This is a genomic window from Sulfitobacter sediminilitoris, assembly GCF_010667575.1.
Classification (GTDB): domain Bacteria; phylum Pseudomonadota; class Alphaproteobacteria; order Rhodobacterales; family Rhodobacteraceae; genus Sulfitobacter; species Sulfitobacter sediminilitoris.
The window spans coordinates 1-48,941 of the sequence record NZ_JAABNT010000021.1; the positions used below are offsets into that span (position 1 = coordinate 1).

Annotated in this window: 38 protein-coding genes; 13 read left to right on the forward strand and 25 right to left on the reverse strand. The window is 57.0% G+C overall.

Features of this window, described 5'->3' with window-relative positions; translation table 11 throughout:
- Nucleotides 1–81: 81 nt before the first annotated feature.
- From GV827_RS23445 to acs, 9 genes are all read right to left on the reverse strand, one after another.
- Nucleotides 82–966 (reverse strand): PAS domain-containing protein, encoded by an 885-nt coding sequence (locus tag GV827_RS23445; RefSeq protein WP_328823193.1) that lies wholly within the window; start codon nucleotides 964–966, stop codon nucleotides 82–84.
- Between the two features lie 15 nt (nucleotides 967–981).
- Entirely contained in the window at nucleotides 982–1,797 is an 816-nt protein-coding gene (locus GV827_RS20415) for a PAS domain-containing protein (RefSeq protein WP_164355661.1), read from the reverse strand.
- Between the two features lie 242 nt (nucleotides 1,798–2,039).
- A complete protein-coding gene (locus tag GV827_RS20420; RefSeq protein ID WP_164355662.1) occupies nucleotides 2,040–3,515 on the reverse strand; it encodes a 3'-5' exonuclease in 1,476 nt (491 codons plus the stop codon).
- Nucleotide 3,516: 1 nt separating this feature from the next.
- A complete protein-coding gene (locus GV827_RS20425) occupies nucleotides 3,517–4,035 on the reverse strand; it encodes a hypothetical protein (RefSeq protein WP_164355663.1) in 519 nt (172 codons plus the stop codon).
- 4 nt (nucleotides 4,036–4,039) lie between these two features.
- A complete protein-coding gene (locus GV827_RS20430) occupies nucleotides 4,040–5,860 on the reverse strand; it encodes a DUF294 nucleotidyltransferase-like domain-containing protein (protein WP_164355664.1) in 1,821 nt (606 codons plus the stop codon).
- Nucleotides 5,861–5,967: 107 nt separating this feature from the next.
- Entirely contained in the window at nucleotides 5,968–7,752 is a 1,785-nt protein-coding gene (locus GV827_RS20435; RefSeq protein ID WP_164355665.1) for a sodium:solute symporter family protein, read from the reverse strand.
- Between the two features lie 5 nt (nucleotides 7,753–7,757).
- On the reverse strand, nucleotides 7,758–8,021 hold the full coding sequence (locus GV827_RS20440; RefSeq protein ID WP_164355666.1) for a DUF4212 domain-containing protein: 264 nt from the start codon (nucleotides 8,019–8,021) through the stop codon (nucleotides 7,758–7,760).
- Between the two features lie 63 nt (nucleotides 8,022–8,084).
- A complete protein-coding gene (locus GV827_RS20445) occupies nucleotides 8,085–8,771 on the reverse strand; it encodes an adenylate kinase (protein WP_164355711.1) in 687 nt (228 codons plus the stop codon).
- Complete coding sequence (acs, locus tag GV827_RS20450; RefSeq protein WP_164355667.1) at nucleotides 8,771–10,744, reverse strand: acetate--CoA ligase; 1,974 nt, start codon at nucleotides 10,742–10,744, stop codon at nucleotides 8,771–8,773. The genes GV827_RS20445 and acs overlap by 1 nt, the downstream gene beginning before the upstream one ends.
- 463 nt (nucleotides 10,745–11,207) lie before the next feature.
- Here acs and GV827_RS20455 point away from each other — a divergent pair, with 463 nt between their 5' ends.
- Nucleotides 11,208–14,933 (forward strand): acetoacetate decarboxylase family protein, encoded by a 3,726-nt coding sequence (locus GV827_RS20455; protein ID WP_164355668.1) that lies wholly within the window; start codon nucleotides 11,208–11,210, stop codon nucleotides 14,931–14,933.
- Between the two features lie 15 nt (nucleotides 14,934–14,948).
- On the opposite strand, the gene GV827_RS20460 is transcribed toward GV827_RS20455, so the two are convergent.
- The 9 genes from GV827_RS20460 to GV827_RS20500 form a co-directional block, all read right to left on the reverse strand.
- A complete protein-coding gene (locus tag GV827_RS20460) occupies nucleotides 14,949–15,938 on the reverse strand; it encodes an NAD-dependent epimerase/dehydratase family protein (protein WP_164355669.1) in 990 nt (329 codons plus the stop codon).
- 6 nt (nucleotides 15,939–15,944) lie between these two features.
- Nucleotides 15,945–19,244, reverse strand: a complete 3,300-nt coding sequence (locus GV827_RS20465; RefSeq protein ID WP_164355670.1) for an AAA family ATPase — start codon at nucleotides 19,242–19,244, stop codon at nucleotides 15,945–15,947.
- Between the two features lie 44 nt (nucleotides 19,245–19,288).
- Nucleotides 19,289–20,323 carry a polyprenyl synthetase family protein gene (locus GV827_RS20470; RefSeq protein WP_204326009.1) on the reverse strand — a complete coding sequence of 345 codons (1,035 nt, stop codon included), beginning with the start codon at nucleotides 20,321–20,323 and terminating at the stop codon, nucleotides 19,289–19,291.
- The gene (locus GV827_RS20475; RefSeq protein ID WP_164355671.1) at nucleotides 20,320–21,099 is read right to left on the reverse strand and encodes a hypothetical protein; all 780 of its coding nucleotides are present in this window, start codon (nucleotides 21,097–21,099) and stop codon (nucleotides 20,320–20,322) included. The genes GV827_RS20470 and GV827_RS20475 overlap by 4 nt, the downstream gene beginning before the upstream one ends.
- A 30-nt stretch (nucleotides 21,100–21,129) precedes the next feature.
- Nucleotides 21,130–23,292 (reverse strand): NAD(P)-binding protein, encoded by a 2,163-nt coding sequence (locus GV827_RS20480; protein WP_164355672.1) that lies wholly within the window; start codon nucleotides 23,290–23,292, stop codon nucleotides 21,130–21,132.
- A gap of 140 nt (nucleotides 23,293–23,432) precedes the next feature.
- Complete coding sequence (locus GV827_RS20485; RefSeq protein WP_164355673.1) at nucleotides 23,433–24,104, reverse strand: hypothetical protein; 672 nt, start codon at nucleotides 24,102–24,104, stop codon at nucleotides 23,433–23,435.
- Nucleotides 24,105–25,505, reverse strand: a complete 1,401-nt coding sequence (locus GV827_RS20490) for a selenium-binding protein SBP56-related protein (RefSeq protein WP_164355674.1) — start codon at nucleotides 25,503–25,505, stop codon at nucleotides 24,105–24,107. It abuts the gene before it with no gap.
- Nucleotides 25,506–25,780: 275 nt separating this feature from the next.
- Nucleotides 25,781–27,232 carry a UdgX family uracil-DNA binding protein gene (locus GV827_RS20495; protein ID WP_164355675.1) on the reverse strand — a complete coding sequence of 484 codons (1,452 nt, stop codon included), beginning with the start codon at nucleotides 27,230–27,232 and terminating at the stop codon, nucleotides 25,781–25,783.
- A complete protein-coding gene (locus GV827_RS20500) occupies nucleotides 27,232–28,467 on the reverse strand; it encodes a putative DNA modification/repair radical SAM protein (protein WP_164355676.1) in 1,236 nt (411 codons plus the stop codon). Before GV827_RS20500 ends, GV827_RS20495 begins: the two co-directional genes overlap by 1 nt.
- Nucleotides 28,468–28,574: 107 nt before the next feature.
- Between GV827_RS20500 and GV827_RS20505 the strand changes: the two genes are divergently transcribed.
- The 8 genes from GV827_RS20505 to GV827_RS20540 all read left to right on the forward strand — a co-directional run bounded on the left by GV827_RS20505 (nucleotide 28,575) and on the right by GV827_RS20540 (nucleotide 35,486).
- Complete coding sequence (locus tag GV827_RS20505) at nucleotides 28,575–29,042, forward strand: CreA family protein (protein WP_164355677.1); 468 nt, start codon at nucleotides 28,575–28,577, stop codon at nucleotides 29,040–29,042.
- Between the two features lie 127 nt (nucleotides 29,043–29,169).
- The gene (locus tag GV827_RS20510) at nucleotides 29,170–30,315 is read left to right on the forward strand and encodes a lytic murein transglycosylase (RefSeq protein ID WP_164355678.1); all 1,146 of its coding nucleotides are present in this window, start codon (nucleotides 29,170–29,172) and stop codon (nucleotides 30,313–30,315) included.
- 184 nt (nucleotides 30,316–30,499) lie between these two features.
- A complete protein-coding gene (locus GV827_RS20515) occupies nucleotides 30,500–31,381 on the forward strand; it encodes an MBL fold metallo-hydrolase (protein ID WP_235930540.1) in 882 nt (293 codons plus the stop codon).
- Nucleotides 31,382–31,420: 39 nt separating this feature from the next.
- Nucleotides 31,421–31,873 (forward strand): TIGR01244 family sulfur transferase, encoded by a 453-nt coding sequence (locus GV827_RS20520; RefSeq protein WP_164355679.1) that lies wholly within the window; start codon nucleotides 31,421–31,423, stop codon nucleotides 31,871–31,873.
- Nucleotides 31,870–33,678 (forward strand): SulP family inorganic anion transporter, encoded by a 1,809-nt coding sequence (locus tag GV827_RS20525; protein ID WP_164355681.1) that lies wholly within the window; start codon nucleotides 31,870–31,872, stop codon nucleotides 33,676–33,678. Before GV827_RS20520 ends, GV827_RS20525 begins: the two co-directional genes overlap by 4 nt.
- A 3-nt stretch (nucleotides 33,679–33,681) precedes the next feature.
- Nucleotides 33,682–34,404, forward strand: coding sequence for a DUF5765 domain-containing protein (locus GV827_RS20530; RefSeq protein ID WP_164355683.1), 723 nt, complete (start codon nucleotides 33,682–33,684; stop codon nucleotides 34,402–34,404).
- 104 nt (nucleotides 34,405–34,508) lie between these two features.
- Complete coding sequence (locus GV827_RS20535; protein ID WP_164355685.1) at nucleotides 34,509–34,946, forward strand: host attachment protein; 438 nt, start codon at nucleotides 34,509–34,511, stop codon at nucleotides 34,944–34,946.
- A gap of 39 nt (nucleotides 34,947–34,985) precedes the next feature.
- Nucleotides 34,986–35,486 carry a universal stress protein gene (locus GV827_RS20540; protein ID WP_164355687.1) on the forward strand — a complete coding sequence of 167 codons (501 nt, stop codon included), beginning with the start codon at nucleotides 34,986–34,988 and terminating at the stop codon, nucleotides 35,484–35,486.
- Here the strand turns inward: GV827_RS20540 and GV827_RS20545 are convergent.
- Nucleotides 35,436–36,152, reverse strand: coding sequence for a VIT1/CCC1 transporter family protein (locus tag GV827_RS20545; RefSeq protein WP_164355689.1), 717 nt, complete (start codon nucleotides 36,150–36,152; stop codon nucleotides 35,436–35,438). The two genes, GV827_RS20540 and GV827_RS20545, sit on opposite strands and share 51 nt — an antisense overlap.
- Before the next feature lie 81 nt (nucleotides 36,153–36,233).
- On the opposite strand from GV827_RS20545, the gene GV827_RS20550 reads away from it, so the two are divergent.
- Nucleotides 36,234–37,271, forward strand: coding sequence for a sodium:calcium antiporter (locus GV827_RS20550; RefSeq protein WP_164355691.1), 1,038 nt, complete (start codon nucleotides 36,234–36,236; stop codon nucleotides 37,269–37,271).
- Here the strand turns inward: GV827_RS20550 and GV827_RS20555 are convergent.
- Nucleotides 37,259–39,835 carry a cation-translocating P-type ATPase gene (locus GV827_RS20555; protein ID WP_164355693.1) on the reverse strand — a complete coding sequence of 859 codons (2,577 nt, stop codon included), beginning with the start codon at nucleotides 39,833–39,835 and terminating at the stop codon, nucleotides 37,259–37,261. The two genes, GV827_RS20550 and GV827_RS20555, sit on opposite strands and share 13 nt — an antisense overlap.
- A 132-nt stretch (nucleotides 39,836–39,967) precedes the next feature.
- On the opposite strand from GV827_RS20555, the gene GV827_RS20560 reads away from it, so the two are divergent.
- Nucleotides 39,968–40,312 (forward strand): phasin family protein, encoded by a 345-nt coding sequence (locus GV827_RS20560; RefSeq protein ID WP_164355695.1) that lies wholly within the window; start codon nucleotides 39,968–39,970, stop codon nucleotides 40,310–40,312.
- 2 nt (nucleotides 40,313–40,314) lie between these two features.
- Here GV827_RS20560 and GV827_RS20565 read toward each other — a convergent pair whose 3' ends face one another.
- From GV827_RS20565 to GV827_RS20580, 4 genes are read right to left on the reverse strand one after another with little or no spacing between them, the layout of a single operon-like run.
- Nucleotides 40,315–41,967: a PHA/PHB synthase family protein gene (locus GV827_RS20565; protein WP_164355697.1), complete on the reverse strand. Its 1,653-nt coding sequence runs from the start codon at nucleotides 41,965–41,967 to the stop codon at nucleotides 40,315–40,317.
- On the reverse strand, nucleotides 41,964–43,175 hold the full coding sequence (locus tag GV827_RS20570; RefSeq protein ID WP_164355699.1) for an efflux RND transporter periplasmic adaptor subunit: 1,212 nt from the start codon (nucleotides 43,173–43,175) through the stop codon (nucleotides 41,964–41,966). Before GV827_RS20570 ends, GV827_RS20565 begins: the two co-directional genes overlap by 4 nt.
- Before the next feature lie 4 nt (nucleotides 43,176–43,179).
- On the reverse strand, nucleotides 43,180–45,543 hold the full coding sequence (locus tag GV827_RS20575; RefSeq protein ID WP_164355701.1) for an ABC transporter permease: 2,364 nt from the start codon (nucleotides 45,541–45,543) through the stop codon (nucleotides 43,180–43,182).
- A 6-nt stretch (nucleotides 45,544–45,549) separates the two neighbouring features.
- The gene (locus tag GV827_RS20580) at nucleotides 45,550–46,257 is read right to left on the reverse strand and encodes an ABC transporter ATP-binding protein (protein ID WP_164355703.1); all 708 of its coding nucleotides are present in this window, start codon (nucleotides 46,255–46,257) and stop codon (nucleotides 45,550–45,552) included.
- A gap of 341 nt (nucleotides 46,258–46,598) precedes the next feature.
- On the opposite strand from GV827_RS20580, the gene GV827_RS20585 reads away from it, so the two are divergent.
- Nucleotides 46,599–47,396, forward strand: a complete 798-nt coding sequence (locus GV827_RS20585) for a hypothetical protein (RefSeq protein WP_164355705.1) — start codon at nucleotides 46,599–46,601, stop codon at nucleotides 47,394–47,396.
- A 227-nt stretch (nucleotides 47,397–47,623) separates the two neighbouring features.
- On the opposite strand, the gene GV827_RS20590 is transcribed toward GV827_RS20585, so the two are convergent.
- On the reverse strand, nucleotides 47,624–47,953 hold the full coding sequence (locus tag GV827_RS20590) for a hypothetical protein (RefSeq protein ID WP_164355707.1): 330 nt from the start codon (nucleotides 47,951–47,953) through the stop codon (nucleotides 47,624–47,626).
- A gap of 457 nt (nucleotides 47,954–48,410) precedes the next feature.
- Here GV827_RS20590 and GV827_RS20595 point away from each other — a divergent pair.
- A partial coding sequence (locus GV827_RS20595; protein ID WP_164355709.1) for a hypothetical protein occupies nucleotides 48,411–48,941 on the forward strand: 531 nt, incomplete at its 3' end.

A 48,941-nucleotide genomic window follows, 5' to 3' on the forward strand; every position in this document is an offset into this window, starting at 1 on the left:
CAACGAAGCCCCATGCAGTTGAAAGACATTCTTTGCCAAATCTACACCGATCATTGTATCAATCATATTGCCGTCCTCTCTCTAGCGTGGCCGTGTACGACCACATCTTTGGCACATTGCGATGCCGACTGGGGAGGGCGGCAACCATACCATCTCTTCCAGCTCTTTCTCGCGGTGCATTTCCTTGGTGACATCAAACAGGCTGCCGTGCCAGACGACGCCACCTTCGGGCAATGCGATTGGCGTCGAACTGGCGCGCAACCATAACAAGCCGCGCTTAGGGTGCACGAGCCGATAGACAATCTTGAATACATCCAATGTCCTCGCTGACTCTTGAATGTCTTCCTGAACCCGAAGCCGGTCTTCAACATGCACGTTTAGAAAGGCCAGATTGGCGTCCTGCTCCAGAATGGCAGATGAGATGCCCAGTAGTTTCGGCAATCCTGACGTGAAATACGGAAAGGAGACGTCACCCTTGGCATCGATCTTAAACTCAAAGATTGCGCCGGCTACATTTTCCGTCAATCGTTTCAGCCGTGCGGATGTGCTGCGTGCCAAAACTGCGGCGGCTTCGACGCGATCCTTCGCCTCCACCCTCTCGCTGATGTCGATCTGGGCGCCAACGATAGCTACGCCGTCTTCGACGTCTTCATCCGTGATCTTCATTCCCGCAGATCCGAACCACGCATAGGATCCGTCTTTTCGTCGAAGACGAAAATCTGCATGGAAACTATCACTGTCGCTGTTCACCGTTTTCTCAAGATTGGCAAATACCGGTTCCACATCATCGGGATGCAAAAGGTTTGTGAACATCTCCATGTCATGCGGCAGTTCGTCTGGCTGATATCCCAAGGCCTTGAACCAGCTGTCGGAATACCAGCAGTCTTCATTTGCCGGCACGACGCGCCAGATGCCGATGCAGCTGGCATCGGTGGCTGCGTCAACCAGCTGTGTGCTCCTTTTCAGCGCGCGCTGGGTTTCCTATAGTTTGATGAATGCTTTGACTTCCGTGTCGACGTCCTGAACCGTTCCAATGACCTTTTTTGCGCCGAGTAAAACAGGATGGTCGATGATCCGTTCGCCGATGCGCATCCACGAAGCTGTGCCATCCGCCTGCCGGATCAACCGTACCTTGACCGTCAGCGTGCTTTCCTTCCTGCCTTCATCCGGGTGCGTAAAGGCCGCAAGGACATCGCGCAGTTTCTCATCCAGAGCGATTGGCATGTGGTGCTGCAGATGCTCTGTAAAACTGCGTTTCGGATAGGTCCCTTTCGCATAGCCAAAGAGAGTCTCTGCGGTTGCATCCATTGTGAATTCACCAGTATCCGGCACATGTTCCCACGTACCGATCCTGTTTACGCCCAAAGCCAATTCAAGCATGTTCTTTGCGGCTTTGGTCCGCGACCCACGAGAAAGAATTTCAGTAACGTCCCAGGCAGCCAGAACAACCCGTGCCGGCAATCCGCGCTCATCCTTGTCGATCGACGCATTCAGATCGATCATGCGGGTACTGCCATCGGCATGAAGCAGCCCGCTGAGTTGTCGCAGATTAACATCAGCGCCGGACTGGATTTCGGCCAACCAGTCTGCCGCCAATCCGCGGTAATTCTCGCGGAAGCACTGTTTGAAATCCGTGCCATGGAACGACGGCATGTCGTGTCCCAGCATGGCGCAAAAGGCTTGATTGCTTGACAGAACAACGCCGCCCAGATTAATGACTACATACCCGGCAATGGCATCGCGCATCGCCTGATCAATGATGACCTTGGCTTCATCTATCGACTCTGAATAGTCCAACGGACTTACCTTATTTTGTTCAGTCGCGTTGTGTCAGCAGCGTCTTAAGACTGTCTTTCGGAGCCAGGCGGTAACTGTTGAAATTTGAGTTTTTCTTCCGCAAATTATTGAAAACTTCTGCAGTAATTGAGAGTTTTCGCGAAAGGTGTTGGTGGTGTGGTTGACCAACACCGCCTCGGAAATCCGATCTGGGCGCTCTCATTTGAGGCATAGCCGCCGACCGGTTATCTCAGAAACCTGATTTATGACTGTCCCGTCTGCGAAGGACGACCGACATTGGTGCCGTCGACGGGTTTTTCGGACTGCCGCTTGTTCAGATCCTTCAAAAGGCGACCATGTCGTTGTGTTTCGGCGATGACCTGTCCAAAGCGGACCAATCCCTTGCCTTCGAGAAGCGGAATGAGCTTGACCAGCACCTGGGCGGTTGCCTGCGCATCCCCAATCGCGGTGTGGCGCAAGTCAGGCGGGATCAAAATCGACAGGCGCTCACAAAGAGCGTCAAGGGAGTGATCTTCGGTTGTGCCGAAAACGGCCGCTGACAATAGCACGGTATCAAGAACAGGATGGCTCCAGTCCACGCCCATATCTGACGCGCACCGGCGCAGTAGCCCGATATCGAATGGGGCGTTGTGGGCAACCAGAACTGCGTCGCGTGCGAAATGGTGGAAATTGCGCCCGGCTGTCGCGAAATCTGGTGCACCGGCCACATCACCATCGGTCACCTGATGAATGAGGGTCGAGGCGGGCGGGATCGGGCGCCCTGGATTGACGTAGGTGTCTACCACCTCACCGTGAACAATTCGCCCATTCAATACGCGGACAGCACCAAGCTGTACGACGTCATCTTTCTCAACCGAAAGGCCCGTTGCCTCGGTATCGAAGGCGACGAAACACAAATTACGCAACGCGGTGTCGTGGATTTCAGTTGCTTCGCTCTTATTCAAAAGATCAAAATCGAAAACGAGCGGTCGAGCTTCGATGAATTTCTGCGCCCCTTCTCCAACATTGATCACCAATATGTAACCATCTGTTTCCAGCGCCTTCATTTTCGCGTCAAATCGCAGTTTTCGGCTGTGATCCTGAAGGACGAAAGACACTTCCGCCCCTCTTTTTATCATCTCTTCTTGGGCGCTTAACAGGTCTGTGGAATCAAAATAGTCAGTCAGTGGTGCCTTGAGCCGAGCAGGGGCGATTGTGGACAGCACTTCGGCTGCCTGACCGTCGTAAAGCACGATCTCATCTGCGGTATTTACAAGGATCGTCGCCACGGGGATCTCGGTGAGCAGCGCGGTGAGCTGTGCTGTTTCCGCCTTGAGCCGCTCGGTCTCTCGCGCGACCTGCTTTGCGGTATCTATCACTGTGCTCGACAATGCGGTCGAGACGGCGTTTGCAGCAGGAGCCAGATCACCCAGATACCGCGCAGCTTGCGTCTCGACCTCGGCGTTTACGCCTGAATGCGCCCGCAGGCGCAGATCGGCGGCAAGTCTGTTAATTGGCTTGGCAACATTTTCATCAAAGAGCAGCCAGACAGCAACAGCAAGACCGGTATTGAGGAATGCGAAAATCACAAAAGCGGTCAGAAAAGGGGCCGTCGGCAATACGTTTTCCGCCCGTGACCACCCCAGATAAAGAGAGGCGCACGCCAGCGCCGCGCCTCCTGCTGCCAGAAGGCAGAAAAACAGGAAGATGCGAAAGCGCAGGGAGAGGCGGGCGAACATGTCAGGTCCCGCAAACCAGTTCGAGGATAGGATCGTCGTCCGGCATGGTCTCCCACTCTGCATTGACCACCGCACCGTCCGCCGCAAAGGTCGCGCCGTCGATCAGCAATGCGGAACGGCCCGCGGCGCAATCAAAGATCATCGGGGCCTGATTGACAGGCGACCAGCGGCCAAAGAAGTAAAGATCAGCCATGCGCTGGTCCGGCAGGTTCTCGTTGGTTCGGGCGGTGCCGGTGTCCGCCGCTACAAAGCGCTTCGTATAGGGCCAGACCTGCGTCCATGGTCGCAGCCAGCTTTGCTCTTCAACGGTCATCGCGATCTCGACACCATCAGGTAATCGCTCTGCCGTGCGGCTGAACCAAGTGTATTCGTTGGAGATCGTCATGCCGATCATACCCAGTCCTGCCGCCACCGGCATCACCCATTTCGGAAGGCGACGCCCGGTTATGATGTTCAGCAGTAAAGCAAGGCCCGCGCAAGCGATCCCGGCAAAAACGGTAGCGATGAGTTCTACAAACATGCGATCATCCTAAGGTCCCTTTTCCAGCAGCCACAGCAGATTGCATGGTTTTCACAACCACGAAGGCATCCCGCAGGTGACTGCGTTCGAAATCGGACAGCGTCGAGGGGGCAAGGAAATTGTCCGGTTTCTCTCCTGCCCTGACCTGTGCGGCCTGATGCTGAAGCCGTGTCATTGCTATGAGATCGTAGGCATCCAGAAGATCAGCGGCACCTGCTTTTGACAAAACGCCTGCCGCCTGCGCGGCTTCCAGTCTGGCGCGGGTGTTCACTGGGGGCAAGCGCCCCTGTAACGTATAGATCCGCCCCAGATCTACCACGGGGACGACCCCGTTATGCTTGAGGTCTAGTTGATGCCGATGCTCGCCCGACCGGATCGTCGCCAGCCCGCGCAAAAGCCCCAAAGGCGGCTGATGCTTGAGCGAATTGGAGATCATGTGCGCCGTAAAGATCGAATTCTTTGAAGCCCGTTCAAGCGTTCCTTCCCGAAGATCGTCAAAAAGGCTTTCGTCACCGCCAATAGGCCGCAGGTCAAACATGACCGAGGCCAGCATCTGCGCCTCCGGGTCAGGCTTTTCGATCCAGCTTGCGAAATAGTCTCGCCAGATGCGCAGCGGCTGACACCAGCGTGGATTGGTCGCCATCATGTCGCCGGGACAGTAGAAATATCCGCAGGTGTCCAGCCCGTCGCTCACGAATTTCGCAAGCGCCGCGAAATACGGCATGTCACTTTCGCTCACGGTGTCTGCCAGGATCAGACAATTGTCCTGATCAGAAACCCCTGTCTGTTCCTGGCGCCCTTGCGATCCACAGGCAAGCCAGAGGTAGGGAACCGGCGGCGGGCCAAGATTGACCTCGGCCAGTGCCAGCAATCGGCGTGTTGCCGTATCGGCGATGTCAGTGATCAGGCGCGTGATGACCTCGTGTCGGTTGCCTGCTTCTACCAAATGAACCAACAGATGTGGTATTTCCGCTGTTGCCCGCGCCATGGCGGCGGCATCTTCTGCCTTTGCTACTCGACCAACCAGATCTGCCGAAGACATTGCAAGAGCGCGGGTCAAATCAGTCTGCGTTACGATGCCAAGCAGTTTGGACCCATCGACAATCGGCACATGTCGAATACCGCGTTCCACCATCAGGTGAAGAACGTCTGTGACCAAGGCTTTGGGTCCCAGCGTCAGCCGTGTTGCGGTCATAACCGCAGATATCGGGCCGTTGGTGTCGGCCCCCTTTGCCACAACCCGACCGGTCATGTCACGAAGGGTTACGATTCCTTTAAATTCTCCGGCGTCGGTAACGCAGATTGAGGATATATGCGCCTTGTGCATTTCGGCGGCGGCGTCCCGGACCGACGTATGAGGCGCACATGTGATCGGGTTGCGTGTCATCAACCGCTCTATAGGAAGGGTTGCCAGATCTTTTCGATCGCTTCGGCTAGGTCGGCGGCGGTCGAAAAATTTCGCGACAGTCGGGTGCGTTTTTATCAGTGTGAAAAGTGTTGCGGCCGGCATCACAATCAATGTCGCGTCAGAGGTGACGGTGGCTGTGCGGCTGGCGTCCTCAGCGCGCAAAAGCGCACGTTCGCCAAAGGAGTTTCGAGGACCGAGAATGGAAAGCTGAACGTCTGTTTCGTCCGTGATCTCAACTTCACCCGCGGCAATGATGTAGAGATTGGTCGCCACGTCCCCAATTGCAAAGACCTTATCACCGGCAGCAAATTCTTGTGCGTCGCACGCCGCGCAAAGTGCTTCGAGTTCGGCCTCAGTCAGGCTGTCATAAGGGTGCACGGTCGCAAGAAACTGGGTCAAAGAAGCCGGAACGGACATGTGGCTGGCCTTCTTTCAGGGATGTCCTGCCCACATTGACGCGGGCAGGACCGTTTTTGAAGGTGGATCATCGCCGAAGGTACCCCGGCGATATCCTGTTGGCTTATTTAGTGGCCCTCGACAGCGGTGCCTGCACCACGCGGGATGCGGACGCTTTCGACAAGGTCCTTGATCTCCTGCGGGGTTTCCTTGGTCATGCCGGAGACGATGTAGGCCACCGCAAAGTTGACCGCCGCACCGATGGCACCGAACGAGGTCGACTTGATCGGTCCAAGCAGCGGATCGGCATCGGTGAAGGAGTTGGTGTCAGGGATGAAGAACCAGCCCTTGTGCAGGAAGATGTAGAGCAGCGTAACGACCAGACCGGCCAGCATGCCCGCGACCGCGCCCACGTTGTTGATACGGGTCGAGAAGATACCCATCATCAGCGCAGGGAAGATCGAGGCTGCCGCAAGTCCGAAGGCCAAGGCCACGGTTTGCGCCGCAAATCCCGGTGGGTTGAGGCCCAAGAGAACCGCCACCACGATCGCCGCTGCCATGGAGATACGTGCGGCCATCAGTTCCTTCTTTTCCGACATGTTCGGGGTCAGCTGACCCTTGAGCAAGTCGTGAGACACCGCCGAGGAGATCGCCAGAAGCAGACCCGCCGCTGTGGACAGAGCCGCCGCAAGACCACCCGCCGCCACAAGGCCGATCACCCAGCCGGGGAGCGACGCAATCTCGGGATTGGCAAGCACGAGGATGTCACGGTTGAAGTTGGTCAACTCGTTGCCTTCCCAGCCGTTAGCTTCCGCCTTGGCCTGCAGATCGGCGTTCTTGTCGTTGTAGTACTGGATCAGGCCGTCGCCGTTCTTGTCTTCCCATCCAAGAAGACCGGTCTTCTGCCACGTCGCCATCCAGGCGTACTCCGGATCGCTCTCGATCTGCTCGACGCTGACTGCAGGGGCATCCGTGCCGTTGGGCCACATCAGTTCGGAGATGTTGAGCCGCGCCATGGCACCCACCGCAGGGGCGGTCAGGTAGAGAAGGGCGATGAAGACCAGCGTCCAGCCAGCGGACCAGCGTGCGTCAGACACCTTGGGCACCGTAAAGAAGCGCATGATCACGTGGGGCAGACCGGCGGTTCCGATCATCAGCGACAAGGTGAAAAGCACCATGTTGATGGTCGAGCCATGGGCCGCCGTATATTCGGCAAAGCCAAGGTCAGTCACGATCTGGTTCAGTTTCGCCAAGAGCGGCTCCCCGCTTTCGGTTGAGCCAAACAGACCCAGCGCCGGGATCGGATTGCCGGTGAGTTGCAGAGAGATAAAGACCGCCGGGATCGTGTAGGCGGTGATCAAAACACAGTACTGTGCCACCTGCGTATAGGTCACGCCCTTCATGCCACCGAAAACGGCGTAGGCGAACACCACACAGGCCCCAATCAGCAAACCCCAGAAGGCGTCGATCTCGAGGAACCGGCCAAAGGCGATGCCCACGCCCTGCATCTGACCGATCACGTAGGTGATGGAGGCCACCAAGAGGCAGATCACCGCCACCATGCGCGCGGTCTTGGAATAGAACCGGTCGCCGATGAACTCGGACACCGTGAACTTGCCGAACTTGCGCAGGTAGGGTGCCAACAGCAGCGCCAGCAGCACGTAACCGCCCGTCCAGCCCATCAGGAAGGACGAGTTGTCATAGCCGGTGAAGGCGATGAGGCCCGCCATCGAGATGAACGAGGCTGCGGACATCCAGTCGGCGGCGGTGGCCATCCCGTTGGTGACAGGGTGCACGCCGCGACCGGCGGCGTAGAATTCTGATGTCGATCCCGCGCGGGCCCAGACCGCGATGCCGATGTAGAGCGCAAAGGACGCGCCAACGAACAGCAGATTGAGTGTAAACTGATCCATTGTGTTTATTCCTCGTCCACGCGGTGTTCCTTATCGAGCTTGTTCATGCGCCATGCGTAGAAGAAGATCAGGATCAGGAAGACGATGATTGAGCCCTGCTGGGCGAACCAGAAGCCAAGGTCGGTGCCACCCACGGCGATGCCGGCCAGAAGCGGGCGCAGGATGATCCCGAACCCGAATGAGACCAGCGCCCAGATGACGAGGCTGATCAGGATAAGGCGTATATTGGCTTGCCAATATGCGTTGTTAGAGCTGTTTTGTTGAGACATGAATTGGTCCCTCCTCCATTTGTGCGTCGGGGGCCGCGCTTGAGCCTCCGAACTCCAAGGGCGTTATGTCGTGGCTTGTGACACAACGCTGTTCAGTTGGGCGGCAATCTCGTCGATGGCCCCCATGGCGGGGACACGGGAGAGCGTCCCCTTGTTCTGGTAATAATCAATCAGCGGCGCTGTCTTAGCGTGGTAGGCCTCAAGCCGCTGCGCCACTGTTGTGGCGTTATCGTCCGCGCGGCGTTTCATATCGGTGCAGCTGCAGTTGTCGCAGACACCTGCCTTGGCGGTGGGCTTGAAGCTGTCGTGATAGCCTTCGCCGCAGCTGCCACAGGTGAACCGGCCCGAGATACGCGCGACCATCGCGGCATCCTCGACCTCAAGACTGACGGCGGCATTGATCCGTTGCCCGGTGTCGGCCAGCAGCGTATCCAGCGCCTCGGCCTGAACGGTCGTGCGCGGAAAGCCATCGAGGATCACGCCACTGGCGCAATCGGGCTCTGCCAGACGGTCGCGCAGGATGGCAATCACGATTTCATCGCTGACCAAGTCACCCGCTTCCATCACGGCCTTTGCCTGCTTGCCCGCGTCCGTGCCCGCTGCCACAGCGGCGCGCAGCAGGTCACCCGTCGAAAGCTGGATCAGACCGTGGCTTTCCTCAAGCATCCGAGCCTGCGTGCCTTTGCCCGCGCCGGGAGGGCCAAGCAGGATCAACACGGGGGCGGTGGCAGGCGTCGCTGAGCCGTCCATCATGCATTCCTCCGGTTCATGCGGTTTTCAATCAGGTCATCAACCACTGATGGATCGGCGAGGGTCGAGGTGTCACCCAGGGCACCGAAATCGTCCTCGGCGATCTTGCGCAGGATGCGGCGCATGATCTTGCCTGAGCGTGTCTTGGGCAGGCCGGGGGCCCATTGAATGAGGTCGGGTTTGGCGATGGGGCCGATCTCCGTGCGGACCCATGTCTCCAGCTCCTTGCGCAGTTCGTCGGAAGGTTCCTCGCCATTCATCAGGGTCACATAGGCATAGATGCCTTGCCCTTTGACGTCATGCGGGTAGCCGACCACGGCGCTCTCGGCGACCTTGGCATGGGCAACCAGTGCGCTTTCCACTTCCGCCGTGCCCATCCGGTGGCCAGAGACGTTGATCACGTCGTCCACGCGCCCGGTTATCCAGTAATCGCCATCCTCATCCCGGCGGCAACCGTCACCCGAGAAATAATAGCCCTTGTAGTCGCTGAAATAGGTCTTCTCGAACCGCTCGTGATCGCCCCAGACGGTGCGCATCTGGCCCGGCCAGCTGCCCGCGATGCACAGCACACCCTCGACACCGTTGCCTTCGACAACTTCACCGCTGGTGGGTTCCAGCACCACGGGCTGCACGCCAAAGAAGGGCTGCTGTGCCGCACCGGGTTTCAGGGTTGTGGCACCGGGTAGGGGGGTCAGCATGTGCCCACCCGTTTCGGTCTGCCAGAAGGTATCGACGATGGGGCATTTGCCCTTGCCGACCACCTCGTTGTACCAGTTCCAGGCTTCTGGATTGATCGGCTCTCCGACTGAACCCAAAAGACGCAGATCGCTGAGATCATGCTTTTCCACCCACTCGTTCCCTGCGCCCATCAGCGCGCGGATCGCTGTCGGAGCGGTGTAAAACTGGTTGACCTTGTGCTTGGCACAGACTTCCCAGAACCGGCCTGCGTCGGGAAAGGTCGGGACCCCTTCGAACATGATCGTGGTCGCTCCGTTGGCGAGGGGGCCGTAGACGATATAGCTGTGGCCGGTGACCCAGCCGACGTCCGCCGTACACCAGAACACGTCGCCATCTTGATAATCGAATACGATCTCATGGGTCATGGAGGCATACACCAGATAGCCACCGGATGTGTGCACCACCCCCTTGGGCTGGCCGGTGGAGCCGGAAGTGTAGAGGATGAACAGCGGGTCTTCGGCGTTCATCTCCGCAGGTGCGCACTCTGCCGAAGCGTCGGCCATCAGCGCATTGCAATCATAGTCACGGTCGGTCCAAGTTGTCTGACCGCCCGTCCGTTTCACCACCAGACACTTCACGCTGTCTTTGCAATGCAGCAGCGCAGCATCGGTGTTGGATTTCAAAGGCGTTTCTCGTCCGCCCCGGGGCGCGTGATCTGCGGTGATGACGACCTTGGCGTCACAACCGTTGATACGCGCCCCTAAGGCGTCCGGGGAGAAACCGGCGAAAACGATGGAATGAATGGCGCCGATCCGGGCACAGGCCAGCATGGCATAGGCGGCTTCGGGGATCATCGGCAGGTAGATCACGACCCGGTCGCCCTTTTCGACACCGAGCTCCTTCAGAACATTCGCCATCTTGCAAACCGAAGCGTGCAGATCGCGGTAGGTGATGTGCTGGGCGTCCTCTTTGGAGGGGTCGTCCGGTTCCCAGATAATTGCGGTCTGATCAGCGCGCGTCTCAAGGTGGCGGTCAATGCAGTTGGCGCTGACGTTCAGCGTGCCGTCCTCAAACCAGCGGATATCGATGTTGCCCGGTTCAAACGATGTGTTCTTTACCTTTGTGAAGGGTGTCATCCAATCAACGCGCTTGCCTTGGTCAGCCCAGAATGTTTCTGGGTCAGATACGGATGCTGCGTACATCTGCGCGTAATCATCCGCCGTCACATGCGCGCGCTTGACGGTTTCAGCGGACGGCGGAAAGGCCGCCAGTTTTGGCTGGTTTTGAGTGTTCATTGTATCCCTCCTCACGAAACACCCGGCAAATCTGACAAGATTGGGGCTGGTGTTTCTCTGGGGGGACCATACGCCTAATGGTAAACGCAAAACATTGGGCGCTGTGTTCGTTCGATTTTTTTGTAAAATGATTTCTAAAATTCCCCCTAATTTCGTAAATTTTTTGTCAAGTGACGGTATTGCCTTAACTTTTTACTGCGGGAGCATTTCGACGGGGTGATGCGACGGTATACCTTTGCATACTGTTAGCGCTACAACTCTTCCGGGATCAGCAGAGACTTGCCAAACCTGTCGCGCCTCGAAACGGCGGATAGGCGAATCGAAGGGATCAATATCAGGTGAACTTTAGGTGAGCGCGAACCCGCCCGTGGCCAGAGCGGGCCGAAAGACTTGTTTGAAACAGGCCTTTAACCTACGCTTTCGGCGAGAGGTTTTACTCTCGGTCATTCAAGGGGCGCGCACCATGTCTGCCATTCCCTACAATACGGCCCGTGGCGCGGCCAGTTCGCTTCAGATGTCGCCGCCCTTTGCGTTCAGCGATGTGACGATGTCGGTCTTTCCGCTGCGCGCCAGCCTGTCCCGGCTTGAGACGTTCTGTAACAACTACCTCAACCAGGCGCCGCATCTGGTGCAGTTCAAACCGTTCATTCCGTTCGTCTATCTGGTCATTCTTGATTATGGCCGCATGTCGCTGCAAGCGGCCAACATGGGCTGGGTTTCGCAGCGCGAGGTGGCCTTTGGCATCCCGCTGCGCTGGCTGAACATGACGCCAGATGGCGCTGAATTTCACGATTGGGCTTTCACCTCGCCTTTCATCTTTGTTGACAATGAAATGTCGATGAGCACCGGGCGGGAGGTTTATGGCTGGCCCAAGCTGCTGGCGAAACTTGATCCGTCGGTCAGTGAATGGGTAAGAGACCCCCACGGCGCCCGGCGCGTCTTTCAGGTCAGCACCAAGCGCGCGGCGCATGCATACGCCGGAGAAGTGCAGGATTACCGGCCGTTTCTGTCCGTCTACCAAAACCGGGCGGCGGGGCTTTTCGATATTCCGCCCAGCATGGACACGATCACCAAGCCGATACAGCAGCTATCGAGCACGGTTGCCGGGTTCACACGGCTGGGTGCCGATCTGGCCAAGACATTTGCAGGGATCGCCAGTGATGGGATCACGGGAAGCCCGGTTTTGCCTGACTTTCTTGAGCAGGAAACCTTTCGCGCCCAATTGCAGCCCGAAAAGCTGAAGTCATGGATAAACCCAAAGGATTGGGTCTCCGGTGCGCGCGACATGCTGTGGTCGATGTTCCCACGGGCTTACGCGAACACGATCAATTTCAAACAGTTCCGAGATGCGGGCGATCCGCATGCCACCTGCTATCAGGCGATCACCTCGGCCAAGATGCCAGTCAAGTCGATCGCACGCGGCGGTCTGCTGGGTCCGCAGAACATGCTGCTGGGTCAATTGGACGGTGGATTCCGGATTGATGTGCATAGCCTCGCCGGGTTGCCGATTGTTGAATCGCTGGGCCTTGAGGTGGCAGAAGAAAGAGAGGCCGATGGCACCTTGGTGTCGTCCCTGACACCGGTTTGCCCGCTTTGGATGCAAGTCGATATGACCTATGGGCTGGCGGATACTCTGGTCTGGCGGGGGCGCAAGGACGGGTGGACAGCGGGCGCCTACATGGAGGCGCTGGCAAAAGAACGCGCGCGCAAGGACAAGGAGGCAGCAGACGTTCCCGCGCAAAGCGTAAAGCCGGACGTCACAAGTCAGCGTGCGTCGCCACAAGAAGACTCCGCTCCATTGGGGCAAGACCAAGATGATGCCGAGGATGCCTTTGATCTGGACTACATCCGGACGATGAATTTCTTCAATACCGCACGCGGTGCATCGGAGGCTGTGGGCGGGTCCTTTACCATGCCCAACGCATCAATCCGCGTGCTACCAGTCAAGGCGGATCATGCGTCCCTGAACACCTTTGTCTCAGAATACCTGCACGTGGAAAAACACATGCGGTTCGAGGCTTGGGGCGACTTCGTCTACTTGATCATCTGCGATTTCGATCAGATGAACTCGACCTTGAATGCGGTTGCCAAGCGGCGCGCGCGAGAGATTAATCTGGCTGTGCCTGTCAAATGCTACGATTGGTTTGATGACAAGGATTATCAAGAGTATGACCAAGGTGATCCGCGTCTCATGGCGGAGAAGGGGTGTCGCCATCTTGTGACCACCGGATTTGTTTCAGCGTTTTCCTTTGTTGATGACACAGGCACCGCGATCACGGCGAGCGAGGTCGCAGGCATCCCGACAATGGGGTCGAAGATCAGATCACCCGAGAACGACTGGCTTAGCATCGATATGAGTCAAGACCGGGCCAAGCGGGATATTCTGGATATGACTGCCGAGGTGTTGCCCGCGCTGATGAGCGGTGCGCAGGCACAGGAAAGGTCGATCATCCAGCTTCATAGCCACACGCCGCCCAAGACCCAAGTGCATGAAACACAGCACGAGTCCGTTAATAGTTGGGTGAGTCTGCTGGCAGATGACCTCAAGGAAAAGAATGCGCAAAAGGACGAGGGTGAGCCCTTGGCCCTTGGTCAGGGTTTCGTGCTGCAACTGCTGGGGGGCGATCTGCCGATCAATCAGTTCTCACTCAAGCAGTTCCGAGATTCACGGCACACGCAGAATGCCTGCTATCAGGGGTTGGTCCAGCGCCGTCACCGCATACAGAAACTGGCCGATATGCGCGAGTTGGAAGAGCCTTTGCACGTGTCGATCACGGATTACCCGACGCAACCGATCACCGAACTTTTGGGGCTGAGACCCAAGTTTTCCTATCCGGGGCCCGACCGTGTTGTGAAAGTTTTTGAATCGTTGAGACCTTTCTCGATCAATGCAGACCTGGTCAGGGAAGCGGGCGACACCCTCTATGAACGTATCGGCACCAGCAAATGGCAAAGGGTCGACAGCGTCGAACAGGTATTCGGCTGGCGTCAAAGCGACAAGAGCCGGGCAATGGAAGTGGTCAGCAAAGCTGACGGGTTCGACGCAGATCACCCCGTTGAGTTGCGGTATCGGTGCAGGTTGCCGGGGCGGACCAAACCGTTCAATCTGCATTCCCGTAAAGTGTCCAAGGAGTTCCTGCTGGGAGGTTTCAGTGACCATCTTGAGCGTGGCGAAGTATCTGAACTGGCAATACGCGAACGGTTTGCGACGGGCGCGGTTGCGGTGACTACCGACCCAGAATTGCTTGAGTCGATCTCGTCGGGTGAGGCGCTTGATATCGCTGCATTCAACGCGCAGGTCACGCGGGCAGGCAAGGCAAAAGAATATTGCCAATCGGAGGCCGCGAGTCTGATCTCAATCGTCAGTCCCGCGACCATAGCGGATACCGTCCTGTCGCGACAGTGGGGGCTGGCACCGGGCTCAAGACGTCGACACTACGATAAACCTGACTTCTGCGTCCCGGCTCAAACGGTGCCTAATCAGTTCACCGAAACGCTGTTCCCTCAAGCAGAGCGGCTCTACGGCTATTGGCCTCTGTCAAAGACCTATTTCAAAAGCGAGCTGAACCGCCGCTCTACCGAGGTGCTGAGCTTCAGGGCCGAGCTCTTTACCTTCGTCGGGTCAGTGGGTGCCTTTGTTGGTTTGAAAATCAACATGAAAGGGGATCTGGAGGGAGCTGAGGCAGATTTGAGAGGGCACATCGCCAATATGCGCGAGCTGCTATCGTCCGGGGAAAAAAAGGACTTTGCCGAAGCAACCAGAGGTCTCCTGAAGTCGGAGGTCGAAACAGCCGAAAAGTATGCGCACCTTTACAATGCTTTCGCCGATACGGTGCTGCCTGAGGCGTTTCATGTGGGCACAGAATTCAGCCAGCAGGCCTTGTTGAACCGTGTGCTGGATCAGACCGTTCTGATCACCTCCGAAGACTGGGTGCGCACTGAGGCCGCGCTGCCCCGACTGATCAGGGCAGCCAGCGATCTGTTCGATGACAATCCTGATTATGAAACTGGCATTCAGGAGATGACAGACGCCTTCATGGAACGTGCCATACATAACAAACAGGATATGGAAATGATGGAAGCGGCTTCTGCCGGGACTGCCAGCCAAACCGAATATTATCTCAAGTCGCCCGATACCGTTCTGAACAAGCGCCTAGCGCGGCTGGTGACTGGCGGGGTGCTGGAATAGCGGCTGGTCACCCGATCAGCAGCGTCCGATCTGGCGGTACCAGTCGATGGCATCAATGAGCGTTTGCTCAAGCGGGCGAGGGCGGATGCCCAAGGCAATCTGTTCCTTGCTGAGCGCCATGTTCCGACCCGCAGCGGTCAAGAGTATCGGCAGGCTCGGCCAAGGGGTTCTGCGCCCCGCCAGTGCCGCAGCGCTTTCGGCCCAGTAGGCACTGGCAAGGCTTAGCAACAGGGGCGCGCGGAACGTTGGAGCCGGAACACCCGCCAAGGCGCAAATCTGACGTGTCAAAGCATCTATACTCAGATTATGCCCAAGCAACGGCACCTGCGGGAACGGCAAATTCTGCTGCACTATCGCGCTCAGATATGACGCGACATCGCGCACATCAATCACGTTGACAGGATGGTTCAGTGTTCCGGCAACTTTGCCTCGCAGCAGCATTGGGACAAAACCTTGATCGGCCGGTTTCAGATCATAGGGGCCAAAGCAGGCAGCCGGGTTGATCACACACCCCTTCATTCCGGTGCGCAAGGCGTTCAGCATTTCCCGCTCGACCGTTTCCTTTACCTCGAAATAGGGATGCATCCCACGAACGGTTGCAAGGCGCAATTTGTCCTGAATGCTGCCTGTCGCTGGAAGAGTTGTGAAAGAAGAGATGTGGATCAGGGCGGCGTGCCGTTCTTTGGCAAGGGCAATCAGGGTGCGCGCGCGTTGCCGTGCAGCAGCAACAACATGCGAACCACGAGCCCCATGCCGCCAAACCGGGTAGGGCGTTGCGGCATCAACAACAAGGCTGCAGTCTTGCATCCATGCCTCAAGGTTTGTGGTGTGGCTGTCGTCACCGGCAAGCTGCTGAACATCAACTCCCGCAAGGTTTGCGCGTGGCTCCGGTGAACGCCCGGATGCACGCACCTTAAACCCGTCACTGGCCAGTTGCCGCGCGATGGCGGCACCGATATGTCCTGTGCCGCCCAGAACCAGAACGCGCCTGCTGTCAGAGGGCATCCAGTCTCAGCCCGCAAGTGCCGACAAAAGCGTTTTGGCCTGCGCGAGTTCGGCAAAGTCTTCCTTAGCCTCAATGACTGAAATTGCTTCCGTCAGCATCTCCCGCGCATCGCCACCGCGCCCTTGCTGGTGCAAAAGGTCGGCAAGGCTGTGGACGCACTGAAATGCGTGCAGGTGGATCCCGGCCCCTTTGGCAAACTCGATGCCCTCGCGATAGCACGCTTCTGCCAGGTCAGGCTGAGCGGGCTCCATCAGGTAGGCTTGTCCTTTCAATCGCAACAATGCTGCCTGATAAAAACTGTCCAGACCTGCTTCGGACAGCTCCAGCGCATAGTCCGCCGCCTTGATCGCATCGTCCCTGCGTCCTGCGCTGATCAGCGATGAAATCAGGTAACCCCGCCAATAGGTCTGGGGCGTCAGTTGACCGATCATGTCAAAGAAACCCAGGCTGGCGTTGATCATCTCAATGCCTGTCTCCTGACCACTCTTCGCCATCGCCCAGCCCAGCCCGATCTGTCCCGCTGTAGCCCAGTAAGGATAGCCCTGCTTCATCGAGATATCGATCACCTTAGGCGCAATTTCTGCCACGGCGGCAATGTCGCCCAATTCCTGCGCACGGCCCATCTGGAACGAGATGGAGCGCGTCTGCGCGTTCTTGTTATTCAGATCGTTGGCCATCTTCGTCGCTCGGTCCAGATAGCTGCCCGAGACGTCAACCTGACCATAAAGCAGGTACACCCATTGCAGGTAGCACAGGGAAAATTCGGCGAGATCATCCCCGAATTGTTCGACCAAAGGTCCATGCTGATCGTCTGAATAAAGCGCCACAGCGTGTTCAAAGTGATGTTGCGCCTCTTTCAGCTTGCCTTGAAAGAACATCGCGTTCCCGGCCGCGAAATGCGCGGCAATCGCCCAAGAGGTGACCGGTGATCTGCCAAAGGTCGCAAGCATTTCTTCAGCCAGCGCAATGGCTTCTTGCTTGTTGGAGCGTGAGGCGTTGACAGTGAACAGCCCGTAAAGGCACGAACAGTACATCGGGTTGTCGCCCAATGCGACGCAAAGCTCCCGCGCACGGGCGAAAGCATCATAGACATCGGGTGCCGCAAAGCCTCGCGTTGCCATCAGCGCGCCACCCAACAGCGCCTGCAACAGCACCTCCTGCGCATCCCTTTCCGGGGAGGCCGGAAGCTCTTTCAACAGATCAAGCGCGGCAAGGTAGTGGTTTGTCGCCTCGATCTGGCCTGCCCGAGATGTCGCACGTTGGCCTGCCGCAAGAAGGTACTGTATCGCTTCTGCGTACTGGCCAGATCCTGCAAAATGTCGCGCAAGTGTTTCTGGCTCTGTCTCGGCCAGTCCTGGCCTGTGTTCCAGCAGCAGTTCGGCGATGCGTGCATGCAGCTCTTTGCGCTGAGCGCGCAATAGGCCCTGATAGGCCGCGTGCTGCACCAAGGCGTGCCGGAACAGCATCGTTTCATCCCCGTGATCATCCGCTGGAAAGATGATATTGGCGTCAACGGGTTCCTGTATGGCGGGGGCCAATCGCCGTTCGTCCATTTGCAGAATTGGGCGCAACAGCGATAAATAAAACCGGCGGCCAAAGACAGCGGCAGTCTGCACGACGCTCTTGCCAAGTGACAGACGGTCAAGCCGTCCCCTTAGTGAGTCTTCCAAGGTGGATGGCAGCCTAATGTGACTGACCCCATCCGTATCGATCTGTTCGGCCGCTGACCGTGCAAGCTCTTCCACGAAAAGCGGCACGCCGTCGGCGTTTTCGATGATGTCATGCATCACCTCTGCCGGGCAGGCCTTGTCGCCCATCACGCGTTGGACGATTTCGCGGCTCTGCGTCGGGGTCAGTCGGTCAAGTGACAGATACGATACATGATCATAACCGTTCCAGCCCAGATCCAGCGGCGGACGGTGGGTCACAACAAGCAGCACGCGGTTGTTAGGTATGATGTCGGGAACTATCGCCGTGAGAAACTCAAGCGAAGTCGGATCGGCCCAGTGAGCGTCCTCGGCCAAAATCAGGACGGGGTGTTCACTGGCGTGGCGTAACAGCTGCGCCTGAAGTGCGGCAAAAGTCTCGAGCTTTTGCTGGGCTGCGGTCATGTCCAACGGTGGATAGGCATCGCCGACATCCACGGACAAAAGGTCTGCAACCAGAGGTACCGCAAGCGGAGGGTCTTCTCCAACCAATGTTTTGATCTTTTCGAGGCGCTCAGAACTGCTGTCGTCCTCCTTGATCCCTGCGGCATGGGTCAATTGCGCAATGATTGGAAACATCGCGCTGTTTTCATAGAATGGCGCGCTGAAATATCGGATGTGGATGTGGTCGTCTTCCTGAACAAAGCTGCGCACCGCATCAAGGACGTAGGATTTGCCAATACCGGCGTCTCCCGAGATCACCGCGACGCGTCCGGTGCCGCCTTTGGCGTCTTCCCACAGTTGGCGTAGCGTCTGGATTTCTTCTTCGCGTCCGACCAATCCCTCGTGAGCAGCAGGCCCTTGATCATCAAGTCGGTCCGCAATGTCGAACATACCCGAAACGTTCCATATCTCGACCGGATCAGCAAAGCCTTTCAGCGCACGAGGGCCCATTGTCTCCAGGCGTGCAACCTTCTCAACCAAGCGTTTGGTGCCGTTGCTCAAGACTACGCTGTCGGTCTTGGCACAGTCTTGCAAGCGCGAGGCAAGGTTGAGCGCATCACCCACCACATTGCCCGGTTCTTCAACTGCGCCGCGCACGTACATTCGGCCCGTCGCAACCCCGATCCGAGAGTGCAATTGCAGCCCGTCGTCGAATGTCAGCGCCCTGACCGCATCAGACATTTCCAGCGCTGCACGTACGCAGCGTTCGGCGTCGTTCTCTTGGGCCTTCGGCAGGCCAAAGCACGCGATCACCCCGTCTCCTTGCGTACCAAGTGGCCTGCCGCCCCAAGCCTCGATGATCTTGTAGCAGCGTTCTTGATACTTTCTGAGGATTGCGGCCATGTCTTCGGCGTCGTAACGGCGGGCCATCTCGGTAAAGCCCACCAGATCACAGAATAGTACGGTCAACTGCCGTCGTTGTCCCTGTTCTGTCGAAGTGGTGGCAACATCGTCGGACTTGAGCGCTTCTATCGCGCGGCGCAAAGCCTTCCGGTGGCCGATCGAAATTCCCAATTCCCGGAAATCCGCGTCGTCCAATTCGACGATGGTTTCCAAAGTGATGTCTTGCGCGGCCATCACTGCAAGGTACTGGCTCAGCCCAATTCCATCGAGCCAGATCGACAGGTCATCAATAGAACCATCTTGTTCGGTCATTTCGTTTGCTCCCCTGGCCACAGAACATGTCTGGGGCGTCAAATTCAGTGATCACGCCGGAAGGTCCAAGTAATCAGATCGCGGATGAACCTTTTGTCGCGGCTGTCAGGCAGGTCGCTCAGCAATGTCGAGAACTCACCAAGGGCCGCCCCTGCCAGTCCGCGCGCGAACATCTGCGCATTCTCGATGGCACCAATCCGGTTCATCAGGTCAAGCACCCATGCGACGTCCTCTTCGGTGCGGGTTTCACGTGAATTGCGCAGATAGGCCTCGAACCTCGGTCGCTCCGCCTCAGTCAGGGACTGGGCTACATCGATCAGCATCAGCGTCCATTTCGCCTCCCAAAGATCGCCGCAGCTTTCCTTGCCATAGGTCAAACCACCGTTGAGATTCAGGACATCATCCTGAATCTGGAATGCCGCGCCGAAAAAGAAGCCGAACCGGATGAATGCATCGTTGGTGATCTTGCTGCGCTTGCCCAGCATAGCGCCCAACCGGCACGGATAGATGGCTGCCAGCCAGCAGGTCTTTTTCAGAACCATGATCAGGTAATCGTCGCGGGTCGGACGCTGGTCAGGGTCCCTGCGCCAGCCCAGTTCAAGCGCCTGTCCTTCGGCGGACTCACGCGCCATCCGCTCCATGTCTTGGATGATTGGAATAGAAAGCCACGGGCTGGCATCATAGACGTTTTCCAACAGCGGCCTGATGCTCAGCATGGCCAGCATATCGCCAGCGTTCAGTGCTATCGGAATACCGTGCATCGCGTGCAGCGTTGGCTTGCCGCGCCGCTCTTCGCTTTCATCTTCGATATCGTCATGGATCAGCAGGGAATTATGCAGCATTTCAATTGCCGCCGCAGCCCGGACTGCGCGTTCCGGCTCTGCGCCAAAGGCGCGGGCAGTGGCGATGCACAGGCTGGGGCGCATCATCTTACCGCCGCGGGAGGGATAATCCGCAACCGGATCATAAAGATATTTGCGGGGTTCCTGCTTGGGCAGATAGTCTGCCATAACGTCGCGCACCATCGCTCCGTATTCATCCAATACGACCGATACGGTATCGACGCCGTGATAGGTCACGCAGGCCCCTCCTGCGGTGTTTGTCCCAGAACCCGCAGGGTAAGAACCCCAACAGGGGTCTGATCTGAAGCTGACAAAAGAAGCCCGTGATACACACCGGGGGTTTGCCCTTTCGGGACGGTGACACGGATTTTGCCTGCGGTGCCCGGCTGTCCGGCGTCAAATGCGACATCAGTGATTTGCGCCGGCGGGGTCACAGATGTTGAGACAAGAGGCTGCGGGCGCACATCCATAGCAGGCCGAAACATCTCGATCCCGGTTTCCACGCTACCCGCGCTGGTAATGCTAAGGCCGATGGTACTGATCAGGCCCTGCGTCTGGGTCGGGTCAGCCTTCGCCGCGCCCGTGCCGTCAATCCTGTGCGCCAGCGATCCGACGATATCGACCCAGACAGACGCGACATCTGAATAGGCTCTGACCAGGCCGGTCAAAAGGCCGGACACATCGGTTTGCGCCAACGAAATGCCTGCTGCGCTTTTTCCAAGGGACTTCGCTGTTTCCTCACCCTGCCGAATATGCGCGTCCACCAGATCAGAAGCCGCCCGCACGCCTTCATCAATGAGGCCAAAGGGATCGCTGCCTGCATTTCCATAGGTCGCGGATTTCTGCACTGGATCGGAAAAGCCGGGGCCAAGCGGGTGACCCCCATCAATCGGAGATTGCGCAGCGTCCAGACTGCCAAGCATAGCGTCGGACTGACCAAGTGCGCCCAGCACATTACGGTTGGGCTTTGTCCGCTCTGGTTGCGGGCGCTTTATGCGTTCTGGATTGTCCATTAATCTGCTTTGCAATCCTTCTTGCTCAGGTCACGGATGATCGTAACCGATGATGTGTTCGAGGCGCGGGTAGCCCGACAAGGCCGACGCGGCCAGCAGACCCGACATCACCGCTGCTTCGACGCATCCTGCCTGATGGCCACAGTCGGTCCAGTCTCCGGCAATCGTCAGGTTGTCAAAATGGTTCGCCAAGGGCGAGATGCGGTATTGGAGGGTATCGGGCAGGGACAGAATGTATCTGTCTGTCGGTACGATGTTCGCGGTCCAGAACTGGCTTTCAAAACGATCCGGCCCTTCGGTGGCGCCTTCTTCTGATGCGCTAGCGTGCAAAAGGCTCCAGTCAAATCCTTCTGAACTGACCGCCTTAGGCCAGAAGTACCCCACGTCGCGGTCCAGAAACTGAATAGCGTTGTCGCGCACCAGTTTGTGCGCACCTTGGGGCGGGGTGGACGTATCGCCGTCTTCGAACACCTCTGCATCGGGCAGAACGCTGCAGAAATAGGCAATCGCCTGTGGTGGCGTTTCCCAGTCTTCGCGGTGGATCAGCTGTCGCATATCGGCCCATGTATCAAAGGGCTCGACATAGCCTGAGATATTGATCGGCGGCAGATCCCAGCCCAAGTCTTCAACAGGCTTGTTTAGCCAAACCTGAAAGGCCTGCGTGGCGACTGATTTGACTTTGTCGGTCATTTGCCGCCAGTCCGTATCTGCCGCGATCAACTCGGAACAGACCTCTGGCACGGCACCCAGACCAATGCCCAAAACGACGTAGTCAAAATCTTCGGTGACCTTGAGGGTCTTGCTTCCGACCGCCCGATCATCGCCAAAGGCTTCGGGGTTCCAGTCTTGTTTCTTCAGCGCAGCACCGTTCGCAAGCTGGTCATACAGAGGCCTGCTGGGCCAGCAGCCCAATCCTTTGACATCGACCAGCGGATCGTAGTCCACGCCCTTTTTCGTCTTGGCCTGAATGCGCATGTCCAAGGCGGCAACGTGGGATTTGTCCTCTGACAGTACCACATTTTCCAACTTGTGAAAGAACTCGAATTTTACACCGCGTTTCTTCAGCACCTCATAGGCGGGGGTAAACACGATATCCCCCATGCCCGCCTGCATTTTCCAGAACAGCGCCCCGCGGTAGGTGAAAAACATGCGCAGTGCCCCGCGCAGGGCCTGGCCCGCTGCAAGGCTCGGTTTTTCGATATTGCCGTCCTCGAACGCGAACAACAGGTCATATGACCCGCGAATAAAGCCGCTGTTCAGCGATGCCTTGCTGGCGCCATTGCGTTCCAGCCACTCGCGCCAGTCATAATGATCAATTGCTTCAAACCCGTTGGAGGCAAACAGCAGACCATCCCGCAGGACGCCTCGGATGATTGCCAATACAACATCGACGATTTCCCAGATCCGTCGCACTTCAGGATCTGAGGCGATGAGCAGATCGAACTGGTGTTTCACCACGAGGGCCAACTGATCCAGAAGTGATGCGGCCTTTTTCTCTTCCTTGCGAGAGGTCACGACATCAATCGCCATCTGAAGCGTCTTGATCGCCTCAAGGATAATGGCACCGACAGCCAGTTGCCCGTACTTGAGTGTGCGCGCGGCAAACGCCTTTTTGTCGGTCCGGACAGAATGCAAAAGGCTGTTGACCAGGGCTGAGACGGCAGCAGGCAGGCTTTCCCCCGCGCCGGGGACGGGTTCCGCCCTATTATCCTGAACACTCAGGACCAGAGTGCGCACCAGCAGGACACAGCGCGTCAGATATCCGCGGACGGAAAACGGGTTCCGATCTGACAGCGGATCACCAGGCAATCCGGCAGCCGGTGGGAAATAGGCCGCCCAGTTCGTCCACTGATTGGTGCCCAGCTGTTCGGTCACACCAACAAAGTTGTCGGGCACAAAAGCATCCTGCCACGTGCGCATCGGATGATCTGCAGGGCGATCAAGTTCGGCATAACACTCGCGCATCATCCGAAAGGCGTTTTCATAGAACCCCATCCACAGGTGCAGCCCGTGTTCTTCGATCCGTCCGGTCTCAGCGTCGCGCCCCGACGCCCCTTTACCGCCCAATCGCCAGCCGGTCTGGTACAGCGTAACCTCGAATTCACCGTTATGCTGGGCGCGCGTCAACTCAAGGGCTGCTGCGACACTCGCACACCCTCCGCCGATAATGGCTACTTTTTTCTTTTTCACCATATGTAGTTACACCACCCTCGCCACCGTTCAGACTAGCACACAATTGAGGACCGGCAAGAATTTGCTGCCGGCATCTGGGTTTATTGCGATGCCGCTACCGACCCACGGTTGTTTTTCTGGAAAATTGCGACCTCTATGGTCTAGTGACCGGCGATGGCGGATGTGATCCCGAAGGTGCCGACTGCGATCAGGCTAAGCGCCCAGACCAGATCAAGGTTGAACCAAGTTCTTGAAAGGAATTTCAGTCCAAGCCAAACGTAGATGACAACAGCGATTATCCCTCCCGCGATTGTCATGGCCAACGTATGCGCCAGTGCGACGGCAAAGGCGGTCACCACGTTGTCACCCATCAAGGCCTGCGCTGCCAGATGGCCTGTTTCATCTGCGCCGACAGCGCAGAGGCCCAGAAAGATAGGGACCAGCATCAATCCCGCCCCATGGGCCATCGCAGCCAGAAAGGACCAAAGTGCCAATCGCGCCGGATGAACGCGGGCAAGAAACTTGGGGTGTTTCCGGTTGATCACCAGATAGATGCCCATGGCGATGACCAAAAGGCCCGCGCCCACGCGGATTTCGATCTGCCAGTCGACCAGAAAGATCATCAGGGAAAACGGCAGCAATATCGCGATCATCGCAAGGAAATGGCCAAACGCCAGCATCGCAAGCGCCTTTGGCATGGCAGCGTGCCGTCGCTCCATCAGAGCGGCAGAGACAGCCAGCGGCCAGCCCATGCCGGGATTGATGCCATGATACAGCCCAGAAAAAATGACGGCCCCCCAAAGGGCCGCCATCGATGTGATGTCTGGCGTCATTTAGACAGATGGATAACAAAAGCTGTCAGTGGAGCAGTCGCCGCCTTCAAGCCTGATCTGGTGGGATCGCAGCCCCTTTGGGAAGTCGATGTAGAAGTCCTTGTCGAGTTCGATCCCACCGTTCTCGCCGACGTTCGCCATCACCATCTGGCCGCCTTCGCTGTCCGGGTAGAACTGATCGTCCCAAGTGGAATAGAGCGAGTTGGTCCAGTAGACGCGTTTGCCATCGCGGCTGATCTCGACCATCTGGGGACCATAAGCAAAAGGTTTGCCATTGGGGTGGTCCGCACCGCGCGCAATCCCGCCGACCTCAACCTTGCCCGCCAGTTTGGGGTTCATCGGGTCCGATACATCATACTGATGCATTTCCCCCAGTCCCCAGCAGGCGACATACAGGTACTTGTCATCAAGGCTCAGGTCGATGTCCGTGACCAGCGGTGGCACAGCTTCGAACCCTTGCAACAGGGGCGGCAGGTTCTCAGCCTTTTCAGGGCGCGGATCAATCGTGATCGTCTTTTTCGCCTGCCATTTGCCATCGTCATCGCGCCACCAAGTAAAGATCGCGCCTTGAAGATTTGTCGTGTCTACGACGACACCGCAAAAGCCATAAGATTTCGTCGGATCATGTGCGGGCCGGATTTCCAGCGCCATCTGGTGGTTTTCACCAAGGTCGATGGTCTGGATATTCTTGCGCGCGCGCAAATCCCAAAAATGGATCGAATGTCCGTATTTATTGCTCAGCAGGTCTTCGGCCACGATCCCGTTTTCGAACTGCGGCGGCAGGCCCCATTCGGAGCTGACCATGTAGTCCTGCGGCAGGTTCCACCAGAAATCGTAATGCTTGTCCTGCTTGCCCCGGTCCATTTCGTAGCGGCCGATGATTTCAAAGGTTTCGCAATCCATGATGAAGATACCGGGGGGGCCGTCGGTGCCGTCCTCGCCACCGCCACCAAGTGTGGAGACATAGATGCCTTCGGGACCGCAATGAATCGTATGCGGGCGTGAGTAACCGGTTTTCTCAAACACTTCCTCAGGTTCAATAATCTTGTGGATTTTCGCCTTCAGCGGCTCTTTCACGTCGATCACGTAAATGCGGGAAGACCTGATGCCGGGAACAATCAGATAGCGCCTTTCCAGAAATGCGTGACCGGTAAGGGGCGAAAGTGAGGACGAACAGGCGTTCCAGCCAAAATGGTGAAACTCGTCGCCTTTATTGGGCACGATAACCTGATGGACAATCTGGCCATACTTGTCCGACTTCGGGTTCACGTCTACCACGGCAATCCCGTCCGATTGCGAGCCATCCGGGCTGAGCATCACGGTAAAGGCGTAATTTTCGACCGGTGCCTGCATCGCCAATTTGGGTGATGCGTGAAATGTCGGGTCTGGTCTAAGGTTCATATCTTTCCTCCCTATTGAAATTGGTTGCCCGGTTTCCGGGTCATTATCTGCGCCGCGCCGTAGCAAAGACGCTGACACAATGGGGCGAAATAGCCCAAATCGTTCTGAACCGCCCTTGTGGGTTCGGCGTGCAGTTTGCGCCAATCTGTGTGACCTATAGCCACGCTGACCGGTCGCAAGCCCCGTGCATTTCGTGACCCTAACAGAAAAAACGATTCCCGATACGATAGAATTCTTGCTGTTTCGGGACGGCATTTCAGACCTGGTTTTCAGGCCTAATTATCCTCTGCCAGTTGCACAGACATTCGTGCCGCAGTCGCAAGGTCTTCGTGAAAATGGGCCATCTGTTTTTGCTGCAAGTCGGGGTCTGGCTGACGCAGCAAGGCCGACGGATGTAGGGTGATAAGAACACGAACGCCGTGTAGCCCTGTCTCGATCTTTCCTCGACGTTTCAGAATCCCCTTGGCATTCCCGGTCAGCGCCAGCGCAGCCGTTGCCCCCATCGCAACAATCAGCTTGGGATTGACCTGTGTGATTTCCCGATCAAGCCACCAGCGGCAGTGGCTGACTTCACTTGCATTCGGACTTTGATGAATGCGGCGTTTGCCGCGGACCTGAAATTTGAAATGTTTGACCGCGTTGGTGACGTAGGCGTCCTGCAGGTCCAGCCCAACCTTTGCCGCAACTCGATCAAAGAGCTGTCCTGCTGGTCCGACAAACGGGCGACCCGCCAAGTCTTCCTGGTCGCCCGGTTGCTCTCCAACGATCATCAGCGCAGCTGACATCGGCCCTTCACCCGGCACCGCTTGGGTGGCAGTCGCAGCCAGAGGACAGCTGGCGCAGCCTCTCAATTCTCTTTCCAGATTCTCTGGGCTGTCATCCCTGGGTGGCAGGTCCGGATGATGCAATCTGTCGAGGACCCTTGCGGCGCGCACAGGCGGCAGGGTTGGTGTTGCGGCTTGCATCTGGGCCACTTGCGCCTCTGCCTTGGCGATCAATCCGGGGATCAATTCGGCTTCGGGCAGGTTCTTCCAGTATTTCTTGGGCATCTCCGACTGCATCGCTTTGACCTTCAGCCGCGCGGGGTTGAAGATATTGGCGTAATAGGTTTGCCAGAGTTTTTCCGTTTCATCAGTCAGGTCCAGCCTCTCGCTTCGGACTGCTTCTTGCGAAAGCGCCCCGCCCTCGAAACGCGTTGTGACTTCAGGGGTGACGATGACCCAATCCATGTCCCCGAACCTGCGCACGAAAAAGCCTGCGATCAGCTCTTCGATTCGGTGGTCTGGTTCGAACCAAGAAATGAACTGACGCCGGTTCGCACCCTTTGGCGTTACCTCGCGAAAGCGCACGAACGCTTTCATCTTGTGCATGTCGCGGCGGATATTCTTCGCGATGCTTTCGGCGTGCCCCACGTCTTTGTCTGCACGGTTTCGCAATAGGGAAGGTGCATCTGACACCCGTAAAAGAAGCCTGTAGGCAAGATCAAACGCGCCGGGTGCGCGGCTTGCGCACAATAGCTTTGCAAGCGGTGGAAAGTCTTTCGGCACGGTGATTTGCCACGTCGCTTTGTCCGGCAAGGGGGGCTGCGCACCATCAAACAGGGTCGCATCGGTACCCTCAAAGCACCAGCTCACCTGATCGAAACCAACGCCACTGCCCGCCAGTTTGCGTGCCGCATCGCGCCAGGCGTCAAACGTGCCCAGCCGCGGCAGTTCGATCCTGTGCATCAAAACAGCTGCAGTTGTTCGGCGGGCGTAGCAAATCGTGCCCGCAGATTTTCTGCATCCGTCAGCGATCCCGGTCGCCAGTCACGTGCGATAATGAACGGTTTCGCCTTGCGCACGGACGCGCCGATGCGGCGCAAGTCGTCGTAGCCAAGCGCCCCATTTCGCCGCGCAGACAGGATGCGACCCACCGATTTTGTGCCAAACCCCGGCACGCGCAGCAGCATATCCTTGGTTGCACGGTTCACATCAACCGGAAAAGCGTGGCGGTTCGCCAGCGCCCAGGCGAGTTTGGGATCAACTTCCAGATCAAGCATGCCGGTCCCCTGATCCGGCGCGATCTCTTCGGCTTCAAAGCCATAGAATCGCAACAGCCAATCAGCCTGATACAGCCGATGCTCGCGCACCAGCGGCGGTTTGATCAGAGGCAGCTTTGCCGTGCTGTCAGGAATGGGCGAAAACGCAGAGTAATAAACGCGCTTTAGCTTGTAAGACGAATAAAGTCTTGAGGAGCTTTGCAGGATCGTCCGGTCGTTTGACCCGTCCGCCCCGACGATCAATTGCGTCGATTGTCCTGCAGGGGCGAACTTGGGCGCCTTGCGGCCCCGGTAGGTTGGCGCCTTCAACTCCTCTTTTCGCAGCCGGACGTTGCCCATTGCGCGGCGAATTTCATCGGGGTTCTTTTCCGGTGCATAAGTTCTTATCCCAGCGTCTGTCGGTAGTTCGATGTTCATTGACAAACGATCCGCCAGCATACCCGCTTCTTCGATGAGTTCGGGCGCAGCATCAGGGATCGTCTTGAGGTGAATATAACCTCGGAAATGATGTGTGTGCCGCAATTCCCGCGCGATCCGGACCATGTCCGCCATCGTGTCATCCGGCGATTTGATGATGCCCGAAGACAGGAAGAGCCCCTCAATGTAATTGCGGCGATAAAACTCTGTCGTCAGATGCACGACCTCTTCCACTGAAAACCTTGCACGCTGAACGTTCGACGACACGCGATTGATGCAATATGCGCAATCGTAGATGCAAAAGTTCGTCATCAGGATTTTCAGCAAGGAAATGCAACGCCCATCGGGCGCATAGGCGTGGCAAATTCCCGATCCCTCGGTGCTGCCCAGCCCTTTGCCATCGCTGCTGTCGCGCTTGGACGTGCCTGATGAGGCGCATGACGCGTCATACTTCGCGGCGTCACTGAGCAGAGCAAGCTTTTCTTGGAGGGTCATCTTTGACATATGTTCTTGATATGTTCCAAATCCGCCAAGAGCAACAAGATAGAAACATAACGCGGCGACTTGCCGTTTTTCTTGGGAACAAAAGTCCAGGTCAGACGTTCAGCGGTATGTCCAAGAAAATGATTTTGCCGCTTATTTCATCTGCGATTTTGTGCTTTTCCACTGCCACTTCCGCCGAAGAGGTGGGTTCTGTTGATGTTGACTGGCTTGGCAACGACATCATCGTAGAGGCGCTGGCCGATCCAGAGGTGGAAGGCGTGACATGCCACATCTCATACTTTGAACGTGGCATTATTGACCGCCTGCAAAAGGGCAACTGGTTTGAAGACCCTTCAAACTCCTCGATATCCTGCCGCCAGACCGGCCCAATCAGGATTGGCGACATTGCACGGGGCGATAAGGGTGAGAATGTGTTCAGCGAACGCCGATCGATCATTTTCAAATCTTTGCGGGTCAAGCGTATCTTTGACGAAGAGAACAACACGCTGATCTACATCAGCCATGCGCGCGATGTGCAGAACGGCTCGGCCAAGATGTCGATGTCTACCGTGCCGCTTTACTCAGGAAGCAAATAGGCCGGCAGAGAGGCCTTTGGCGGCTCTGCCAATTTTTCGCCGATCCCAGAAGTCAGGCTGAAACCCTCCTTTGCGCGACATGAGAGATGCGATAGTCTGCCGAAAAAATCCATAAGGATCAGAGCAGATGAATCTTAATCGCCGTACCACCCTTCTGGGCCTTGGCGCCCTAAGTCTGACTGCCTGCGGGGGCGGGGCTCTTGGCCCTAGAACCACTGCAGATGCGGGCGGATTACCTGCTGATCTGCGACCTGTTCGCAATGCCGCATACGACAGTTGGGTCGCCAGCTTCCGCGACCGCGCAGCAGGGCAGGGGGTATCCTCTTCAACGCTGAATGCGGGCTTCCGGGGCGCAGGTTATCTGCCTGGTGTCGTCCGGCGGGACCGCAACCAGACTGAATTCACCCGGACGCTGGAGGACTACCTTGCCATCGCTGCGTCGGACGAACGTGTGTCCAAGGGCCGTGCCGCCTTTGAGCGTCACCGCAGCACTCTGGCGGCGGTTGAGGCGCGCTATGGCGTGCCAGCCGAGATCGTGACGGCAGTCTGGGGATTGGAAAGCTTTTATGGGGAGCGGCGCGGGAGTGTTCCGGTCGTGTCCTCAACCTCGACGCTTGCCTTCGATGGGCGGCGCGGCGCGTTTTTCGAAAAACAGTTGGTCGCCGCACTCAAGATTCTGCAAAGCGGTGACACAACAGCCCAAAATCTCAAAGGGTCATGGGCCGGAGCGATGGGCCATACGCAGTTTATCCCAACCTCCTACCAGGCCTTTGCTGTAGACTTTGACGGCGACGGTCGCCGCGACATTTGGTCGGATAACCCGGCGGATTCCTTGGCATCCACGGCTGCCTACCTGTCGCGCAACGGCTGGGCAAAAGGCGTGAAATGGGGCGGCGAAGTTGGCAATGGCGCACCTGCCGGTTCTGTCATTCAACCGCAACCCGGCGGTCCACAGTTTGCCGTGACCCGCAATTTCCGCGTGATCAAACGATACAATAATTCAGATAGCTATGCGATTGGCGTGGGCCATCTGGCGGACCGGATTGCAGGGGGCGGCCCGATCCGCGCAAGCTTCCCGCCAGATAAATATGGTTTGACGAAGGACGACCGGGTCCGGCTGCAACAACGCCTTACCGCACGCGGATTTGACACCGATGGCACCGATGGGGTGATCGGACCCAAAAGTCGCAAAGCGATCACCGCATATCAGTCCAGCATCGGATTGCCAGAAACAGGTGATCCTTCGCCAGAGTTGCTGCGCTCTCTGGGCTGACCACGAAAAATCAGATCAATTCACAGGCCGGATCGCGCCGTTGATTATGTCAGCGGCGCGAATTGCTGCGCGAGGTTGATTTTTCTCAATCCTGTTGGAGACCATCCATAGGATGGTGACCAAGTCACTGAAGGGCGACTGTTTCGGCCTTAGGTATGGGTCAACTCAACGATGGAGAAAACGTATGCAGTACCCCGTTAACATGGAAGTCAAACCGGACGTCAAAGCATTCTTTGACCCGCAAACCAATACCATCAGCTATGTTGTCAAAGATCCGGCCTCCGATGCCTGTGCCGTCGTCGATTCCGTCATGGATATCGACTATGCCGCCGGACGGATCACCTATGAACACGCAGATGAAATCATCGACTATATTCAACAGAACAACCTCAGGCTGGAATGGCTGATCGAGACCCACGTGCACGCTGATCACCTGTCCGCCGCGCCCTATATACAGGGAAAACTGGGCGGAAAGATCGGGATCGGTGATCAGATCACCGTGGTGCAGGAGACATTTGGTAAAGTCTTCAACGAGGGCACCGAATTCCAGCGCGACGGCTCGCAATTCGACCGGCTTTTCAAGGACGGCGACACCTATCAGATCGGCGGCATGACCGCTTTCGCGATCCACACGCCCGGTCACACGCCTGCCTGCATGGTTCATGTGATCGGTGACGCGGCATTCGTGGGCGACACCTTGTTCATGCCAGACGGCGGATCGGCGCGGGCTGATTTCCCCGGCGGCGACGCAGGGCAGCTTTACGATTCCATCCAGAAGGTGCTGGCATTGCCGGACGATATGCGTCTGTTCATGTGCCATGACTACGGGCCGGGTGGCCGCGAGATCCTCTGGGAAACCACGGTTGCGACGGAAAAGGCCGAGAACATTCATGTCGGCAAGGGCACCTCGCGCGAGGACTTTATCAAGTTCCGTGAAGAGCGTGACGCGACGCTGGCCGTGCCAAAACTGATCCTGCCGTCCCTGCAGGTGAACATGCGGGCCGGTGACGTGCCAAAGACCGAGGACGGCAAGCCGATGCTCAAGGTCCCGGTCAACGTCATCTGATCGTCATTCGTTTCAGTCCAGGTCCAAAAGGAGACTCTCATGGACATTCGCAATATCACTGACGATTTTTCGGTCTCTCCACAGATCACAGAGGCTGATCTGGCCGCCGTCCGAGAGGAAGGTTTCAGATCAATCATCTGCAACCGTCCCGACGGTGAAGAAGCCGGCCAGCCGGTTTTCTTTGAATTGGCAGGAAAGGCCCAGGAGCTTGGCATGGAGACCCTGAGCATTCCGATAAGGGGGGCGCCGGTTGCAGAAGCTGATGTGGCCGCCTTCAGACGTGCTTTGGCAGATTTGCCAAAGCCAATCCTCGCCTATTGCCGCACTGGCACAAGGTCCGCGATCCTGTGGTCGCTCGCGCAGGAAAACGAGATGTCCCTTGAAGAAATCATCAGTGCGACCGGCCGGGCGGGCTATGATGTGGCACCCGTCTTGCACGCGGCAATCGGGTCATCGGGGCCAAGTGCTACCAGCACCGGTGTAAAGAGGTGACAACCCGGGTTGCACCGAAAAGCAAAGCCTTCAGCCTGGCGCGGTACATTCCCGCGCTGGGCTGGATCCGAACCTATAGCGCGGAAACTGCAACCAACGATCTGATTGCTGCTGTGATTGTGACGATCATGCTGATCCCGCAATCGCTCGCCTATGCGCTTTTGGCTGGCCTGCCCCCTGAGGCAGGCCTTTACGCCTCCATCGTGCCAATTATTCTTTACAGCGTTTTCGGCACCAGCCGGTCCCTTGCGGTGGGGCCGGTGGCGGTGGTTTCGCTGATGACGGCGGCGGCAATCGGCAATGTGACAGCAACGCATGACGTGGGCTACGCCACCGCCGCCCTAACCCTTGCGGGGCTGTCGGGTGTCATTCTGGTTGCGATGGGGCTGCTGCGTCTGGGTTTTGTCGCGAACTTCCTGTCGCACCCGGTGATATCGGGTTTCATCACGGCCTCCGGCCTGCTGATCGCGGCAAGCCAGCTCAAGCACATCTTGGGCGTCGATGCCAAGGGGCACACGCTGGTTGAACTGCTTGGCAGCCTTGTTTCCCATCTAACCAGTTTCAATGTGATTACACTCATCATCGGGGTGAGTGCGACGGTGTTCCTGTTCTGGGTGCGCAGCGGGCTCAAGCCGCTGCTGATCAGGCTGGGACTGCCCGGAAAGATGGCCGATTTCGTAACCAAGGCAGGACCGGTTCTGGCAGTCGTTGTGACGACCATGCTGGTCTGGCAGCTTGGCCTGGACGACAAAGGGGTGCGCATCGTTGGGGCCGTGCCGCAAAGCCTGCCGCCATTTACCATGCCTGATCTGTCCTTGGACTTACTCTCGGCCCTCTTTATGCCAGCGTTGCTGATTTCCATTATCGGCTTTGTTGAATCGATCTCCGTCGCTCAGACACTCGCGGCCAAGAAACGCCAGCGGATTGATCCCGATCAGGAGCTTATCGGCTTGGGCGCAGCAAATATCGGCGCCTCCCTGACCGGTGGCTTCCCGGTGACAGGCGGCTTTTCACGCTCTGTTGTCAACTTCGATGCAGGGGCAGAGACGCCAGCGGCTGGTGCCTTCACTGCTGTCGGATTGGCGGTGGCGGCCTTGTTTCTGACGCCGCTGATCTTTTTCCTGCCCAATGCAACGCTGGCCGCGACGATCATCGTGGCTGTGCTGTCTCTTGTCGATTTCAAAACGCTCCGGCATAGCTGGGCCTATTCAAAGCGCGATTTCTGGGCGGTCGCCGCAACCATGCTGCTGACCCTGCTTTTTGGCGTAGAAATCGGCGTGACTGCGGGTGTTTTGCTGTCGATTATGCTGTTCCTCTATGACACCGCGCGCCCGCATGTGGCCGAAGTTGGGCTGGTCCGGGGGACTGAGCATTTTCGGAATATCCACCGACACAGGGTGCTGACCGATCCGACGGTGCTAAGCCTGCGCATTGATCAAAGCCTCTATTTCGCGAATGCGCGATTCCTTGAAGATTACATCTATGATCGCGTTATTGACGACAAGGCCCTCAAGCACGTCGTTCTGATGTGCTCTGCAGTGAACGAGATAGATCTCAGCGCACTTGAAACGCTTGAGGGCATCAATACCCGCCTCAAGGAAATGGGCATCACCCTGTCTCTGTCCGAGGTCAAGGGCCCTGTCATGGATCGGCTGCAGCGCGGCGATTTTCTGGAGCATTTGACAGGGGCGGTGTTCCTGTCACAATTCGACGCATTCGAAGCACTTGTATCGGAACAACCAGGCCTGACAGCCAGTGCGGAGCCGGCTGCCCCAAGCAGAGCAGCGCGTTTCGCAGGAGGATAGAACATGTGCTGGAGCGTTGAGGCATCCGCTGCCATGGTTGTCGCCGGAACCGTGGCGACCGGCGTTGCCTATCGCCAGAAACAAGCGCCCGCGATCTGGGTGGCGCTGGGCTATTTCACCGTGATGGAAGGGCTGCAACTGGCCGGTTACGGCGTGCTGGATCAATGCAATACCGCCTCCAACAGAACCGTGACTGTCCTGTCATACCTGCACATTGCTTTTCAGCCTCTGATCATCAACCTTTTCGCCATGGAACTTGTGCCCGAACCAGTGAAGCAGCGGATGCGAATTTGGGTGTTTGGCTTATGTGCTGTGTCGGCTGCAATAATGTTGGCGCAACTATTGCAGATCAATGCCTTTGGCCAATGCGTGCCGGGCACACCACTGTGTGGAGAGCAGTTTTGCACAGTCTCGGGTTCATGGCATATCGCGTGGGACATCCCCTATAATGGTTTGCTGGTCCCGTTCGAACGGGCCATTGGGTTCCAGTCCGGCTTTCCGTCCTACATGGTGGCAGCCTTTGTCTTGCCATTGATCTATGGGGCATGGCGCTTCGTGCTGGTCCATCTTGTCAGCGGTCCGATACTGGCCTGGACCCTCACCAATGATCCAAATGAGATGCCGGCAGTCTGGTGCCTGTTCTCAATTGCAATCCTTTTCATCAGCCTCAGTCCGCTCGTGCGCCGCTCTGTCAGTACAAAGACGTGGTGGGGTGTTACGGTCTGAGAACGTTGCAAAGCGGAGAACTGCGCAAACGGATTGATCTTCGTCAAGTCGGCTTGAGTGTGATCTGCGAAACAGATGAAGTTGTGAGCACACAGGAGAAAACGATGAAGCAGCTTGTCACATGGATTGTTTTGGCAAATTCAAGAGAAGTCAGCCTTGCAGAGAACCGTGGACCCGGTAAAGGAGTGCACTTGGTCGAAGGTCAGACATGGCAGGCCGAACCGGTGGAACTGCCGCGCGACGAGGCCGGTGTCGGCCACAGTATCGCAGGGCCGGGCAAATCAGCGGTTGAACAAAAAGACCCGCAGCACAAGGCCGAGATGGGGCTTGCCAAGGAGGTTTGCGACGCGCTGGCCAAGGCTTTCACGGCCAAGAAGTTCGACCGCCTTATCCTTGTTGCGGGGCCAAAAATGCTGGGGCTTCTGCGCTCGAAAATCGACGACTCGCTGGTCCCGGCGATAGCTGGTGAAATCGCCAAGGATCTTTCAGCACAGCCCATGGACGCATTGGAACGCCAGATTGGCGAGGTCATCGCCGTCTGAAGCAAGGCTTCCCCTCAATCGGGCCGGAAAGGGTCAAAGATGTTCAGACAAATCATCGTGGGCCTTGACGGGTCCGAAAAGGCCAAGACCGCAGCACGGATAGGGTGTGATCTGGCAAAGGTATACTCTGGAACGGTGACCCTTGTGCATGTGCTGCACGCTGACACTGAAGACTATGAGGACCAGCCCGAAAGCGAGCAGGGTCAAGACAGGACAACGCTCACTTTCCCAGAGGTCGAGGCGGCGGGACAACGCGTGCTTGACGCTGGCCTTGCCATCGCCAAGGAGGTGGGCTGTAAAATGGTCGAAACGCACATGCCCTACGGTGATGCTGCTACTGAAATTCTGGCCTATGCCGATGAGATTGGCGCTGATCTGATTGTGACCGGGCGACGTGGTTTGAGCAGTCTTAGCAGTCTGGTTCTTGGCAGCACGACCCAAGCCATCAATCATTATGCGAAATGTGCCTGTATGTCTGTGCCTCGGCAACTACCCGGTATGAAAGAGGCCCCCCACCCCGTAGGCGATAATGGCGGCTAGCGCCCCGATCATCAGGGTTTCACCGCCTGACCACCACCATTTCGCCAAGGACCAACGGCTTTTTCCAGTGCCGATCAGAAAAAAGGTCAGTAGTGTCGCAAAGATCGACACTTGAAACGCGTTGGGAATGGCAAGAACGAAAGGCATCAAGGGGATTGATCCGGCCGCCAGGAAAGCAGCAAAAGTTGCCAGTGCGGCGCGCATGGGGTGCGGTTCTTCGTAGCTCAACCCATATTCGTAGGTCAGCATCAAAGATATCCATTTATCTTTGTCACGCGCTATCTCGGCTGTTGCCTGATCCAAGACCGGCCCGGACAGTCCGCGCTGTTCAAGTATCTGCCTGAGTTCCTCAAGCTCTCCATCGCGGTGATGTTTGATATGGTTTTCCTCAATCTTAACAATGCGCCGGCGATCATCCAATTCGGCCTTGGTGCCTGAATAGTTGCCCGCTGCCATTGAAAAGCCGTCCGCGAGGATGTTCGCGATGCCGAGGGCCAGAATAATGCCATGCGGCAGCCCGGCGCCCTCGACCCCGGCGACAATGGCAAAGGTCGTTACCGCCCCATCAATCCCACCGTATATCATGTCTCTCAAATAGGTGCCGCGCGTATCTGCTGTGAGACGTGCTGCGATTTCTTCGGGGCTGTGACCATGTTCTTTTGACATGACGCCAAACTGAACTGACAGTGCAGCACCTGCATTGAGCCAGATCAAGCAATTCAACGTACCGGTTTGTTATTCAAAGCCATGACCCTGCCCGCGACGTCCTTGTATCAGACCATGCTGCTTTTCGCGCTTTGCGCGACAATCGTTTGGTATGCCGGTGCGCGGTTGGCCTATTTGGTGGATTCGCTGGCAGATCGCTATAAATTGGCCAAATCCCTTGTAGGGCTGCTGATCCTTTCGCTGGCCACGTCTTTGCCAGAGGTCGCGACAACCCTGACAGCCGCGGTGCAACAGGCAAGCGATCTGGTGCTGAACAATCTGTTTGGCGGCATCACTCTGCAAACCGCGATCCTTGCGATGTCTGATTTCTGGGCGCGGGGGGCGATCACCAATTACCCGCGCAAGGCCAATCACGCTCTTGAGGCGACATTGCTTGTGCTCTTGCTGTCGATCACATTGATTGTCGTCCACCTTGGAGAGACGTTTGTGATGGCAGGAGTTGGGCTTGGCAGTGTGTTCATCGCGCTGACTTATGCCGGTGCGATCTGGATCTTGCGTCGGTATGATGACTCAACCGATTGGGTGCCGGTGGATTTGCCGGATCCCGATCCTCTTCCTTTTCCGGCACCAACCGGGCTGGCTGAGCGTGGAAACCACGCACTGATCCTGCAATCAGTCGCAGCATGTGCGGCGATCCTTGTCTTTGGCCTGTTGCTGGTTCTGTGTGCAGAGCGGATCGCGGATCAATCGGGGCTGGGTACAGGTTTCATTGGTGTGACGCTTCTGGCGGGGGCCACGTCACTGCCCGAACTGACGACCAGCATCACCGCCGTTCGGATTGGCGCCTACACGATGGCGATATCGAACATCTTTGGCAGTAACCTGATCATGCTGGTGCTGGTTTTCCCGGCAGACGTCCTGTTCCGGTCAGGTCCAATCCTTCAGAACACATCGCAGACGGTCAGCATGGCCCTTTCCTTCGGGATCGCTGTCACAGCTATCTATCTGATCGGCCTGATTGTGCGTCGCAAGCCAAAGTGGGGTCCGATTGGACTGGATTCCATTCTCGTGCTCATCGTGTTCATAGGTAGCCTTTTGGCCTATTACTATGTTCGCTGAACGTTAGGCCAAATCATCTTGAGTATCTCCGGCACGATCAGGATCGGCAGGGCAAAAAGCCCGATCCACTGCCATTCCGCGACACCAATCGGTACTGTCCGCAGCAAGACCTGAAGCGGCGGCCAATATACTGCCATCATTTGCGCCCCGATGGTCACCACCAATGCGATAAGCAGAAATGGGTTGCTGAACCAGCCTACGCGGAAATTGCTCAATCTCAGTGAACGGAAGGCAAAAACGCTGACCTTTTCGAAGACGACCATCGCGGTAAAGGCAGTGGTCCGGGCCAGCTCGACCCCCTGATCAAGCAACTGAAAAAAGATCCACAGGCTAGACAGTCCAGTGTAGGTCCCAAGCAGGATAATCGTCACAATACCGCCGACCCCAAGGATCGCGGTTTCCTTGCGGCGAGGGGGATGGTTCATTTGATCCGGCTCTGCCTTCTCCAAACCCAGAGCAACGGCAGTGACGCCATCGGTCACCAAGTTCATCCACAGAATTTGCGTCGCCAGAAAAACGAGCGGACCGCCGACCGCAATGTTCACCACCAGCGCAATAACTTCACCTGCATTCGAGGACAGCAGATAGCGCACGAATTTCTGTACGTTTGCAAACTGCCTGCGTCCTTCTCCGATGGCATGCACGATCGTGGCAAAGTTATCGTCCAGCAACACCAGATCAGATGCGTCGCGGGCCACGTCAGTGCCCCGAACGCCCATCGACACCCCGATGTCAGCCTGTTTGAGGGCGGGAGCGTCATTCACGCCGTCTCCGGTCATGGCAACGATCTGGTTTTCCGCCTGAAGGGCAGCAACGATGCGCATCTTCTGTTCCGGTCGCGTGCGTGCGAACAGCACACCTTCGTTCAGCAAGGTGCGCAATGCCTGGTCGTCCAATTCCTCCAGTTCCGCCCCGGTCAGGTGGCGGGTGACCTGCAATGACAATTGTTTGGCGATAGCGCCCGCAGTGATCGGGCTGTCGCCGGTAATCATCACGATCCTGATGCCTGCCGACTGCGCTGATGCGATTGCCTGACGCACTTCGGCACGGGGCGGGTCAATCAAGCCGACCAGTCCCAGGAACACCAGCTCTTCTTCCTCAATGACGTGATCCGGCGCACGTCTGCTGGCCAACGCAATGACACGCAACCCATCCGCCGCCATTGTCGCATAGGCGTCAGAGATCGACTGTCGTCTCGCGGGGGTCAGATCAAGCGGGCCATCATGGCTCAGGATCTGCGTGCAAATCTCCAGAATCTGCTCTGGTGCACCTTTGGTGAGGATCTGTGTTCCATCTGGTGATTGATACAGGACGCTCATCCGCTTGCGGTCACTGCTGAACGGGATTTCGGCCAAAACGCCACGCTCTGTCGGCAAAGGGCACCAACCTTTGTAGGCCAACGTCACCAGGGCACCTTCGGTCGGTGCGCCGACCATGGTCCAGGTTTTGCCCGCAGGAACCAGCCGCGCGTGGCTGCAATGCAGACCCGTATTCAGAACCGCCAATAAGATAGGGTCATCTGCCGCACGCACCCGCTTGCCATCCGCCTCGATGTGTCCCGCGGGATCATAGCCTGTGCCGGTCACCTCGTAGCTTTGATCGAATGTCCAGATCCGCGTCGCCGTCATCTTGTTTTCGGTCAGGGTTCCGGTTTTGTCGGTGCAGATGACCGATGCTGCGCCCAAGGTCTCAACGGCTTGCAAGCGCCGCGCCAATGCGTTCTGGCGCACCATCGCGGTGGCCCCAAGCGCAAGCGTGATCGTTACCACCGCAGGCAGACCTTCGGGCACCATGGCGACAGACAGCGACAGGCCGGTCATGACCATTTCAGTCAGATCGCGGCCCAATACGATACCCAGCCCCGCCACCCCTGCCGCGACCAGCAGGGCCGCCAGACCAAGCTGGCGGGCAAGCTGGCCCAGTTTGCTTTGCAGATTGGTGGTCTTTGCCCCAACCGACCCCGTCAAATGCGCGATCTTGCCAAACTCAGTCCGGCTTGCCGTCGCTGTCACCTGTGCTTCGGCGCGCCCTGAGGTAACGGACGTCCCCGCATAAACCTGCCGTTTATCTTCATCCTGAGATTTTGCGACTGGCACGGATTCGCCGGTTAGGATGCTTTCATCCACGCGTAGGTCCGCCACGCGGACCAAGACCGCATCCGCGGCAATCTTGGCACCTGGGGCCAATACCAAAATGTCACCGGGAACAATGTCACGGGCGGCAACCAGCTGTTCCTGCCCGTCGCGCAGTACCATGGCCTGTGGTGACAATAGCTTGCGCAATGCCGTCAGCGCCGTCTCTGCTTTCCATTCCTGAACAAAACCCAGCACAGCGTTCAAAATCACCACAAGCCCGATGGTGGCCGCGTCAATCAGCTCTCCCAGCGCGAGTGCGACTGCGGCGGCAACGATCAGAATAAGAACGAGGAAACTTGAGAACTGCCGCAGCAGAACCCTGATCGGCCCGGCGCTCTGGCTTTCTGGCAATTCGTTCCAGCCCGCCAACTCCCGTGCCGCCTGAACCTGGCTTTGGGTCAGCCCGCCGTCTTGCAGGGTTTGGGACACATGAAGGCTCCAAAAGGGGTCGATACAGCAGATATCCGCTCTTGCTGCAGTGGGTATTGAGCGATGTCAAAGGTGCACTGCAATTTGCAGGTTATCCTTGGAAACAGTTGGCAGCAAACCAGGGGATGAGACATGTCGAAGAAAACAGAAACCGAAACACAATCGCCGACCGAGGCACCGATGGCAGCGGTCACTCAGCTTCAGGAAGCGGGATTTGCAAATATGATGGGCATGGGCACCGCTTGGGTCGAAGCCATTGGCGAGATGAGTGCGGAAATGGTCAGCTTTGTCGCCGATCGCATCAAAGAAGATGTCAAAACACAGCATGAGATTCTGAACTGCAAGAACGTTGCTGAATTGCAGCACGTACAGGCCCAGTTTTTCCAAAAGGCCATAGATCAGTATCAGGCTGAAACCGGAAAGCTCGTTGAGATGACGAACAAGGCATTCACGCCAAAATCCGACGACAACTCCTGAGCTTAGCCAAAGACGTAGCGCCCCGGCGCCGCGTCGAGCGGCTTTGCTGATATAGGCCGGCAATCTACCGGTCTTGCGCTGTGTGCTGCCAGCCATTTTGCCCAATGCGGCCACCAGGAGCCGTCCTTTGGTCGGGTCCTGTCAAACCAGGTTTGCGCGGTGACATGGCTGTGGGCTTCGGTCTTGTGGCTGGTGCGGAAATGTCGACCCTCGTGGCCCGGTTCTGAAAGGATACCGCCATTGTGGCCGCCGTTGGTCAGGGAAAAGGTCACATCAGTGTCAGCCAGCAAACCAAATCGATATACGGACTGCCAGGGTGATACATGGTCTGTTTCAGTGCCGACAGAATAGACCGGGCAGCGAATATCGGTGAGCGCGACGGACGCGCCATCAACCTCAAACCGACCTTTTGCCAGATCGTTCTCAAGGAACAGGTGCCGCAGGTATTCCGAATGCATCTTCGCAGGCATCCGTGTGGCATCGGCATTCCACGCCATCAACGGATTGTCATGCGTGCGCTCTCCCAGCAGGTAGTGCCGGATGACCCTGCTCCAGATCAGATCGTTCGACCGCAGCAACTGGAAAGCGCCCGCCATCTGGTCGGCCTTCAGGTATCCTTTCGTCTGCATCATATCCTCCAGGAAGGCGACCTGACTTTCGTTGATAAACAAGCCCAGTTCTCCGGGCTCCGAGAAATCAACCTGTGAGGCCAGAAGGCTCATGGTTGCGAGGGCTTTATCGCCGTCCCGTGCAAGTGCCGAAGCTGCAATTGCCAGCAACGTACCACCCAGACAATATCCTACCGCATGAAGTTTCTTGGCACCCATCGACCTGATTTGCGCGATGGCTGCACGGATCCCAAGATCAACGTAGTCCTGCATCGACAGATCGGCGTCGTCTTCATCGGGGTTTTTCCAGGACAGGATAAAGACTTCGAAGCCCTGATCGCGCAGGTAGGCAACCAGTGACCGTTCCGATGTCAGATCAAGTATATAGTACTTCATGATCCACGCAGGCACGATAAGGATCGGCTCTGGGTGTACTTTCTCAGTTGTGGGGCGATAGCGGATCAGCTCTACCAGCCGATTGCGCATCACCACGTCGCCGGGCGTGGTCGCCAAGTCCTCTCCAACGACGTAGCTGCTTGGCCTGCGGGGGTGTTTGGACAGCAGACGATTGAAGTCCTCGATCCAGTAGCGCGCACCACGTATCAGGTTTTGCCCTGCTTCCTTACGTGTCCGATCCTGCACCTGCGGATTGGTCAGGGCAAAGTTTGCGGGTGAGAACATATCAAGCCACTGGCGCGCGGCGAAATGCACGATATTGGCGTGTTTGGGATCAACGCCACGCAGCCCGCAGGTGGCAGCGTCCCACCAGTTCTGCGCGCCCAGAAAGCCCTGTGCCATTACGTTATAGGGAAAACCGGCCCATGACGGATCGGCAAAACGTGGATCTTCTGCCGGGTCGATGTCTGCGATGTCTGACACGCCCAGTTTAATCAGTTCTGATAGCTTGTCAGGGGAGGCCAGCAGGTGAATATACCAGTCCACGTAAGCCGTGATCAGCGCTGCCGGCGATAGCCCTCCGGTGAACTGTGCCATCATAGCGTGCCAACCTGCATCGGCCCGATGCGTTGTTCTATCCTCTGTTGTCATAGCTTGGATCTCTGCACCAAAGTGGCCCCGGTCGCGATAGCGTCGCTGGGGTGCGTGACAACGTGTTCGCCGAACTCCAGCCCACTGTGGACTTCGGTCATCTGACCATTGCGGCGGCCCAGCTGAACCAGCCGCCGTTCGGCAACGCCGTCAATCTCGACAAAAACGGCCCAATCGTCACCTGAACGGAACACCGCACTCAACGGTATCTGCATGACATCTTCAGCCCTGTATTCCACGATCCGCAAGAAAACCGAAAACTCATCGCCAAGGTTGGCCCGTTCCTGCGGAGGACTTGTTAGTCTGAAATACGCATCCACCCGCTGTTCCTCGATTCCAAGGGCTGACACCTTGGTGCGGGCCTTGGGATCGATCCGGTCAAGCTGGGCTAGAAGCGTTGCAGGCCCTCCCCAGCGGTCAACATAGGCCAGAGCGTCGGGTTTCAGCCGAACCGCATCGTTGGACAGGATGTCAGCGACCAGCTCCAGGTCATTGGGATCGCCGATGCTGACAAGCGGCGCACCAATAGAAACAGGCCGCTCGCTGATCGCTGCGATGGACAGGATGACGCCGTCAGCAGGGGCGGTCAGTTCGATGCAACATGTCTCTTCCGCTTGCTCAGTCTCTTCAGGGTCCAGCAGGCTTGCGCGTGCCCGCTCAATCGCGCCATCGGCCATTTCAATGCGGGCCTGTGCTGCCTCAACCGTCGCAATCGCGGTAGCCAGACGCTGTGTGTCATCCTCCAGCCTCGTGATCGATGCGACGTTACGCTCAACCAATTGCTGGGTGCGTTCAAACTGCGACTGCGCAAAGCTGCGGGTCTCTTCGGCTTGCCGTAAATCAGCCACGGCAACGTGTCGTGCGGCCAGCGCTTCTTGCAAGGCGGCCTCGGCCTGCAAACGCGAGCGGGCATCCAGCAATCCCGATGAGGATGGCTGGACGACCGCCACGACGGTTTCACCCTTGCGCACCGGATCACCGACATCGACAGGCGACCGCAAGGCCGTTCCCGCAATCGGGGACGCCACTTCAAACAGGTCTTTGACCTGCGTCTTGCCATCCGCATTGATTGTAATCTCAAACGGACCGCGCGTGACTTGTGCGATATCCACCGGAATGGGATCTTCGCGAAAACTGACAAAGGCCAGGCCTCCGACCAGGGCGACCCCCAGACCGATCAGCATGAAAGTTCGTTTGGAATAGGCCATGATATCATTCCCTCGTCTTCATAACGGCGACCAGATCCAGCCGGTCAAGACGCCTGCGCACCACCATTGCAGAGGCGAAAGAGGCACAGAGCACCACAAGGCTGCCGGTGGCAAAAGTGTGCAGTTTTAGTACAAGCGGGATCGCGTAAAGATCACTTGTGAAAGCATTGGTCATTGCTTGCGCAATCCACGCCCCGATGAGCCAGCCAAACGGCTGCGCGATCAGTGCGATCAACATCAGTTCTCCAACAAGAATATAGGAGACTTCGCCCCGACCGAAGCCGAGGATGCGCAGGCTTGCCAGTTCGCGCGCCCGTTCCGATAACTGAATGCGTGCGGCATTATAGGTCACACCCACAGTAATCAGCAGTGCAATCACGATATAGACTGTGTTCATCACGAGGATGTTCTCCTCAATAGTGTCCTGAAATGAACGGCGATTGACGGTCATCTCGATGATACCGGTCAGGCGTGGAATCTCCTTGATCTCTTTGTGCAGCGCTTCGATTTGGCTATCGTCCAGGGTGACATTAGCAGTTGAGAATTGCGGTGCCTGCCGGAAGATCGAATTGATGTATTCAAGATCAACGTAGGCCCCAAGCCCCAGATGCTGCTTTACAACACCCGTCACGTACAGGTTATGTGTTTCACGCTTGCCCGTCAGAAACTCGACTTCGACCAGACCACCGTCCTCAACGCCCAATTGGCGCGCCAGACGTTCTGACAAGAGCAGGCCACCGGGCGGCGCGGTTAGGGGATTACCATCGGTATCCAGTACCCGGCTCAGATCGGCACCGGGTCTGCGTGCCTCAACTGCGACGCGTTTTTCCAAGTGGCCGTTGCGCAGCTTGGCGGCGTGAAATTGCTGGCTTTCGGCTTGCAAGACACCGGGCAACCGGCGGATGTCTTCCAATGCGGATTCAGGTACGTCATCAGCAAAGAGCAGTATCGCATCCTGTCTGTTGGTCTGAAAGAATGCCAGATCGACGATCACGTCCAGCGCATCATTCATAAAGAGAGAAGCGATCACCGACGCCACGGCCAGCGCCAGCCCAAGTGAGGTCAGAAAACTGCGCAGCGGCCAGCGCAGCAGGCTGCGCAGGATCATCGTGGTGGATTGAGACAGCCGCATGCGCGCCATTGCACGGTCGATAATCGAACGTTTGAAGTTGGGTGGGGCAGGGGGTTGCATGGCAATCGCCGGTGCCAGGCGCGCAGCTTTCAGTGCGGCTTGCGAGGCACCAAGGCTGGTTGTTGCCAAGGCCGCCAGTCCAGCGGCTGCATAAACCCAATAAGACACACGAAAGATCACGTAGGGAAAATTGAAGAATTGCGCGTATTGCCAAGCGAGGGTTCGGGCAAGCAATGTGCCGGCAATCCAGCCGACAAGAACGCCCACAACGGCGATCAGACCGGCCAGCATCAGGTAATGCAGGCAGATTTCCGTATCTGAATACCCGATGGCCTTAAGCAGGCCGATTTCACTGCGCTCCAATGCGATAATTCGGCTCATTACCATGCTGACAAGGAAACCAGAGATGGCAAAGAAAATCGGTGGCAATATCAACGCCATCCCCCTGAGCTGTTTCAGCTCAGCATCAAGAAATGCATCAGAAACCTGATCCGTCCTGTCATAGGCCCCCAGGCCACCGTAAGGCTCCAGCAGATCATCAAGGGTGTCGATTACCGGTGCTGGCTGCACGCCGGTGGCGAGCGCCAGGGCCAGCTCATTGAACGCCCCCGTCATATCAAACGCCGCAGCGGCAGCGCGTTCGGACATCCAGATGATCCCAAAGGATTCGTTGTCCGGCATCAATGCACCGGGTCCGATGGTATAGACAAACTCAGGTGACAGAGCAGTGCCCACGATGGTTAGCTCACGTTTTTGGCCACTGAGATTTGCGCTAAAACTGTCTCCGGGTGTGAAGCCGTTGGCCTCGGCAAAAGGCGCGTTCACCACGATCTCATCCAATGCGACCGGATCAGGGAAGCGCCCCGTGACCAGTAACGGCACGTTAAGCACAGGTTGAGCATCTTCTGGATAGGACAGGATTTGCCCCACGGCTGTGCGCACGCGTCCCGGAATATCCAGAATGGCCCCGCCCGAAATCCGCGCCTCAACACTCAGAACGCCTTCGATCTGCGAGATTTCGGACAAGAGCGAGACCGGCGCGCGCTTGGCATGGGCAAAGACATGCGCAAAGCGGTTGCGCTCGTAATAGGCCGACCGTGTTTCAGACAAGGCGTCATACATCCCGATGGACGTCAGCAGGATCGCCACCCCGCACCCCAGCACCATTGCAATGGCAATGGCTTGAACCCAAAGGCGTCTGAAGTCGCGCAGCAGCTTTTGGTCAATCGCCTGCATGCCGCCTCACCACGCAATCTCGGAGGGGGCGATGCGGTTCTTGTTCACCTTCACCTCGTTGATTTTGCCGTCCTGGAAAAAAATCACCCGATGCGCCATGCGCTGGATTTCCGCGTTATGGGTGATGACAACCGTGGTGGTGCCGAACCGTTCATTAATATCGCGCAGGACCTCCAACACCTGCACCCCCGTGGTGCTGTCAAGCGCGCCTGTTGGCTCATCGCAGAGCAGGATCTTGGGTCGCTTGGCAATCGCCCTCGCAATCGCAACCCGCTGCTGTTCGCCCCCCGACATCTCGGACGGAAAGTGATCCATCCGTTTGCCCAATCCCACCAGTTCCAGTGCTTCTTCGGCTGGCATCGGGTCGGGTGAGACATCTGTGACCAGCTGCACGTTTTCCCGCGCCGTCAAACTTGGCACAAGGTTATAGAACTGGAACACGAAGCCCACGTGATCACGCCGGTAGCGCGTCAGCCCGCGGTCGGGCATATCCGTCAACTCGGTATCCCCGAACCACACGCGCCCATCCGTGGCGTGATCGAGACCCCCGAGGATATTCAACAGGGTCGATTTTCCGCTTCCCGAAGGACCCAGCAAAACAGTCAGCTCGCCCTTGTAAAGCTCCAGATCCACGCCATCGAGCGCGTAGACCTTCACCTCACCGGTGTCATAGACCTTGGTGATCCCTTCGGTTCTAAAGATGACATCTGCCACGCGTGCACACTCCTGTTCTCAACCAGTCTATGGAATGCTGCGGCTGCGACATTGATCGACCTCAATGTGCGACGGAAGCAGCGCATGGTTTTCGTAGCGTCGGTACGATGAATAATACATCGCCCATGATCCATCCGCACATGGTGTTTCGACGGATGAGTGCGACCCATTCCAAGGAAAATTTGCCTTTTTTTTCGCCTTTGGACACTACACTGCAATGGTTCCTTACAAATTTTGGCTGCTGCGCCCCGCGCGCGGCGCAGCTTTTGCCAGTCTGCGGGGCTTCTTGCTGAGGCCTCGGTGTTTCGACCTAATGCCGTGTTCAAACTAAGGAGGTTTTCATGAAACGTTTCAAGAGTGACAAGGTCCATCGCATCATACTCAAGGCCCAAGACAAGATGTTTTCCGGTGTCCCGGCAGCATCAAGGGGAGAAGTCTTTAGCTATCATGAGGATGCAAAGCTCCCGATTGATACGGGCAGTGGGACGTGGCGGAACTTCAAGGTTACTCTGGTTTCCTACATGGTCGAGGACGAAGACTATTGGGAGAACGTTCGCCTGGTCGGTACCGCTATCACAAACAGGGAACGTAAGGTCTTTAGCGCACCCGGAGAAGACCGCGCCGACGAGGAGGGAAAGCCCGAAGACATTGGATTGGTCATTCTCGAAAACCAGACCCTCGACATCCTGCCCTACTCCGTCGAGCTGTATATGAGAGCATTTGACGATTCCTCTGACATCACAAAGCTGATCCTTGAGGAATTCCGGTCGGCGGTGTCCGTGGGGCTGGCGGGTGCGACAGCGACGCTTCCCTTCAGTTCATCTGCCCAGACCGTAGGCAGCGCCATCCTCAAAAAGGTCGTCAAAAAGATCGGCGACCCCGACGAGGTGGGCAGCCTGCAACACATCCTGCTCGAAATACCGCACCGCATGTGGAAACGGGAGCCCACGGTCAACTACTGGCTGGGTCACAAGTTCGCTTATTATTACAACTACGATAACGGCTGGCAGGAGTGTTATCTTGTGCTGTTTCGCTTTGAGCTTAAGTCGAAAGAACAGGTTCAAGGGACGGCTGACACCGCGATATCCTCCGAGGAGGAACGCAAGACCCCGGAAGACAAACCTTTTCAAAGCGATTGAAGAGGCCGGCGCAATCGCATCCCCTTTCGGCGCCTGATATCGCTCATGTCGTATAGCGTTCAAGGGGGATTGTTGTGTGGCTGCAATGGTGCTGCTGGAGAGAATCGAACTCTCGACCTCTCCCTTACCAATTATGCGGTGGCAAAAATTTTACATTCTAAAACAATTTATTATGTCTGCTGCGCTAGTACTAAGCTAATTCCAAAACCGAACGCTTCTGCGTCATTTTAGGACACATGCGCTAGTGTGCCCATCATGAAGTCACGAGAATAGTTGAGATGTCGAATACGGGCATCGTCCTCCGATTTGCGCATCACAGTTTCATAGTCAGCAAAGCAGATGAGCTGAGCATCATTTTGGATCAGTTGGAAGTTGCGCTTGTCTAGGAAGGACTGCTGAAAAGAGACTGCCGTAGTTTCATCGGGGAAGTTGAACACAGTCGTTGTGCCACCTGCGTTGTTGAGCAACCCATAGCAAACTACCTTTTGTCGCTCAAAGATGAAGCTTGCAAACTCAACGGTGCTCTCTTGAAAACTCTTCATTACAACTCCGATCATCAAGTTTGGATCCTGACGTTAATCTGATGCTGCACAGCAAAAGACTGAGTCTGGAAGTCTTAGGCCGACATCTTTCTGCATTGCAGCAACGGATGCACAATATTCATGCAACACAAGCCATCGGGCGTTGTTTCTCGCGGCCCACGTCACCCAATCGCTGCAAAAAGTTTGAAGTTTAAACTTTTCATGGCATGCCGCTTGTTATGGAGATGCCCGGAAGCAGGGTTCAAGAAGGGCATGAAGCAACAACGGCAGCTTCTTCTTTAAGCCGGTTGTTCGCAGCAATGGTGTCAAATGTCTCAGTTGCGGGACGAAGCAGACCCCAGCCGAAGAGCCTTTCGCAGATCAAATCCGGCCAGTTGAATTGATTTCTCTGCCGCTTTCTGAGAACCTTGGTTATTTATAAGAGTGTTAGGAAGTTTATTTATAAGAGTGTTAGGAAGTTAATGTGCCGCGCATGAAGTTCGGAACGATTGTTTGTTGCGCTGCTCTGTCTTGGGCCCTAATCGCGCCCGCAGCGTTCTCACAGGAGCAAAACGCAAAGTCCTTGATAGCTGAACTTGGACGCCGACACACCGCTGTGGCAAGCCTCAATTCACTTGAACGGCTTGCAGCCAGGATCGTCTATATCGAAAGCATAGGCATGCTTTCCGAGCATGGTGATTGGGCAGAGGAACAAGCCAACTGGCCCGAAAATGCTGCGACAACCACGTTCGTCTATAGCGTTAAGAACATCTATGGCCGCTTCAAACCCGAACTTGCCGCGCTCCGCCGAACCGCTTCCCGTTCTGGGATCTTTTCGGATGATGAGCACGAGCGCTTCGCATCTCTTGTTGATGAATTGGAGCTATTGATCGAGGAGTCTCAGACCTTCTATGATTTGCTCGCGGCAGGGCAGACAAGTGAGGCAAACTTGTTCTTTCGCGACAATATCCGAGCGCCATACCTAGGCATCGTTCAGGGAAGCTATACGATTGGTTCGGGAGTC

Excerpts from the sequence above, each read along its gene's own strand:
- GV827_RS20430 (WP_164355664.1), bottom strand. The coding sequence starts at position 5,860 with ATGTCCGTTCCGGCTTCTTTGACCCAGTTTCTTGCGACCGTGCACCCT.
- GV827_RS20500 (WP_164355676.1), bottom strand. The coding sequence starts at position 28,467 with ATGTCAAAGATGACCCTCCAAGAAAAGCTTGCTCTGCTCAGTGACGCC.
- GV827_RS20480 (WP_164355672.1), bottom strand. The coding sequence starts at position 23,292 with ATGGTGAAAAAGAAAAAAGTAGCCATTATCGGCGGAGGGTGTGCGAGT.
- GV827_RS20465 (WP_164355670.1), bottom strand. The coding sequence starts at position 19,244 with ATGACCGAACAAGATGGTTCTATTGATGACCTGTCGATCTGGCTCGAT.
- GV827_RS20585 (WP_164355705.1), top strand. The coding sequence starts at position 46,599 with ATGAAACGTTTCAAGAGTGACAAGGTCCATCGCATCATACTCAAGGCC.
- GV827_RS20445 (WP_164355711.1), bottom strand. The coding sequence starts at position 8,771 with ATGGACGGCTCAGCGACGCCTGCCACCGCCCCCGTGTTGATCCTGCTT.
- GV827_RS20550 (WP_164355691.1), top strand. The coding sequence starts at position 36,234 with ATGACCCTGCCCGCGACGTCCTTGTATCAGACCATGCTGCTTTTCGCG.
- GV827_RS20570 (WP_164355699.1), bottom strand. The coding sequence starts at position 43,175 with ATGGCCTATTCCAAACGAACTTTCATGCTGATCGGTCTGGGGGTCGCC.
- GV827_RS20575 (WP_164355701.1), bottom strand. The coding sequence starts at position 45,543 with ATGCAGGCGATTGACCAAAAGCTGCTGCGCGACTTCAGACGCCTTTGG.
- GV827_RS20535 (WP_164355685.1), top strand. The coding sequence starts at position 34,509 with ATGAAGCAGCTTGTCACATGGATTGTTTTGGCAAATTCAAGAGAAGTC.
- GV827_RS20440 (WP_164355666.1), bottom strand. The coding sequence starts at position 8,021 with ATGTCTCAACAAAACAGCTCTAACAACGCATATTGGCAAGCCAATATA.
- GV827_RS20515 (WP_235930540.1), top strand. The coding sequence starts at position 30,500 with ATGCAGTACCCCGTTAACATGGAAGTCAAACCGGACGTCAAAGCATTC.
- GV827_RS20520 (WP_164355679.1), top strand. The coding sequence starts at position 31,421 with ATGGACATTCGCAATATCACTGACGATTTTTCGGTCTCTCCACAGATC.
- GV827_RS20510 (WP_164355678.1), top strand. The coding sequence starts at position 29,170 with ATGAATCTTAATCGCCGTACCACCCTTCTGGGCCTTGGCGCCCTAAGT.
- GV827_RS20565 (WP_164355697.1), bottom strand. The coding sequence starts at position 41,967 with ATGACAACAGAGGATAGAACAACGCATCGGGCCGATGCAGGTTGGCAC.
- GV827_RS20590 (WP_164355707.1), bottom strand. The coding sequence starts at position 47,953 with ATGATCGGAGTTGTAATGAAGAGTTTTCAAGAGAGCACCGTTGAGTTT.
- GV827_RS20455 (WP_164355668.1), top strand. The coding sequence starts at position 11,208 with ATGTCTGCCATTCCCTACAATACGGCCCGTGGCGCGGCCAGTTCGCTT.
- GV827_RS20475 (WP_164355671.1), bottom strand. The coding sequence starts at position 21,099 with ATGGACAATCCAGAACGCATAAAGCGCCCGCAACCAGAGCGGACAAAG.
- GV827_RS20560 (WP_164355695.1), top strand. The coding sequence starts at position 39,968 with ATGTCGAAGAAAACAGAAACCGAAACACAATCGCCGACCGAGGCACCG.
- GV827_RS20530 (WP_164355683.1), top strand. The coding sequence starts at position 33,682 with ATGTGCTGGAGCGTTGAGGCATCCGCTGCCATGGTTGTCGCCGGAACC.
- GV827_RS20425 (WP_164355663.1), bottom strand. The coding sequence starts at position 4,035 with ATGTTTGTAGAACTCATCGCTACCGTTTTTGCCGGGATCGCTTGCGCG.
- GV827_RS20435 (WP_164355665.1), bottom strand. The coding sequence starts at position 7,752 with ATGGATCAGTTTACACTCAATCTGCTGTTCGTTGGCGCGTCCTTTGCG.
- GV827_RS20420 (WP_164355662.1), bottom strand. The coding sequence starts at position 3,515 with ATGTTCGCCCGCCTCTCCCTGCGCTTTCGCATCTTCCTGTTTTTCTGC.
- GV827_RS20460 (WP_164355669.1), bottom strand. The coding sequence starts at position 15,938 with ATGCCCTCTGACAGCAGGCGCGTTCTGGTTCTGGGCGGCACAGGACAT.
- GV827_RS20495 (WP_164355675.1), bottom strand. The coding sequence starts at position 27,232 with ATGCACAGGATCGAACTGCCGCGGCTGGGCACGTTTGACGCCTGGCGC.
- GV827_RS20540 (WP_164355687.1), top strand. The coding sequence starts at position 34,986 with ATGTTCAGACAAATCATCGTGGGCCTTGACGGGTCCGAAAAGGCCAAG.
- GV827_RS20490 (WP_164355674.1), bottom strand. The coding sequence starts at position 25,505 with ATGAACCTTAGACCAGACCCGACATTTCACGCATCACCCAAATTGGCG.
- GV827_RS20485 (WP_164355673.1), bottom strand. The coding sequence starts at position 24,104 with ATGACGCCAGACATCACATCGATGGCGGCCCTTTGGGGGGCCGTCATT.
- GV827_RS20545 (WP_164355689.1), bottom strand. The coding sequence starts at position 36,152 with ATGTCAAAAGAACATGGTCACAGCCCCGAAGAAATCGCAGCACGTCTC.
- GV827_RS20505 (WP_164355677.1), top strand. The coding sequence starts at position 28,575 with ATGTCCAAGAAAATGATTTTGCCGCTTATTTCATCTGCGATTTTGTGC.
- acs (WP_164355667.1), bottom strand. The coding sequence starts at position 10,744 with ATGAACACTCAAAACCAGCCAAAACTGGCGGCCTTTCCGCCGTCCGCT.